Origin of the sequence: Rummeliibacillus stabekisii (genome assembly GCF_007988965.1) — a bacterium.
In the GTDB taxonomy this organism is placed as follows: Bacteria; Bacillota; Bacilli; order Bacillales_A; family Planococcaceae; genus Rummeliibacillus; species Rummeliibacillus stabekisii.
The window spans coordinates 1-57671 of record NZ_BJVD01000005.1 but is presented as its reverse complement, the minus strand read 5'-3'; the positions used below and the strand labels follow the sequence as shown (position 1 = coordinate 57671).

48 protein-coding genes (1 of these 48 running past the window's edge) are annotated in these 57671 nt (G+C 31.2%); 8 read left to right on the top strand and 40 right to left on the bottom strand.

Annotated elements, in window-relative coordinates; translation table 11 throughout:
* From RST01_RS10420 to RST01_RS10370, 11 genes are all read right to left on the bottom strand, one after another.
* Positions 1 to 3753, bottom strand: the 5' end (the start) of a protein-coding gene (locus RST01_RS10420; protein WP_147196587.1) for a non-ribosomal peptide synthetase. 4434 nt of this gene lie to the left of the window's left edge; the window shows 3753 of its 8187 coding nt (coding positions 1–3753); it begins with the start codon at positions 3751 to 3753; the stop codon falls past the left edge of the window.
* Between the two features lie 36 nt (positions 3754 to 3789).
* On the bottom strand, positions 3790 to 4509 hold the full coding sequence (locus tag RST01_RS10415; protein ID WP_184117613.1) for a thioesterase II family protein: 720 nt from the start codon (positions 4507 to 4509) through the stop codon (positions 3790 to 3792).
* Between the two features lie 63 nt (positions 4510 to 4572).
* Positions 4573 to 5823 carry a cytochrome P450 gene (locus RST01_RS10410; RefSeq protein ID WP_147196583.1) on the bottom strand — a complete coding sequence of 417 codons (1251 nt, stop codon included), beginning with the start codon at positions 5821 to 5823 and terminating at the stop codon, positions 4573 to 4575.
* Positions 5824 to 5998: 175 nt separating this feature from the next.
* Positions 5999 to 6535 carry a GNAT family N-acetyltransferase gene (locus tag RST01_RS10405; RefSeq protein ID WP_147196581.1) on the bottom strand — a complete coding sequence of 179 codons (537 nt, stop codon included), beginning with the start codon at positions 6533 to 6535 and terminating at the stop codon, positions 5999 to 6001.
* An 888-nt stretch (positions 6536 to 7423) separates the two neighbouring features.
* Positions 7424 to 9181, bottom strand: a complete 1758-nt coding sequence (locus tag RST01_RS10400; RefSeq protein ID WP_147196579.1) for a DUF2075 domain-containing protein — start codon at positions 9179 to 9181, stop codon at positions 7424 to 7426.
* 308 nt (positions 9182 to 9489) lie between these two features.
* Positions 9490 to 9990 (bottom strand): hypothetical protein, encoded by a 501-nt coding sequence (locus tag RST01_RS10395; RefSeq protein ID WP_147196577.1) that lies wholly within the window; start codon positions 9988 to 9990, stop codon positions 9490 to 9492.
* 217 nt (positions 9991 to 10207) lie between these two features.
* On the bottom strand, positions 10208 to 11485 hold the full coding sequence (locus RST01_RS10390; RefSeq protein WP_147196575.1) for a PEGA domain-containing protein: 1278 nt from the start codon (positions 11483 to 11485) through the stop codon (positions 10208 to 10210).
* Positions 11486 to 12201: 716 nt separating this feature from the next.
* Positions 12202 to 12669, bottom strand: a complete 468-nt coding sequence (locus RST01_RS10385) for a hypothetical protein (RefSeq protein WP_147196573.1) — start codon at positions 12667 to 12669, stop codon at positions 12202 to 12204.
* A 435-nt stretch (positions 12670 to 13104) separates the two neighbouring features.
* Positions 13105 to 14085: a helix-turn-helix domain-containing protein gene (locus RST01_RS10380; protein ID WP_147196571.1), complete on the bottom strand. Its 981-nt coding sequence runs from the start codon at positions 14083 to 14085 to the stop codon at positions 13105 to 13107.
* A 177-nt stretch (positions 14086 to 14262) separates the two neighbouring features.
* Positions 14263 to 14760, bottom strand: a complete 498-nt coding sequence (locus RST01_RS10375) for a hypothetical protein (protein ID WP_147196569.1) — start codon at positions 14758 to 14760, stop codon at positions 14263 to 14265.
* Between the two features lie 35 nt (positions 14761 to 14795).
* Positions 14796 to 15101: a hypothetical protein gene (locus RST01_RS10370; protein WP_147196567.1), complete on the bottom strand. Its 306-nt coding sequence runs from the start codon at positions 15099 to 15101 to the stop codon at positions 14796 to 14798.
* Positions 15102 to 15464: 363 nt separating this feature from the next.
* Here RST01_RS10370 and RST01_RS10365 point away from each other — a divergent pair, with 363 nt between their 5' ends.
* On the top strand, positions 15465 to 16613 hold the full coding sequence (locus tag RST01_RS10365) for a tyrosine-type recombinase/integrase (RefSeq protein WP_244946698.1): 1149 nt from the start codon (positions 15465 to 15467) through the stop codon (positions 16611 to 16613).
* Between the two features lie 136 nt (positions 16614 to 16749).
* Here the strand turns inward: RST01_RS10365 and RST01_RS10360 are convergent, their stop codons facing one another.
* The 7 genes from RST01_RS10360 to RST01_RS10330 all read right to left on the bottom strand — a co-directional run bounded on the left by RST01_RS10360 (position 16750) and on the right by RST01_RS10330 (position 23432).
* Entirely contained in the window at positions 16750 to 18111 is a 1362-nt protein-coding gene (locus RST01_RS10360; protein WP_147196565.1) for an MrcB family domain-containing protein, read from the bottom strand.
* A 239-nt stretch (positions 18112 to 18350) separates the two neighbouring features.
* The gene (locus RST01_RS10355; protein ID WP_147196563.1) at positions 18351 to 18734 is read right to left on the bottom strand and encodes a hypothetical protein; all 384 of its coding nucleotides are present in this window, start codon (positions 18732 to 18734) and stop codon (positions 18351 to 18353) included.
* 580 nt (positions 18735 to 19314) lie between these two features.
* On the bottom strand, positions 19315 to 19734 hold the full coding sequence (locus RST01_RS10350; protein ID WP_147196561.1) for a hypothetical protein: 420 nt from the start codon (positions 19732 to 19734) through the stop codon (positions 19315 to 19317).
* A 134-nt stretch (positions 19735 to 19868) separates the two neighbouring features.
* The gene (locus RST01_RS10345; protein ID WP_147196559.1) at positions 19869 to 20429 is read right to left on the bottom strand and encodes a hypothetical protein; all 561 of its coding nucleotides are present in this window, start codon (positions 20427 to 20429) and stop codon (positions 19869 to 19871) included.
* A gap of 12 nt (positions 20430 to 20441) precedes the next feature.
* Positions 20442 to 21110 carry a hypothetical protein gene (locus RST01_RS10340; RefSeq protein ID WP_147196557.1) on the bottom strand — a complete coding sequence of 223 codons (669 nt, stop codon included), beginning with the start codon at positions 21108 to 21110 and terminating at the stop codon, positions 20442 to 20444.
* Between the two features lie 623 nt (positions 21111 to 21733).
* The gene (locus RST01_RS10335; protein ID WP_147196555.1) at positions 21734 to 22357 is read right to left on the bottom strand and encodes a hypothetical protein; all 624 of its coding nucleotides are present in this window, start codon (positions 22355 to 22357) and stop codon (positions 21734 to 21736) included.
* Positions 22347 to 23432 (bottom strand): YHYH domain-containing protein, encoded by a 1086-nt coding sequence (locus RST01_RS10330; protein ID WP_244946697.1) that lies wholly within the window; start codon positions 23430 to 23432, stop codon positions 22347 to 22349. The genes RST01_RS10335 and RST01_RS10330 overlap by 11 nt, the downstream gene beginning before the upstream one ends.
* 170 nt (positions 23433 to 23602) lie before the next feature.
* Here RST01_RS10330 and RST01_RS10325 point away from each other — a divergent pair, with 170 nt between their 5' ends.
* Entirely contained in the window at positions 23603 to 24706 is a 1104-nt protein-coding gene (locus RST01_RS10325; protein ID WP_147196553.1) for a DUF4236 domain-containing protein, read from the top strand.
* A gap of 227 nt (positions 24707 to 24933) precedes the next feature.
* Here the strand turns inward: RST01_RS10325 and RST01_RS10320 are convergent, their stop codons facing one another.
* The gene (locus RST01_RS10320; protein ID WP_147196551.1) at positions 24934 to 25215 is read right to left on the bottom strand and encodes a hypothetical protein; all 282 of its coding nucleotides are present in this window, start codon (positions 25213 to 25215) and stop codon (positions 24934 to 24936) included.
* A 615-nt stretch (positions 25216 to 25830) separates the two neighbouring features.
* On the opposite strand from RST01_RS10320, the gene RST01_RS10315 reads away from it, so the two are divergent.
* Both RST01_RS10315 and RST01_RS10310 read left to right on the top strand, forming a co-directional pair.
* The gene (locus RST01_RS10315; RefSeq protein ID WP_147196549.1) at positions 25831 to 26361 is read left to right on the top strand and encodes a Panacea domain-containing protein; all 531 of its coding nucleotides are present in this window, start codon (positions 25831 to 25833) and stop codon (positions 26359 to 26361) included.
* Entirely contained in the window at positions 26321 to 27289 is a 969-nt protein-coding gene (locus RST01_RS10310) for a hypothetical protein (protein ID WP_147196546.1), read from the top strand. The genes RST01_RS10315 and RST01_RS10310 overlap by 41 nt, the downstream gene beginning before the upstream one ends.
* Before the next feature lie 71 nt (positions 27290 to 27360).
* Here RST01_RS10310 and RST01_RS10305 read toward each other — a convergent pair whose 3' ends face one another.
* The 12 genes from RST01_RS10305 to RST01_RS10250 form a co-directional block, all read right to left on the bottom strand.
* Entirely contained in the window at positions 27361 to 27591 is a 231-nt protein-coding gene (locus RST01_RS10305) for a hypothetical protein (RefSeq protein ID WP_147196544.1), read from the bottom strand.
* Positions 27592 to 28149: 558 nt separating this feature from the next.
* The gene (locus tag RST01_RS10300; protein ID WP_147196542.1) at positions 28150 to 28335 is read right to left on the bottom strand and encodes a hypothetical protein; all 186 of its coding nucleotides are present in this window, start codon (positions 28333 to 28335) and stop codon (positions 28150 to 28152) included.
* A gap of 44 nt (positions 28336 to 28379) precedes the next feature.
* Positions 28380 to 28826 carry a hypothetical protein gene (locus tag RST01_RS10295; RefSeq protein WP_147196538.1) on the bottom strand — a complete coding sequence of 149 codons (447 nt, stop codon included), beginning with the start codon at positions 28824 to 28826 and terminating at the stop codon, positions 28380 to 28382.
* Positions 28827 to 29082: 256 nt separating this feature from the next.
* On the bottom strand, positions 29083 to 30648 hold the full coding sequence (locus RST01_RS10290; RefSeq protein ID WP_147196536.1) for a PIN domain-containing protein: 1566 nt from the start codon (positions 30646 to 30648) through the stop codon (positions 29083 to 29085).
* A gap of 368 nt (positions 30649 to 31016) precedes the next feature.
* Entirely contained in the window at positions 31017 to 31865 is an 849-nt protein-coding gene (locus RST01_RS10285; RefSeq protein ID WP_147196534.1) for an MFS transporter, read from the bottom strand.
* On the bottom strand, positions 31866 to 32177 hold the full coding sequence (locus RST01_RS10280; RefSeq protein ID WP_147196532.1) for a hypothetical protein: 312 nt from the start codon (positions 32175 to 32177) through the stop codon (positions 31866 to 31868). It abuts the gene before it with no gap.
* Positions 32178 to 32310: 133 nt separating this feature from the next.
* The gene (locus RST01_RS10275) at positions 32311 to 32997 is read right to left on the bottom strand and encodes a GGDEF domain-containing protein (RefSeq protein ID WP_184117612.1); all 687 of its coding nucleotides are present in this window, start codon (positions 32995 to 32997) and stop codon (positions 32311 to 32313) included.
* Positions 32998 to 33501: 504 nt separating this feature from the next.
* The gene (locus RST01_RS10270) at positions 33502 to 34245 is read right to left on the bottom strand and encodes a hypothetical protein (protein ID WP_147196527.1); all 744 of its coding nucleotides are present in this window, start codon (positions 34243 to 34245) and stop codon (positions 33502 to 33504) included.
* Positions 34246 to 34324: 79 nt separating this feature from the next.
* Positions 34325 to 39418: a hypothetical protein gene (locus RST01_RS10265; RefSeq protein ID WP_147196525.1), complete on the bottom strand. Its 5094-nt coding sequence runs from the start codon at positions 39416 to 39418 to the stop codon at positions 34325 to 34327.
* Between the two features lie 221 nt (positions 39419 to 39639).
* The gene (locus RST01_RS10260; protein WP_147196523.1) at positions 39640 to 40602 is read right to left on the bottom strand and encodes a hypothetical protein; all 963 of its coding nucleotides are present in this window, start codon (positions 40600 to 40602) and stop codon (positions 39640 to 39642) included.
* 298 nt (positions 40603 to 40900) lie between these two features.
* A complete protein-coding gene (locus RST01_RS10255) occupies positions 40901 to 41551 on the bottom strand; it encodes a hypothetical protein (RefSeq protein WP_147196521.1) in 651 nt (216 codons plus the stop codon).
* Between the two features lie 507 nt (positions 41552 to 42058).
* A complete protein-coding gene (locus tag RST01_RS10250) occupies positions 42059 to 43165 on the bottom strand; it encodes a DUF3800 domain-containing protein (protein ID WP_147196519.1) in 1107 nt (368 codons plus the stop codon).
* Positions 43166 to 43710: 545 nt separating this feature from the next.
* Here RST01_RS10250 and RST01_RS10245 point away from each other — a divergent pair.
* From RST01_RS10245 to RST01_RS10235, 3 genes are all read left to right on the top strand, one after another.
* Positions 43711 to 44331, top strand: a complete 621-nt coding sequence (locus RST01_RS10245; RefSeq protein ID WP_147196517.1) for a hypothetical protein — start codon at positions 43711 to 43713, stop codon at positions 44329 to 44331.
* Positions 44332 to 44639: 308 nt separating this feature from the next.
* On the top strand, positions 44640 to 44957 hold the full coding sequence (locus RST01_RS10240) for a hypothetical protein (protein WP_147196515.1): 318 nt from the start codon (positions 44640 to 44642) through the stop codon (positions 44955 to 44957).
* Between the two features lie 317 nt (positions 44958 to 45274).
* The gene (locus RST01_RS10235) at positions 45275 to 45772 is read left to right on the top strand and encodes a hypothetical protein (protein WP_147196513.1); all 498 of its coding nucleotides are present in this window, start codon (positions 45275 to 45277) and stop codon (positions 45770 to 45772) included.
* A 300-nt stretch (positions 45773 to 46072) separates the two neighbouring features.
* Here the strand turns inward: RST01_RS10235 and RST01_RS10230 are convergent, their stop codons facing one another.
* The 4 genes from RST01_RS10230 to RST01_RS10215 all read right to left on the bottom strand — a co-directional run bounded on the left by RST01_RS10230 (position 46073) and on the right by RST01_RS10215 (position 48411).
* The gene (locus RST01_RS10230; protein WP_147196511.1) at positions 46073 to 46495 is read right to left on the bottom strand and encodes a hypothetical protein; all 423 of its coding nucleotides are present in this window, start codon (positions 46493 to 46495) and stop codon (positions 46073 to 46075) included.
* Between the two features lie 73 nt (positions 46496 to 46568).
* Positions 46569 to 46907 carry a hypothetical protein gene (locus RST01_RS10225; protein ID WP_147196509.1) on the bottom strand — a complete coding sequence of 113 codons (339 nt, stop codon included), beginning with the start codon at positions 46905 to 46907 and terminating at the stop codon, positions 46569 to 46571.
* Positions 46908 to 47084: 177 nt separating this feature from the next.
* Positions 47085 to 47441, bottom strand: coding sequence for a hypothetical protein (locus tag RST01_RS10220; RefSeq protein ID WP_147196508.1), 357 nt, complete (start codon positions 47439 to 47441; stop codon positions 47085 to 47087).
* Between the two features lie 130 nt (positions 47442 to 47571).
* Positions 47572 to 48411, bottom strand: coding sequence for an HNH endonuclease (locus RST01_RS10215; RefSeq protein WP_147196506.1), 840 nt, complete (start codon positions 48409 to 48411; stop codon positions 47572 to 47574).
* A gap of 963 nt (positions 48412 to 49374) precedes the next feature.
* Here RST01_RS10215 and RST01_RS10210 point away from each other — a divergent pair.
* Positions 49375 to 49932: a hypothetical protein gene (locus RST01_RS10210; RefSeq protein WP_147196504.1), complete on the top strand. Its 558-nt coding sequence runs from the start codon at positions 49375 to 49377 to the stop codon at positions 49930 to 49932.
* 336 nt (positions 49933 to 50268) lie between these two features.
* Here RST01_RS10210 and RST01_RS10205 read toward each other — a convergent pair whose 3' ends face one another.
* The 5 genes from RST01_RS10205 to RST01_RS10185 form a co-directional block, all read right to left on the bottom strand.
* Positions 50269 to 54207, bottom strand: coding sequence for a DUF5704 domain-containing protein (locus tag RST01_RS10205; protein ID WP_147196502.1), 3939 nt, complete (start codon positions 54205 to 54207; stop codon positions 50269 to 50271).
* Positions 54208 to 54209: 2 nt separating this feature from the next.
* Positions 54210 to 54908, bottom strand: a complete 699-nt coding sequence (locus RST01_RS10200; protein WP_147196500.1) for a hypothetical protein — start codon at positions 54906 to 54908, stop codon at positions 54210 to 54212.
* Between the two features lie 18 nt (positions 54909 to 54926).
* Complete coding sequence (locus RST01_RS10195; protein ID WP_147196498.1) at positions 54927 to 55736, bottom strand: SH3 domain-containing protein; 810 nt, start codon at positions 55734 to 55736, stop codon at positions 54927 to 54929.
* Positions 55737 to 56071: 335 nt separating this feature from the next.
* Positions 56072 to 56875: a G5 domain-containing protein gene (locus RST01_RS10190; protein ID WP_147196496.1), complete on the bottom strand. Its 804-nt coding sequence runs from the start codon at positions 56873 to 56875 to the stop codon at positions 56072 to 56074.
* Between the two features lie 198 nt (positions 56876 to 57073).
* Positions 57074 to 57671 (bottom strand): SH3 domain-containing protein (locus RST01_RS10185; RefSeq protein ID WP_147196494.1); only part of this gene is annotated, 598 nt, incomplete at its 5' end.

Below are 57671 nucleotides of genomic sequence, written 5' to 3'. Positions count from 1 at the left end.
ATCAAATGAGAAACTACCTGTCATTAAAAGGTTTTGATGAGCAGAAAAATCAATATACTTTGTATCCCTTACTAACCTAATAATATTTTGATCCTCTATAAGTACTCCTTTAGGGTTACCTGTAGATCCAGACGTATAAATAATATAGGCTAAAGAATTAGGATTCCGAGATGGCAGTGGAAATTCTTCAATCTCTTTTTGCAGCACCTCATTGCAATTAATGATGTTTGTTTCAATCTGGATATTGCTATTCAATTCGTCACTAATAATAAGTGGTAATTGGCAATCTTGGACAATAAAATTGATACGCTGTAAAGGAGCATCTTGGTCAATCGGTACGTATGCTGCTCCCGCTTTTAAGATTCCCAATGTAGCCACTATCATTTCAAATGATTTACTCATCATAATTCCAACAGGTTGTTCCGTTTTAATACCTTTTGAGAGTAAATAATGTGCAACCTTATTGGAGTGTTTATCAAGTTCAGCAACAGTTATAGCATTCCCATTCTTCATGAGTATCTTTTTCGTAGGTTGTTCTGTCCTTAGGTCATTAAATAAGTCAACAATACTAGAATTTATTGGGCAACTTGTTAATGTATCATTGAAATCATTTATAATTATTTTTTTCTCTATAGAAGTAAGCAAACTTAAGGAACAAATCTTTTCATTTACTTTTCCACTAATGTTCTCAAGTAGTTGAGTAAATTGAGTAATATATCTTTGAATGGTGGTCTCTTTGAATAAATCAGTTGAATACTCCCACTCGAAATGGATATCCTCCCCTTCTTCATATGAGTATAGAAGCATATCGAAGTGAGAATAGTCCGTGTAGAGTTTCTTTTTGGTCGCCTCTAAGGTATCGTTCTTAAAGGTTCTTGTCTCGAAGTTCTGCATGGCAAACATTACGTTAAAAATGGGATTATATCCTGTATTACGATCTACTTCTAAGTCTTGTACCAATTGTTCAAACTGATAGTCTGAGTGCTCAATACTAGAGAATACAAGGGATTTAATTTCTAACATATAATCTTTAAAAAGCTTTTCAGCATGTGGTTGAGATCGTATAGGTAACGTATTAACAAACATACCAGCTATCGTATCAGTATCAGGATTTTCTCTCCCTGTAAATGGAGTCCCTACCACTAAGTCTTCTTCATTCGTATGTTTCGATAAAAAAACATTAAATGCTGCTATCAATAGCATGAAAATAGTAGTTCCTGTTTCATTAGAAATTACTTTTAATTTCTTAGCTAATTCTGTAGGAATTGTGAATGGAATTGTATGTCCTTTAAATGTTGGATACATTGGACGAGCAAAATCTGTTTTAATATTCAGCTTCGGTATTCCATCCTCAAAAAGTTCAGAATAATGCTTTTTACTTAGTGTTAATTGGTTAGCATTTAATCTATCAGTTTGCCACTCCGAATAATCAGTATATTGAAGAGGCAGATTCTCTAAGTGATGACCTTCTAATAATATAAATAAATCTTCCATGAATATATTTAGGGTGATTCCGTCACAGATAATATGATGGAAATCCAAAAATAGATATTTCTTTTGATGTATTTCGTCATATATCAATATCCATTTGAAGAGTGGACCTTTTTCTAATGAAAAGACAGTAATTTTTTCCTTTACAACATCCAACACAGGCATACTTGTATGTAATACCTCATAATTAAGGGACATATCGCTATGAACCACTTGTCTAACATGCTCATCATGTAGTTCAAATGTTGTTCTGAGCGCCTCATGCCTTACCACTAATTTTTTGAATGCATTGCAAAGATCCTTTTGATTTACAGCACCCTTTAACTCGTAAAGTAACGGAATGTTATAATGAGTTCCTTCAACTATGTTACATAGGGTATACATGTTTCTTTGAGCAGGAGATGCTTCATAAAAGTCTTTTGATACAGCTTTTTTAATAGAACTCTCACCAACTGTCTCTTGACTAGTTAATAAAAGTGCCAATGATTTGATTGTTGGATAAGTAAGAATATCTTTGATAGAAACAGCTATATTTAGATTTTTCTTTAACATTGATGAAAGTCTTGCAGCTCTTAAAGAATCCCCTCCAAAACTATAAAAGCTATCATTAATTCCTATTGGCTGATAGTGAAATAAATTTTCAAAAGCTTCAACTAGTTTAATCTCTAAATTAGTTGTAGGTTTTTCGTAAACTGCTTGGTTCGTATTTTCTAAAGGATTCGGTAAATTCTTCGAATCAACTTTCCCATTAGAAGTTAAAGGGATGTTATCAACTTTAATAATAAAATGGGGAATCATATAGCTAGGAAATGCTTGTGAAATATCCAATCTTAACTTTTCTACCTCAGCTTGCCCTTCTACATATGCACATAGATAAGTTACTTCTAGCTCATCATTTCTTGGAACAACCGTAACGTTTTTAACTCCCTCTTGCTGAGTAAACCAATGCTCAATTTCCTTAAGCTCTATTCGGTGTCCACGAATTTTAATTTGGAAATCACTACGACCTATATATTCAAGCTCTCCATTTTCTAAATAGCGTACCAAATCTCCTGATTTATATAAACGTTGATTCCCGTATTTCTCACTTTCAATAAATCGTTCATTTGTAAGTTCACTTCTATGTAAATATCCTCTGGCTACACCCACTCCAGCAACATAAAGTTCTCCAATTTCCCCTTGTTCTACCTCATCTAATGTTTCATTCAGTACATACATAGATAGCGTTGGTATAGGTACACCTATATTACTCGTTCCGCTTTCAATTTCTTTATCCGTAATCTCTTTGAATGTTCCATGGACAGTAATTTCGGTAATCCCATACATATTAATAAGCCTAGAGTCTGGGAATCTCTCTTTCCATTGAGATAACATACTTGGTTTTAGAGCTTCTCCTCCAAACACAATATATCGAAGTCCCAACTTTACTGATTCTTTTTCTATTGTTTCATTAACTAAATTATAGAATGCGCCTGGGGTCTGGTTTAAAACAGTTACTTTTTCATTCTCCAATAGATTCAAGAATAAAGAAGGATCTTGTGCAATTAACTTAGGAACAATTATGACTGTACCCCCATATAAAAGAGCTCCATACATTTCCCATACTGAAAAGTCAAAGCAATAGGAATGAAACATTGTCCAAATATCTCGTTGAGAAAATTGAAAAAGATTTTTATTATTAATTAAAAGTCTTACTACACTTTCATGCTCAATCATTACACCCTTAGGCTTTCCTGTAGAACCAGATGTGTAAATAACGTATGCTAAATCTGTTGGATCATTAATAGGGGTAGGATTCGCTTTACTTTCGTTACCAAAATCTTCTTGAGCAAGGTCAAAAATATCAACAGGCGATTCCGACTTAAAATTCAAACGACTTCCGTATGAATTATGTGTAAGTACATATGTAGACTGACTATCAATGACAGTATTTTGTATTCGTTCTATTGGATACTCTGGATCGATAGGCAAATATGCTCCTCCTGATTTCAGTACCCCCAATATAGATACAATCATATCGATAGAACGATCAAACAATAAACAGACAATGGATTCACGGCTTACACCCTTAGATCTTAAAAAATGGGCAACTTCATTTGCCTTTTGATTTAATGTCCGGTAATCCATCGTTTCTTCCCCTAATTTAATAGCTACTGAATCTGAAAACTCCTCTGCTATTTCTTCAAAAATATTGACCAATGTTTTTTTAGGGTAAATTATATCTTCTTTCGCTTTTTGAACAGAAAATGGTACTGTCGACATTAAATTTCCCTCCTTAATATTATAAAAATTTGATTGTTAACAATAGACTGAATATTTAGAGCATAAGCTGTTTATATATTTAATAACATCCTTTGAATTAGTATCGATAAAAAAATGGTCTCCCTCTATTTCTTTATAAAAACAATTAGAGGTTGTGTAGTTATCCCATTCCTTTAGCCTAGATCCGTTAGTAATAGGATCTTCTGAACCATGCATTATATAAATATCTCTATCAAAAGGGTTGGAAGGTGCATGTTTGTAGGTTTCTACCAATTTAAAATCAGACCTAATAATAGGAAGGAATAAAGACAAAAGTTCAGGATATTTAGAAAACTCCGGCTTAATCCCTCCTAATTCCTGAAGCTTCTGTAACATTAAATCATTAGGTAGCTCATGATAATTAGTACCTAATCCCACATGGGGAGGGTTTTTGCCTGAAAACACAAGAAACTCAGGTTTCTTCTTTGTTTCTTTTATTATTTTTTTTGCGAGCTCATATACCATAATGCTTCCCATGCTATGGCCAAAAAGGGCAAATGGAGAATTAATGATGTGATCATAACTCTTTCTATAGATATCCTCTATTGCTTCCTCAATATTTTTATATAAGGGTTGTTGAATTAGTCTTCCTCTTCCTGACAGTTCAATGGGGATAACGTTTACGCCATTTATAATATTTTTCTTCCAATTAAAATATATATTCTCTGACCCCCCTGCATATGGAAGGCATAAAAGATTTAAGGTTTTGGACTCCATTTGTTTTCTCTCCATTTCTTCTTTTTTAGCATGTATCGAACAACTACTACTCCTTAATTTCTATCAAATTCCAACTGTGTTCTTTATCTTTCCTCTGATAGGAAAATGTTTTATACCACCTATAAAATTTGAACTAAGGTGTTCAATGTCTCCGCATAATTCGAAATCCTCAAATTTTTCGAATAATTCAGTAAAAAGAATACCTAATGTTTGTCTGGCAGCTAAATGTCCCATACAATAGTGAATCCCACTCCCAAAAGAAATGTGAGGATTTTTCTTTCTTCTAAAATTAAATGTATACGGATCTTCAAATACTTCTTCATCTCGATTAGCAGAGGAAATCCATGATACTACAGCATCACCTTTTTTAATTTTTTGTCCTCTGATTTCTGTATCTTTTAATGCATATCGCATAATGTGACTAGCAGGTGAAGACCATCTTAAGCCTTCTTCTATACCAGATTTCAAGAATTCTGGCTGTTTAGCCCATTCTTTATATCCACCACGCTCCATTAATGTGTAAAGAGTTGCGCTTGGAACATGAGGGGTAGTGACCGTCGCTCCTAATAAAAGGGAGTAACAGTTTGCTAGAATTCCTCCAAAATCAAGTGGCTCGTCATCTATAGTCTGGTGCAATAATATGCCTAATACCTCATCATCTTCCCAATTTTCTTTTTCCATAATGAGATCTTCAAAGTAACTGAAGATTTCTCGGTGGGCATGTTGTAACGTTGCTTGAGGACCTTCTGGTAATTGATATTTCAAATCATCAGGTGCGATTGACATAGCGGTTAACTGTGTAATTAATGGCCAGTCGCTAGTTGGTAGTCCAAGAATAGCCCCCGCTACGGCAGTAGATAGAGAAAACATAGCTTGAGCAAAGTCTATTATCTCTCCTTCTAATGCTGGTTTTAATAATTGACGCACTTCGTTTTTGATAACATTTATATGTTTTTCTAAAGAGTGGTGTGTAAATCCTTTTTGCATAGGGCGTCTTAACTGAGCATGGCGTGGTGGGTCTGTAACAGTAACTTGTTTTCCACCTGCAGGATCATCAGTTCCTAATAATGTAAGAAGAGTTCCTCTTTCTGAGGAAAATTCCTTATGGTTACTTAAAACATTTTTAACATCACTATATTTGGTAACAGACCAAAACCCTAATCCATTTTCTGTTTCTGTCCAATGAATTGGTGCTCTTTCCCTCATTGCATGCAATATAAGATGTACATCTCCATCACTATGAAGTTTGGGGTCTGCCAAATTATAGTCGTCGATTTTAATATGAGATGAATCTTTTGGATAAGTCAATTTCATGTCATTACTCCATTTTTTAATTTTTTTATACTTAGTACTTTTGTCGATTAAGAGGGAAATTTTTACAATCTCTACCTTTTTGTTTTTAAAGGGAGGCAGAACTATTGATACCTGAATTGAAGTACTTCCATCCCTCAATGTTTTGAACTGCCCTTTCCTCTTTAATCATAAATTTTCAAATACTATTTTTTGGAAAAAAACCATAAACAAATGTATCATAAGGTTTACCATTTTGATACATGTAATTTTTTAGAGTTCCTTCTAGTTCAAATCCCATCTTCGATAATAAATTGTTTGAAGCAGTGTTCTCAATAAACACAACTGCCCCAATCCTTGTCAAACCTAAGTCTTGAGAACCGAAAGAAAGAATTTTTTCTACCGCTTCAGACATATAGCCTTTTCTCCAATAATCAGGATGAACTTCATATCCTAATTCCGCACGTTTGTGTTTAGGAGACCAAGCATTAAATCCAACACTTCCGATTAATCTTTTCTCTCCCTTAACTTCAATTCCCCATCGAATTCCTTTTTTCTCTTCAAAACTTTTAGCAAAAAAATCTACTAATCCCTTGGCTTGTTCAATTGACTCTAGTGGTTCTTGGCCATAATAACGTAACAAATCATGGTTGGAGAAACAGGAAAAAATCTCTTGTGCATCATCATACGTGATTTCTCTTAAAATTAACCTATCTGTTTCTAAGGTAGGAAACATCTAATATCCCTCCGATCAAATTTTTGGTTAACAAATAACTGAACTTTTAATGAATTACATAATTATGAAAAATATTAGTTAATTATGTTCTTTTGTATTTTTATTCAAAAAATAAAAAGAATCATATATTACCTTATTAATGTTTTGATGGTTATTTTTTACTTATTATTTTATTAACTATATTATCAATAGCAAAAATAGAAATAAAGACTATTTTTTCAAAAAAATAACTGTTATAATGCCCGACGACTGTAAATTGAATCTTCATAAGGCGCATATATTTGTTTCTTAAAATAAAAAATTATAGATTTCGCCTTATTTATTGATAATTAGGTAAATTCCTCTTGTTGTTTTTATTTCATGGTATATACGTATTTTTGAATATTCTTTCTTCCTGATATTTATACAATCTCCTTAGGTAAATCCATTAGTTTTATTCTTTGCATCTGAAAAAAACAATAAATTTTTGATTATTCTGCAATCTAAACATCTAGAATTGTCAGCCAACTACTTTACCTTTTAATTTATGTTTATTTTTATACTATTTTCAAATTTTTATCTAATTAATAATACCAATGGATTAATAGAGATGGGGTATTTTACACTATAGGAGAATTCAATCATCCTCATTAATCTGAGGCCTACTAGAACTTAGTGAGATCACCAAACTCTTGACCAGTGTAATCCAAGGAAGCCATTCATCTATATAGCATAGATGAATGGTTTGTTGATTTATCTTGCAAAGATATATGGAAAATATAGATAGTTGATTAGCTATGGAAGACAACAAATTAAAAAACCTACTATCTAGTAGGTTTTTAAGGTTAGCCTATTTATAACCCTGTGTGGCTTTAAGGTTGAGAGGTTAGAACTTCAAACAAACAGGACTTATAAAATCTTAGATGCTTGTTTGATTTCCAATGTTTCTAACATATATTTTTTGAATTCTTCGTTTTTCCAAAATCCGAGCCGTATACCATCAATTCCTCTTGTCATCAAGATGTAGTAAATATTCAAAACAAATAAGGTAAACTCGCGTGCATTTTCTGGATTTTCATCATCCTTAGAAAATTTCCCATTTACATTATGAAAATTAGCTGGATTTCCAAATAAACATCCATTATCATCAACTTGTAAATCATTTCCGATTAAAACACCAACTTTATTTAAATCGATACCTTGAACAGCAAATACAGAACCTACCTGCTCTTCAGCACCATCTGAATTAATCCAATTCTCTTGTGTAGAATTCCAACTTTTTTCAATATCACCTTCATACCAGTGCATGATAGTTGGATTTTTGCCATCTGCTTGCTTCCAAGGTTCAACTAATCCTCCCAATACACGATTTATATTTTCAGAGTGAAAATTCCTGTCTTCTTCAATCCAATCAAATAGACTTTTTAAAGGTTCTTCCTCGAAAAAACCAAAATATGCATCAATATCAGGGTCTTGGAAAATAGATCTATCAAAATCAGGATTAAAACTTGTTTCTTCTAATAAACCTGTATCCTTATACAAAAGATATTTTATACCATTTACAAAGTCTTCTGATGTATAGCTTTTTCCTAGGGGGGTCTTAATCCTAAACTGTGTTTTTAAATATCTTTTTTCAAAGTCTTTAGTTGCCCTATTAAATTGCAAACGGGTTATATTAGCAGGTCGAATAGCTTGTAGTACATCATACATTAATACAACTTGTTTACCTAATTGTTTTAATGCATCCAAATGATTCTCATCATTAGCAAATTTTCCTTTATACACTTTATTAAAAGATGCCATTTGCTTGGAGAACTTTCTAGAAAGCTTATGAGATTCATCTACAATAATAGTATCAAAATTTTCCCCAGCGTTAATCAATTGTGTAGAGCTAGCAATTGTTAAATTACTGTTGTACATTCCATACACGCTAAATATTTCTTTTGCCGTCTTAATCCAGTTAGGTTGTAATACGACTGCTATTCTATGTTTAGGTTTGTCTATCATAAACTTCGCAACTAAATGTGTTAGTAACACAGTTTTACCTGTTCCTGCATCACCGTTAATTACAAAGCTTTTATTATCGTTTGTTTTAATCTCTTCTAGAATGTCCATTTGTTGTGGTGTCAATACTTTGATTGGGCTATATTTAACTAAAGCTTTATTTCTCAACTCTTTTAGTGTGGGTGTTCTAACCCAACCCTTTGGATATAATTCATTCTCCCAAAAAGGCAAAAGAACTTCAAAAGAGACCTTTTCTCGTTCTGTATAGACATTGATACTATCACCATTAGTCCCATTAATAATCTCATCATTATCGAATTGAATTTGCTGTTTTTTTGACTTTGGATTGTCTGCTTTAAAATAGGATATCAACTGGTTTTCAACATCCTTTATAGCACTTCCGTGGAAATAGGTTGAGAAGAGAATCATTACTTGGTCAAAGTCAGCAACATTAAACTTTTCTTCGTTTCCACTATAATGTTGTCTATGTCTATCAAAGAACTGTGTTGATTGACCTATATAAAGTTTTTTTGATTTTGTTCCTCTGTAAATATAAACAACATCACCATTTCGTAGCTTTTTTTGCTCAATGTCACGTAACTTATCAAAATCTTCCAATCTTCCATTGTTTACTCTCAATTCAATGCATTTATACTTAACCACTACTTAATCCCCCTCATATTACACACTTTTAATAGGTTTGAAAAAATGTTATGTAATGTATCATTATATTTATTGTAACATTTTAAGTATAATATAACTATTATATCTATTATGCCTATAGGTAATTTTTACTCCAATTATTCAATATGTATACCTTAATTAATCCATGTATTGTTCATTTGTCAGAAGGTATATTTTTAGGAATTAAAAAACCCCTCTCATCATTGACGACAGGGTAGAAGTTTTTCAGAGTCAGGTTTTTTTACTTATATATGAATTTTATTAGTAAAGAAACTTAAAAATAAAATTTATAATTTATTATCAATATCGTTGTATTCCCTTTGGAAGTATTCCTTTTGCGCTTGCATAAAGATTACCATTATATCGGTTAATTCCTGTGTATTAGTTAAATGAAGCAGTTTTATTAGACAAGTACTTATAGCTATTGAAAAATCCCCTTGATACAAGTCTTTCCTATATAACTTACCTTCTATCTTATTAAAGTGTAAAGACAATTCTTTTTTTATCGGATCCTCGGGTGAGATTGACTTAACGCCAATAACATTTCTAAAGTTTCTATCGTTTATATAATTATTTATGATGGATACTAAATCATTAGATTCCATTTTTAACTCTTTAAATTCTTCAATTCGTAAATTTATTAACGTATTGGATTTTCTATTTTTTTTACCCTGTACGTTTGTCAGGTATATAGAAATTGAAGTAGAACAAAGTGCTAAAAAAGAGATTATTGCAGCTATACTTGCCCATTGAAAATTATTGTTTTGATCAAAGAAATACTGTACCATAGTTTTTCACTCTTTCTTATTTTTAAATAACTATATACTAACAATATTTATATTTGAAGTGTGATTTTTCACTATGGATATATTTATTTTGTATTATAGATTTCTAAATTTTCATCTATAAAACATTTGATTAGGAAAGCATATCAAAGGTCTAGGGCCTTTTGATATGCTTATATTTAAGAAAATGCACCAATAATGTTCTTTGCTATTCTTTCATTTAGTCATTCATCATTGTGAAAAGAATAGTTTCTTCCCCACCGCTCACTGTGAATTTTCCAGAAACAGTTTTATAACCTGGAGCAGTAATTGTATAAGAGTAAGTGCCAGGAGATAATTGATACTTACCTGAAGATTTTGGCGTTACTATGCTACCATTTTTAGACTTTATGACAATTTTCTCTCGATAAGCATCATCTGCTTCAAACTCAACATAAGTAATTGAATCAGCATCATCAGAGATGGAGTCATCGTCAGAAGCACTATCATCTTCATCTATAGACTCATCGTCTTCATCATCATAGCTATCGTCATCCTCATCATCATAGCTATCATCGTCTTCTTCGTAAGAACTGTCATCATCTTCTTCATAAGAGCTATCATCATCTACAGATTCATCATCTTCATCAAGAGATTCGTTACTTTCATCCATACTATATGAGATAGATTCTTCTTGATTTGCAGCGTTGATTTTAATGGTCTTAGTATAGGTTGCGTAACCATTTGCTTTTACAGTAAGTTTGTAAGTACCTGAAATTAAAAGATAATAACCATCTTCAAATGGATTAACAACTTTTCCTTTACTATCTTTTAAGGTTACTTTACCGTTATACGCATCATCAGCATCAAAAGATACAAGTTCAGCTAATACGCCATTAATATAATAGAGATCCTCATATTGTACAGTCCCTTTAGCTAGGCTAGCTCCTTTATACAACTTACCGCTACTCACATGGTAGCCGGTATAGGCTTCCCCATTTTTATAGTACTTCCCTTTATAAGTACCAGTAGCTAGTACCCCATTTTTGTAATACTTGCTCTTATATATACCTGTAGTTAGAACGCCCTTACTGTAGTATTTATCTTGATATACACCAGTAAATAGCACGCCTTCTTTATAAAATTTATTTTTATAAGTAGCAGTAGCTAATACACCGCTTTTATAATACTTACTACTTTTAATGCCGGTGAATAGCGTTCCTTTTGAATAATATTTGCTTTTATAAGTCCCTGTGGCTAAAGCACCGCTCTTATAGTATTTATCCTTATATAAGCCTGTAAACTTTGCTCCATTGTTATAAAGTACACTTTTATAAGTGACATAACCACTTGCTGCCTTTCCAGTACTCTTAACTATTAACTTTCCGCTCTTCACTATATATGTTGTGGCTGCATCAGCTGTAGCTGAATTAACCGTCATTGTAGCTGCTACTGATGTAGTCCCAATAATAATAGCTGTAGAAAGTGCTGCTGCTTTTACGATACTTTTTTTGTTCATTTCCTCTGCTCCCTGCTTTTTTATTTAGTTTCCTTTTTTGAACCTTTCACCTCCTATTGAGATAGTGGTTTATAATGAGGAGAAAAATCTCCAAAAAGAAAAACCCTACTGAGTACATAGCAAAAAAGCTATCGTAATCAGTAGGGTTTTCCTACATTAGTATATAGTTAGTTTTTAGTATCTAAATAAATAGGGATATCTTGGGGTCAATAGGCGGGCATTCTAAGAAACCCTGGACCACATCATAATTAATACTAAGATCTTTCTGAAGTGGCGTTTCTATACCATTTACTATAACAAATAAATTAAGTGATTTAAATACTTTTATAGCAGACGAAATAAAATCTAGGCGATGGTTTCTAGAAGATATAATAATTAGTTATTAAATGCTTTAAAGTTAATACCACCGCGTTTAATGCAAGGTTTTTCCACTTAATTTTCCACTATACATTAGCAAGCTACTTATCTCTAACCTAAAACTTAATGTTAATAAAAAGCCCGTAGATTTAAAACTGAAACTGTCTAATTTTGTTGTAGATTAATCCTTTTTTTGAAATAAATAATATTAAGGTTATATAAAGTGTTTATTTAGCTTGTAGGAGATTTTGAATCATATAGGATAAATACCATTAAGTAAATTTTTAAACGCCTGTAAAGACCATTTATTTAAACCGTTTTTTTCTATCCAACAAAAAAAGGCAGTCATATAAGCTACTTTATATATTTCCTAACCTTTTTGCAATTTCTGCAGTGGGGAAAAATGAGCCATTTTCGTTTTTTTCTGCTTCATCCCTATTAAAAGATACTTCGCCCACATCTTCAAAGTTAATTGTCAATACTCGCCAATCTTCTACTCCCAACAAGATTTCTCCAATAGCGGAATATGCAGATTCAGCCAAATCTTTTTTGCTTAAAAATTGACTTTCAGCTAAGTTAATCGTGGCTTTAATTTCATTCCCTTTATTACTAAATTTAGTTAATTTATCGCTTTCACGCATATTGTCGCTAATCATTTCTTTGAAATCAACATCATTTGATTCATTTACTACTTCTTCAGCTGGTGCTGATTCTTCAGACTCTGTTTGAGCTGGTAATGGCACTGGTTCAGCTTTTTCTTCATTATTGCCACATGCAGTTAGTAATAGTAAGGATAATAAACCCGAAAATAATATATATTTTTTCATAGTAGTACTCCTATTTTTTACATTTAATAAATATTATAGCATATCAATTAAAGAAAAAACTTTTTATTTTCGCTCCTAATAACTTTTGATTCTTCTTTTAAATACTTTTGTCAAAAAAATTCCCCCTAGCCATAACGGTTAGAGGGTTTTTCAACTGTTTTCATTGTAGGTCATCCAGTATGTCAACGAGTTCAAATTGATTAATGAAAGATTGCTTTGTATGCTAGTAATCAGTCTGTGGCGCTGTGCTGGTGATAGCATTAAACTAGATAGCTGTTTACTAATGTATTTAAGAGGGCATTATGCTGCCGTGAGGTAATACGGTTAGTTTGCTTGAGTCTTCATGTATTTGAGTTCATGTGGGATGCCATACCTATGATTTCATTATCCATTTGTTGATTCAGTGCATCTGGGATAAGCAGGATCGTTCTCTTTCTACTCTTGTTGTTTTTTTATATATTCGAGAATTGCGTTTTCTGTTACCTCGCTCGCAGTTAAATCGTGGCTCTCTACAAATGATTGGAGCAGCTTAATTGTTGGAAGACTTAGCGACAACGTAATGGATTTATGACCTTTTAAAATATGAAGATTATTCTCATCTATATAGATATCTCCCTCAATACTAGTAATAATATCTAAAGATACATCATTAGGTAATGGACATTTATCAATTGGGATATTAATTTCTTTTAGAAATAATTCAATCGTTTCGTTTTTTTCGTTTACAAACATATTATTAATACCTATATGCTGGTAGAAATAATCAATGAACGAAAAACCGGACTCATTTTTAGGTATCTCAAAATGGCCGTAACCATTACTTTTGAGGCTGCTTCTATTATTAAGGGTATATGATGGCTCAATCTTTAACGCTTCCAATGATGTTTTAAAATCTACAAAGTTATTAGAGCCATTCAAATATAAGCCCCATTCATTACTTTCATTTTTAAAGATACGATAGAATTTTCCGTAATCATTTTTAAAGAGTTGGAATAACGCAATGTTGTATTGAGAATTGTAAAAATCTTTCTTTGCACCTTTGCTCTTTTTCTTTCTCAATTGCTTACTTATCGCTTTTTGAGTTGATTCAGGGATTAAATATTTATAATTATTAACCCCATAAGGGATTTTTATAACGTCTAAATCATCGTTTTGTTGAAGCAACTGATAAATTCTCGCTTTTGATATTTTTAACTTTTTTGCTAAGTCATCTACGGTTATTCCGTCAGCTTTTTTTGATTGCAGGAATTGTTCCACAGATTCTTTTGTATATCTCGTCGATTTCTTCATTCTGTAAGGATTTGGTTCAGCTTGAATTTTTCCTTGTTCAGCATATCTATAGACTGTAGATTCTGCGATATTCAGTAACTTCGCAACCTCTTCTTTTGTATAGTAATCACTATCTTGATAAACCATATTATCCCTCGCTATTCTAAGTCCTTATATATACTTTTTACAATACCATAACCAAATCATCTTTCAATAAATGAAATGATAGTCATGATATAAGTTTCTAATGTTAGATTAATCTGTTGTTCATTGTAGATACCTTAGTAAAGTGCTTATAACCAGAGTCCCTTCAAAAGGGTTTCATTAATTCTCCCCACTCCTCAGAGGTTTATTAGGGATGGCTAGTATTTTCATATAGAGACCATGTATAGATTTCAATGGGACATTGTGTTCTTGCATTAATGTCTCCAATGAGTCAACCAGGAATTGTTTCATTTTTGGCTCCATATATAAATTATTGATGAGCGTGCCATCTATAATGTTTCTGGAATTAACAACTGTTCCTAAACAAGCCAAGGCTAAGTCTACCCCTTTCTCATTATCTTCTAGAAAAAAGAGGTATTGAGGATATGTAGAAATTAATTTATACATCCAGCTACGAAAATTGGTATCCTTCCACAAAGGTCCTAGGTCTTCTAATCCGTTATAAGGGACGACTTTTATTGCATGTTGGAAAACCGTAACGTCCCATTTCAAATGTTCTTTATATAGATTAGACATATTCCTAATTGAAATATTATCTACCTGTGTAGGAGTAACTCGGATAGCGCAATTTATATCATTATTATTTGGTGTTATCATTTTTTACATTCTCCTCTTTCCTGTCGTTCAATTTGTTATTTAACAAAAAAAACCCCTAATTCTTGAAGCATATCTTTGATCATGTAGGAAAGAGAGAAAAATGCTAATAGCAACGAAATTATCAAAAATAGGCAAAAGAAAAACAGCGTTATATATGGCGATTCAATGTTTGAACCAATATAACCTGTAATAAGTAATAAAAAAGGTATGAAAATCATGTGTAAAGTGTTTTGTTTAATTTCAGGGATGTGATCAATGATTAAATCCAGGTATTCCTTAGTATCTACCTTGAAATTTCCTAAAAAGGGTTGCTGTGCATCTTGTTCAAATTCTGCTATCATTTCTTTTCCTCATTCCCGCTAAAAAATTTTGAGTTTCTTCTATTATATAGTGTTATTAAAACCATCAAAAAAACCCCCAACCCCCTTCGCTTCATATCTATTTTCCTTTCCAAAGAAAGAAATAAGAATTTTCCTTCCAATGAATTAAAAAATTACAAATGAAATAATTCCCTTTCATTATATAACTGCCAAATTTACTATTCAATATTTATTATATAAATAATAAATATCATAATTTATATAATGTATAATCAACATTAACAAATAGACCATTTTTTTATGTTAGCTATATTTTATATAAATAGAAAGGTAGTTTATAATATAGATAAATAATAAAAATAAATTATAGAAAGGTGTGTAATTTTGGCGATTTTAAGTGAGCAATCCACTAGTAGCTTAAAAATTCGAAACAATTTAGAATTGTCTGACTCTGTAGACATGAATGATTTGCAATTAAGGATTGATCAAGCTGAAAAAGAACATCAATCTAAATATGTCTATTTTAACGACAAGGATATGGTCAATTGGTTTTTACACGAAAATAAGCATTTAAGGAAATCGGATGGCCGTACTAAAAGAAGTACAAAAGAATATCAACGTGAATTGCAACAATTTATTGAAGCTCTCCTGGCTCATGGTTCTGAATTTAATTTAGATATAGAAGAAATTGTGGAAGGTTCGATATTTAAATCGCTACAACCTCGACATATACGCAAATACCAGGAATGGTTACAAACATCTAGCCCATATGTTAGGAGAAATGGCTCCTACGCTACTGCCACATTAGAAAGAAAAACAACAATCTTACGCTCGTTCTTTCGTTTTTTACATGAAGCAGATTATATTACGGAACAACTTGAACAGGGTCTAAAAATTATATATACGAAAAAAGATGATAGGCCTAATAGAGACCTGGGGCCTGAAGATGTTGTAAAGTTACTTCGGAAATTTCAAGATATGCAGCATCATGTGATGTTTGCGATAGTACATATACTTACGACAACCGGAATGCGTAATGAAGAGTTTTGTACACTTAAAGTCAAAGATTTGAAGCGGGATACAATTAATGGTGGATGGTACCTAGCAGTTACTGGGAAAGGGAACAAACGGAGAGACATACCAGTAAAGTCAAAAGTACTTGATAGTATTTTGTTATTACGGAATGCCAGGGGACTTACCTCACTCGACGTAGCAAACGGAGATAGCCCTTTGTTTACAACTAATACAGGAAACGCCTATACCCCTCCTTATTTATCACAATACGTAAAAAAGGAAATTCAAAAGATAAAAGCTCAGACATTAGGTGATACAGAGGTTACCATAACCCCTCACGTTTTTCGCCATGCATTTGCTATCATTTCTCAACAAAATGGCATTGATGTATATCAGATTATGAGATCTTTAGGACACGAGAAAATTGATACTACTATGATTTATCTTCAAAAAGTATTTGAGCGTAATAAACATGCAATCCATAAGTGGAAATCAGAAAAATTTGGTGAATTTATATAAATTAAAAGCTTTTATTTTTAACGGAGAAAGAGTCAAATTGTACTTTAGCTTCTTAGCAAAATAGAGGTATACATCATAATGGAATGAACTAAATTAGAATGTGATTAAATATAAAAAGGGACCTTTTAAGGTCCCTTTACTTTTTAAATTTACACTTATACATAATCGGTTTCATTTCAATTCGCTTCTCTTCTTCTTTGCCAAAAGGAATTATTTCATCAAAAATCCTTTGCTTTTCATAACCAACATATTCTACAAATACTAAACGATAATTACCTTTTAATTCTTTTGCAACGGCTAATTCTCTTTTAGATAAGTAGAATGTAAATTCATTATTCCCTCCCAAGGAACTACCCTTTACTTCCAAGTATTTGTTTTTAATATTCCCCGAAGAATCTATCTCAATACTTTCTATGTCATAACCTAAGCCATCTTTTTCTTTAGAAACATGTTTTACTAAATGAATGTGATTACCATATCCTGCTTTTTTTAAGTTAGAAATCTCAAGATTATAAATAAACGCTTCAGCTTCTCTTCCTATTCTATTATTATGTTCTTCCCTTGCTGCTAGCAACTTTTTATGCGTTTCAGGGTCAATCGTTGAATTTGTTTTACTTTTTTTATTCGATTTATTTTTAGAAGCTTTTTCTTCATTACCCTCTTTATCCTCTAATAAGGTAAGTTCTAATACTTCAAAGTAATCTTCGAAAATGAAGTCATAAAATAACTCTAGCATTAGACTTAAATCTTCTTCTAGTACTGCTTTATGTATATCTTTTACGGCATACTTCTTCGAGACTATCACTGACTTCTCATATTTTTCTGCTGTTGTACCAGCTGTATCACCTAAATCGATAGAGCCTGGCTGTATACCTTTGTATCTTACATCTCCCTCAATCACTTCCATAATCTTTGTAGCAGATACGGCAGCCATTGCTTCTAACATATCCTCTTCTTTATCAGATACCGCAAAAGCAATTGATAGATATGCAAATTCACCTTTTGAATCAAATAGAAGTACGATGTACACACCTTCACTAAATCCATTCTTAGATATTCGATTATCACGCATCCCTATCCATACACTTCTCGCCGCATTCCCTTGACCTAATGATCCATCTACAACAAGATTTTCTTTGAACTCATGTTGCTTTATGACTTCTGTAAAAATGTGTTTAAGGCCAACCTTTATGGTCCTACCAACCAATCCATTTACTACACTCTTTCCAACTTCTAAAAATGCAGGAATACCAATCGGGAATAGTTTTAGACTATTTAGCAAATCATCATTTGGTGTAAGTTCATTTACTGAATTGATAAACTGCATTATTACTTCGTCTGACCAAACCTCGTTTTGAAGTAACTGAGTTAAACTATTTCTAGAAATCCCCATACTAACCGCTAGATTACCTTTTTTAATCTTACTGCTTTCTAAAAATCTTTCTACAAGATTACCTACATGAATATTTGACTCTTCAACGCTTTTTAGGCCAACCATTTAGATCTTCTCCTTAAGTTTCCTTATAATTAATTTAGCTTTTAAAAAGCCTATTAACTATTCATATCTTGAGTTTTTCGGAAGCCCTATATTAAGAACAACTACTCTATAGTTGTAGTAATCGAAATTTTAGCAACCTCTTCATTACAAATGAATTTTATTATATGTCTTACTCATTATTTAATTGTATCAGAATTTTATAATTTACTATAGAAAGTAAATTATAATCTCAGCATATATTAAGCTCCACTGCTCGGCCCTTTATTCGCCTTCTGTTTATTATGTAAAATTAAAGATATATCTTCTAAAAAGGATTGATGATTTTCTCTTTTAGAAAGACACTCTATAGTATGAATATCTCTAATAAACTTAAACAAAAGATATGGGGATCTACTTTCATTTTCTTCAATAAGAGAGATATCCTTAGTTAGACGACGTACATATGAGGCAAATTCAGTTTCTCTAATACTGTACTGTAATTTTCTTAATAGCATTCCCGAATAATAATATAAGTAAAGTATTAATTCCTTACTAGCTTGTGGATTATTATGTAACTGAGTATGAATTAAGTTAAGAGAGCAGCTATAGTTATTTTCTTTGATTGGAATAGATTGCTCATTCATGACCATTACCCCCTCATAATAATCTTTTTTATAATCTATTTCTTTTCGTATGTAAATTTATGTTCTTTAAAATATAATAAAATGGGTAAAGCGCAAATAAAAAAACATAAAATTTAAAGATAAGTTCTTGAGCAATGTAAAGTATAGGTGGGCTAGTCGGTATTAATAAAACTACAAAGCTAAAAATCATTATAATTAAATAGAACGGTAATAAAACAAATGCAAATGCTTCGTGCAGAATTTTATCTTCTCTTTTTGCTGTTTCTCTGTGGCCTAATAAAATTAGTATTGTAGCGGCCAATATGTAAATTCCATAGATAATAAAATGTATCATTCCGATTCCTGCTCTTTTTCTAAATAGTTATCTGGTACTGCTTTATATTCTTCTACACTGATTTCTTCTACCATTGATTCCTCAACTACATATTTTTCAGCCAGTATAGAGATACCCCTAATATGAGAGTCCTTGTACACTTGGTCATTTATTATGGTTAAACCTTCTAAAACAAATTGAAAGTATGCCTAGTTATAATCAGGTAATAAACTTGCGTCTTCAGAAACCTTATAGCAAAAATTAGAGCTATTTAACAAAAAGTGGTCTATCCTCTTTTTCCGTTTCGATATAAATTCCGCCATTAGCGACAATTCTTATAATCTCGCTAATCTTATCAATAGAGATATGCTTATTAGCTAGTGCTTTGACTCCCTTATTAATAAGTTCACCTGAATCAACTTTTTGCAAGTCAGAGTCTATACAAACTACGGAAATGTTATATTCTTTTATAAACTGTAATACAGCTTCGTCATTTAACAATGAGTGTAAATTAACAATAAAGAGAAGCGACGTAGGTACAGCTTTATGTTTACTTTCACGTATCTCTTTAAGCCAATTATCCGTTGTTAAACAAGTAGTGGACGCAGATACTGGAGCCGCAATTTGTAAAGTGTTTTTCCACATGCGATTCCCTTCCCTAGTTGGTGTCAGTAAAAAGATATCCAAATATATTGCCTCTCCTTTTTCAATGAAACAAAAAAGGTACATCCCTCCAACAAAAGTAATTATCACTTTTAATAGAGGGGTGTACCCTTTTACGTTCTAATTAAGTTAAATAAATTATAGCATATACTTTTAGATTATAAAAGAGCAAATATAATAGGACCAAAGAAGGCGAATAAAATCATTATAATGGATATGTTTCGGGAATTTTTGTACCACTTATAGTATTCTGGATGTTTAATTAAGGTGTGGCCGAATTTAAAGAGCAAACTTATTGATATCCCTATTAGACTAGTAAATATAGCGACTTCAGATATCGTACTTAAGGCTGCGGTAAATGCTGCATCTACATCTGCTTTTGTTTTGAATGAAAGAATAATGATCGGAATGCCTCTTAATAACATTAGTGAAATGAAAGACCAAAGCATTGTTGTTTGCGCATACTTTTGCCATTGTACATTTTTGAATATCATAGACATAATCATTACAATAACCCCAACAATAAAAAGGATGTTTATGGATTTAAGAAACCAATCGAAACCGCTAGAACCTAAAAAAGTTAGTTTATCAGCAATATCATCAGTAAATGAAAATGTGCTGCTTTTAATCTGGCCATCATCAGTTATTGTATCTTCGCCTTGCGGTAAGAATGTATCCGTGTTCATTTTTGATAATAGAATTGGATAAAAATTAAGCAATGACTTCTCCCCCTATGCTTTTTTTGAAAAATTAGTTCTAAGGTCAAAGCTTACTTCATTTGTATACATCTTTCCTTCAAACATATCTATTGTAGATTCAAAACTGAATACATTTCGGGATTGTCTATAGACATCCTGAAAGTGAATTAGCCACTGTGCAGCCAATTTTTCATAGCGAATTGGATCTTCTACAACCATAAGTAGATCCTCTGCAGAGATTGTAAACTCTCCTACAACATTGTTAACACGGAAATTATGTACCCCTACGGTTACCTTTTCTAAGTATTCAGCGAACGGCAATAGCATACGAAGCGGTTCTCTAAACGTTTTAATTTCACTGACTTTACTACTTGGACAACTAATCCGGAATTCAACTTTAACATTTTCATAGTCTAAGCTGCCCGAAACGCTGGCATCAATATTGACCAAAAAAGTATGAGGACAAAATTCGGATAAAGGTTTGATTACCTTACTTTCAAACGTATTTGCTTCATTAATCAAATCGGACAAATATTGGTTTGATAACGATAAGGAGGTATCACGATGACCACTGGCACGACGACTAATGATATTGTTTGCTGGCTTACATTTGTATGTGAATTTTTTTACAATCATTTGTGTATCACGAATATCATCTACTAATGTATCAACTATTGGCTTTTTTATATTTAATGAATTCATTATGTCAACCCCAATTTTCTAAATATTATGTCGAAAGCAACAATTTACACTGAAAAATAATAATATCATGGTATATAAGAACCACCTAAAATACAACGATTTCAGGACAAGTATCACCAATACCTGTAAAAAACAGTAAATATGTACCCTAAAATTGTATGATTTTCTATGTTTATATAGCTTTCTCTAGTTAATTATTACTAATACAAATGTGACAACTGAATTAGCATAATAAACTAGAGAAAACTCCGAAAGTATATTAAGATTCGGCAATTTTCGTATACATTTATACTTCCTAAAAACAGACTTTTATTATTTTTAAGCACAAAAAAAGCCTTTGAAATGATTGGTTTTAATAGCAACAAGTAAAAGTTTGCTATATAAAATTCAATCAGTCCAAAGACTGTAATTGTTAGTTGCACGCACGACTCAATAGAGCGTCAATAGATGAAAAATAAAAATAACTGTATCTATTATAACGTATTAGTTAGATAAATACTATATTTTTTGTACTACTTAAATATAAAAAAATGCGGAGTATGTACTAACAACACAATTGATCTAGCTATTTATGAGTAACTTGGAATTATTACCCAATTAAATAATACCCTTAAAGCTTTTACTTAGTTTACATGTGAAACACTAAAAATTAAACCTTTAGATTGGTCATATTTCAGATTATATCTTATATTATTTTTCTCTGTTGTCGTTTCATTCATTTGAAATTTATAGTTTTTATCAAACATTCGCAAATCTTTTAAAACCTGACCGATCTCTTCTTGACTTAGATTTGTGTTTGTTGTACCTATTAATAATCCCATCGTTAATAGGATATCTTTTCCTTCACCTTGCCCTACCATAATAAGCTCTTGTACTGCACCCTTATCATCAATATTTTCAACTAAAGTTATATCTTCACTCAACTTAGAAGTAATGGATTCTTTTTCTTTTTTAGTATTCTCTAAAGAATACGCTAAATCTAACACCTTTACTTCGTTATTAAACGCACTTAAAAATTCCTTTTGATTTTGGAAAAGTGGTACTGTTGTTGCCATGACAGCAACAATCGGGAAAATAAAGTATAGAGTAAATACCAAAGTAATAAAAATGCCTTTAAATTTAGTAAATCTCCCTTGCCTCCATAATAAAAGAATACCTAAAGGTGGCAAGATTATTAACCACAACCACATAAACCAAGGTTTTTGAAAGAATCGAGTTTTACGCTTTAAATTATTTTCAAGCGGCATCTTGCTTACCTCCTTTGAACAATTCTTTTATATTGATGTTATAAATAAAATGCATTGTATCTTTTACTCCTTCTACTAAAGAAGATTTGATATCATTTACGACTCCTTCATTAAAAGGTGTTTCATTTTTTTTATCTATTAAATGCGTATATAGAGATTCACCCTCTAAGTCTCCGGAATCTAGAACGAAACTTTTTCGAAGTAATTGCTCTTCTTCCATATTTTCTAATACCATTTTATATTTTGTCTTTAATTTTTCCGAAGTTGTAACACTGATTAAAAGATTATAATAGGTATTTACTTGTTTATATTGCTTTTTATGATAAGCCATTTCTGCATCTTTAGTTAACGCTTTAACAGTTTCATTATAAAAAGTTTTTGTTTTTTTAACGTTACTAATTTTTTGTGCTTCTTTTACTAGTTTAAACGCTTCTTTATACTCCTTATTATCTCTTGCTATTGTTGCATCAGATAATTTCCCCTCTATTTTTTCGTTAGTTTTAATCTGGTTTAACAATACATCTGCCTTTTGGTTAATTAATTTACTAGAGCGTTTGTATTCTTTTATATATGTTACATAACTCTTTGCTTTTGAATAATCATTTTGATCAAATGCATTTTCTGCTAATTGATAAATAGCTGATAGTGAACTTTGAATAAGTAAATCAGTCTGATTACTATTTTTTCCTAATTCATATATCTGATCTAATTCTTTAATAGTTCCTTTATAATCTTTACTGTTATAAAGTATTCTCGCAGATTTAAGATGTTTATCTGCTTTTACTTGTTTTGCATCAATTTTTGGTTTTGGCTCAGAAACTGGCTGATTAATTTTAGAAGATGGTGTCGTATTGCTACTAGTTGAATTAGAATGGGATCCGCTCGATCCACTGTTACTACCACCCCCATTGTGGTAGTGATATTCTCCATATTCTAAACCCCATTTTTCACAATTGGTTCGACAAGTATGACCACCATTACTATCAGTTCTGCCCGGATGCGCACTTACACTTAATGGTAATACAAATACCAAAGAGCATAAAAAAGCAGTAAGCATTATTTTACTTTTAAACACTATTTTTACCTCCCATATACTTTTTATATTCACATTAATACTTATATCATATTTACCATGTCGATTTATGTCGAAATACCTAAAAAAATTATACTTATTATATAAATGCCTTATAATATAGAATATATCTAACTATGTAGTGTACTAGAAAATGTTCGGAGGAAATGATTATGGGATTAAGGTTTCGCAAAAGCTTAAAAGTTGCACCTGGAGTTCGTTTAAATATCAGTAACAAAAGTACTGGACTAAGTTTTGGAGGCAAGGGGTTACGTTATAGCATTAATAGTAATGGACGAAGAACTACGAGTGTAGGGATACCAGGGACTGGTATTTCATATGTCACTTCAAGTTCAAATGGAAAACCCTATCAAACAAAGTCGTATCAAGATCTTCAAAAGTTAAAGGCTCAAGAAAAAATCATGTTAAAAGAACATGAACAAGAACGAGCAAAATATGAAGTTGAATTATTTAATAATTGCTGTGAAATTGTAAAGTCAATTCATAAGGAATGCGATGAGAAAGTAGATTGGAAGAATATCTTAAATAGCAAACCACCCTATCCTTTTGGAGAAATTGGTCCAAAGGAAAAAAATGCAATAGACAAGTATGAAGAATACAAACCTCGATTTTTCGAATGGCTATTCAAAAAGGATGAAAAAGCTTATATTGAATTATCAAACCAAATTGAACAAGCTAAAATGGAAGATGAAAACTTATTAAAAGAGTGGAGTGAACTTACTGGATTAGCTAAAAAAGTGCTGGATGGTGACATCCATACATATTTCAGAGTAATAGAAGAAATGAATCCATTAGATGATTTAAGTGAATTTGGCAGTGGTTTTGAATTTTCAACAGATGATTCATCAATTATGGAAGTCGAGTTTGATGTTCACTCTGATAAGATCATACCTAAAGAGGAAAAGAAGTTAACGAAGACTGGTAAGCTATCAATAAAACAAATGACTAAAACAAGATACTTTGAACTTCAACAAGATTATATTTGCAGCTGTATTCTACGGATAGCAAGAGATCTTTTTGCTTTATTACCATTAGAAACTGTCTTTATACACGCCTATGACAATCAACTTAATTCTTTTGGTAACGAAGAGCGTGTATTAATTCTTTCAGTTGGTATTGATAAAAGAATTCTAAATGAATTAAATTTTGAAGATATTGATTGTTCAGATTCAATGAGCAATTTTCCTCATAATATGAATTTCAAAAAAACTAAAGGTTTTGGTGCTGTATCTAAGGTTTCATTAGAACCAATTTAGCAATTTTACGTACCTGAAAGATAGTGCATTAAAACACCAAGAATTTCAAGGGTTTATAGTAACGCATAGCAATATTTCCATATTTTTAACTGTCTAAGACAAAAAAATATCTATTATATCTAACAAATGATATGAGAGTAAACACAAGAAGCAGACTGCATAAGAAATTTAGTAATAATATATAAAAAAGCTAGAAGACTTATAATAAGTTTTCTAGCTTTTCATCTTTATTTAGACCAAAATTCTAACAATTGCTCTAATTTTATGTAAGAAGAATTAATTACAGGTAATAGTGCGACCTTATCTCTTTTCTCTTGCTCATCAGAAGTGTTTTCAACAGATTTATGGGAGTTCACTATAGTTTCTAAAGCATTTTTGACATATTTTAATGTCTCATTTGGAAATTTAATTTTTATTTCTTCTAAGGAAGGATCATCTAACTGAATCATTCCTAATACATAATTATCAATAATATTTCCTATTTCTTCTTTTGATATATTTTGGCTCATCCTTTTCCCCTCTTTTCTCCGTGAATTTTATATAGTTTTTCAGGAATAAATGTTAGAAATTATATGAAAGGGTGATCGTTGATATAATTAGCATGAACGCATATATTCTTCGTATGGGTTCATAATTTCGTCCCCTTTCATATTCCTATATAATCCCTCGAATTATAAGGTTTGTGTTCTTCTATTTTATCTCCAATTACATATTTTTTCATGGATTTTCATTTTTTAAGTGACTTTTTGGTGATTTTTATTTTTTGGTATATTTAATGATATTCAATAATGCTTTTAAAACAATCTATTTCTTATTATAAAAACGCGACTGTTCACATGTTTAGTAACATGGAAGGCCGCGTTGTTTCATTTCAGAATAAGCGCAATAAATCAACCAATTGATTAAACCCTATAGCTTTTATTAACTGCTCTTTCATTGTGTTTCTCCTTCTAATCTGAACGTTTGTTTGTTATAATAACAAAGAACAAATGTTCTTTTCTCGATTGTTTTCCTTGTGTTTTATATTTTATTGTTGTTAAATAAACTTAATAGCAGATATAATAATTAGTTCGCCTAACCCAGTATTTAACTCAATATGCTGTTATTAAAAGGAGGAAGGGTGTATGACTTATCCAGTCAATCAAATTGCTAATTATATTATCGAATTAGCCCATAGTAAAAAACATCCAGTAAACAATTTGAAATTACAAAAAATCCTTTACTTTTTAGAGGCTCGATTCTTATTAGAAAAAGGAGAAAGTTTATTTAACGAATCAATCGAGAAATGGAAGTATGGCCCTGTTGTTCCGGAGGTTTACTTTAGATTTAATCATTTAGGTGCAGAGAGCATCAAACAAGTTCCCCAAGTATTCGATTTCAATTTACTTTTACAGGATGATTTTGAAATTAAAAATCTAAATTCCGATACAAATTATAATTTCGATTCAGAAGACAAAGATATCATTGATACGACAATATTAAAATTACTACCTATAGGTCCATTTGATTTGGTAGAAGAAACTCATAAACATAATTCATGGCTGAAGGATGAAAGAAGAATACTATCTGGTGAAAGGCATATAGAATACACTACTCAAGAGATAGCTAACGATTTTGAAAACAAAAGATTTAGGATTTGGGAAAATAATGAATAACCCACTCAGATCAAATTCCAATCAATCCAATTTCTTTCACTTTATACTAAAAATTTGCTATAACGAAGATGACCGTAAAAAGGCAATGCCAAATCTTAGTAAAAAGTTTTCCGAATTATTTAAGTATGAAACTGAAATTGATTATCCCGCTATTTTCGACATAGTAAGCCAATCCTCGATTACTTTATCTGATTTGGATATCATTTTAGAAATAATAAGCGAAATTGAAAAACAGATAGAAGACGAATCTTTGAAAAGATTGCTTAGGAAAATGGGTCGCCATTTTAGACTTTCTTTTGCACAAAAAAATTATTTTGAAGTACTCCAGTCTAATTATCTTTATGAATTGTCACGATCTCAAGAGGCGTTAGATGCAACACAGGCTGAATTAGCGATAACTCAGGAAGATTTAAAAGATATTCAAGGAAAAAATAAAGAAATAAAAAATGAAATTACTAATATATACGCTCAATTTATAACTATACTAGGAATATTCACAGCTATTGTTCTAAGTGTTTTTGGAGGATTGCAAATTCTTTCATCAGCTTTTCAAAATCTACAATCAACTCCTACTTGGAAAGTCGTTATGATCGGCAGTATTTTTTCAATAGCGGTTTTATCAATGTTATTCTTATTAACACGTTGGGTTAGTACAATTGTTTTTATTTCTTTTGGAATTAAACGAGAGAAATCATTGGTAGGAATATTGGCTAATAATGGAGCATTTGCCACCGGTGTTTTTATATTTTCCTATTTAATCTTCGCAGCTGTTATTTTCAGTTCAAGTGATTTCTACAAACACTTTAAACAATTATTAAGCCTTGCTGATTTTTGGCCAATTTTAATACTTCTTGCCGTTCCATTAGTAATCTGGCTCGCTCTGTTTATAAAAATTATAGGTGGTAAAATTCATAAAAAGAATTATTGAGAAATAAAAGCCCCATTAAAGGGGCTTTTATATTATTAACTTTTTTTGTATATGCCTTTATATACTCACGATTAGCCGTGCAATAGCTCCCATACAATAAAATGTGGAGTACCATTCTCAGCATGTACAATGTTGATGATATCAAGTTTAGTGCCCTTTTTATGGGTTTTCTGTTTCTTTAACGTTTCGTCTACCTCGATTTCACCAATTTCATGCCACTTCCGTATGGATTGTAACGATGCATATTGAGTTATTTCGTCAATTAAATTGAAGTCTAAGTCAATTATTCTTAGTGGGAGCATATTTCACCTTCCTCAATTTTTAATTTTTATCGCAATTGATCCATCTTATGTACCGACTGCTAGGGTAAAGAAAGGCGGTGCATTAAGATGAAGAAAAAGAATAAAGAATTACTAAATTTAATTTTGACTGTTGTGGTACAAATACTTCGTATAATCATAGATTTGATAAAAAATTCACAATGGTAATCCACTGTGTTTTCTTTTTCGACAATAAAAATAACGCTAGTCTATTGACTGCCCCTAATTAACGGCCTTATTTTCTTCATTACTCTCACATGCATAGAACACTTCAAGTATAACCTGCTTTTCTTCTTGTGAAGTGTATATTCCTCGTATGGGTTCATAATTTCGGCCTCTTTTATATTCTTTCACAATTCCAGAATTGTAGATTCGTGTTTTTATATTTTATCTCATATTTAATTTTTTCCTATATTTTTTTTAGTATCAATTCGGTCGATTTCGTCGTTTTAGATATAAAGTATTGGATTGTATAGTAATCAAACATATAGTAATTCCTTCAAAAGAAAAACGACTCACCAATTCTTTGGTAAGTCGTTCTTAGTTATTAAATTGTCCTCTTTGGCTTTTTTGATAGCGTCTTTTAGCCTTAAATAATATTAAACGTGCCTTTACTATAAAAAACAAAACACCGAATAGTGTTTTTTCTTTATCTAAGGAATTAATTGTATTGTTATATTGTATTCTTTCCTGATGGTTTAAGGTATCAATAACTTTGAGAGTCATGAATGGCCTCCTCGGATATTATTTCTACCTTATTATAACAATTCTTAATCGTTTTGTGTACTATTTGTAGGATACAGTATACTTTCTTTTTCTTTATGTGCAACTGAATTCTCTTCGTCCTTTATTCTTTCTTTACCAAATGCTTTTACAAAGTTGATTAAACAGTGTAAATTATTTTTCCAGTAACCTTGGGTAATTAAGAAGGGTACCGTGAAATTCAGAACTTTAGGACTGATAAATGCAAAATGACTTATTTTTATTATATTAATTGCTAAATAAGTGCATCCCGCACCGAAACCACCTAACATTAGAATAGTTAATACATATTTTACACTCAACAAAAAACAACCAAATATTGTTGCTCCAGTAAAGTATGTACGTAACTCTTCGATAGGTTTAATCCTTTTTAAACGATCATCGCTAACATTTAGTATTTTGCTTGCTGCTGCTCCTATCACTGTTAAAATAGCTGCCAGTATATAAGTATTCATCTTTATTCACCTCTCTAGATTAGTAATAGCTCTCCATGCACTCATAGAAAATTTTTCAATAAAAAAACCTTCGGAGTGATTATAAACAGATAAATAAAAATAAGTATCTGTTAGATTAATCAACCCAAAGGTTTAAGTAGTAGTTGAAATCGCGAGAATAAAAATTCCGCATAAAAATAGAAAATAAAATAAGTTCAACCTAATTTTAACATACTAGTATACAAAAAGAAATAATATTTTAAAAATGCAAACTCAGTTATTTTATAAATCCTAATTTAATATTGATATCTCTAATAATTTCTTCATCATATTGTATCTGATCTATTATATGTTGTTTAACATCTTGAACCGTTTCTATAACCTCTCCTAAATAGACATCTACTTTTTCTTGCATACCATCTGTAGGGTGATTATCTTCATCGAAATACAAATAACCATATGAAACTTCTATAGATCCTTTTAAATTCTTATTTAGAATAGTGTCATTTACTTCAATCTCAATATCATCTTTTCCTTCATTTTCTGGGTTTAATTGGCCAGTTGATGTTATAGTTAATTCTCCAATACCGAAGTCTTCCCACTGTAGTAGTGTATCATTTAAAGTGAAGTAGTCATCACATTTCCACATTTTTGTTGCTTCATAATTTTCTATATCAATATTTGTTCTTTCATCTATAATTTCGATAATCGCATCTTGCATATCCGTTATTTCACCAGTTATTGTTATTTTCTCATTGTCTTTACTATTAAAGTTTTTTATACGTTGTTGGATTTTAAATAAATCTAATTTTTGTATGTTATCTAATAAATCGGCATGTTCCTGTGATAAATTATCAAATTGACTAATTAATTCTTCAGTGCAGTTAAGTAATTCATCAATAAAGTTCTCGGTGTCCTCATTTTCGTTAATAATTACTTCCCAATCAGCTGAAAGTGAGGTCAATCCCCCTAATTCTCTATGGTACTCTATATCCCTTACATGTACTTCTTTTAGCATTTCTTTTAAATTTTCCTCTTCCATTTCAGCCTGTATTTCCTCTAAAAATCCTGCATTTTCAGTCTCTAATTTGAAATCATCTATTAAAGTTTTATTAAAATGAATTCTGTAGAAAAATTGATTTTCAATATTTAATGATAAGATGCTTTCCTGTATCTCTGGATGTAACTTATCTTTCTCAACATCTGCTGAAAAATCTACTGTGTTTCTGGTTATAAAATACATACAATCGTCAATATCTAACTCTTTTTTTGTATATTCTATTAAAGATTCTATGATCACTGCATCAGCTAATGAATCTTTATCTTGTTTACTTGCATCTTTATCTTGTTTACTTAAATCTTTAACTTGTTTGCTATAGTGAAAGGGTCTTTTTTTGTATAATTGGCGAAGATGAGCCTTAAAGAGGATTTCTTGATTTTCTTCTAAACAAATAACATGCCTATGTGAAAATAAATCATTGAATAAATTTACAGCATCACTAATATATCTTTCTTTATTACTTTCGAAGAGATCTTTCACTTCCTTTATTACGCTAGTTACGTTAGGAATTTTTTCTTTAAATATTTTCATCTCATCTATATTATTTATCCAATATAAAGATTCTACATTCTTTTTCACTAACTTTAAGTGAGAATTTATTTTTTCAATTTCGTTATTAATATGTCTATTTACTTCTCTAATTACGATTGCTGGAACAACTAATGTAATTTCACCATAATCTAAAAGTTTTTTCATTTGTGCATATGCCTCAGGCTTATGACTTTTATTTCTAGATACAACCATATCTAAATAAATGTTTGTATCTAACGCTAAATATTTCATTAATTCTTGTCTCCCATCTATAGAATGTTTTAGGTGTTTTTGCTCACCTGCATTCCTTTATCGTATACCATAAGAATTATACACTCTTCACGCCTTATATAGTTCATATTTCTAGAGATTCCATTTCTACTTCTCTCTTACTGTAATTAATCAGATACTTTTCCAATCTTCAAAACTTGATTTAGAAGAGAAATACTCAGTAATTTTATGAATATATTATCGTGAAATTTGATTACAAATTAATACGAGAAACTGTTATAACTTTAATGAAAAAAATGAGATAAATTCAGTAAAAGAATGCAAAGAAATGAAAAAAAGAAAATCAAAAAACACACCACTAAGGATGTGTTTAAAATCAACTTATCAGATTAAATTTTTCCATTTTTTATTGACAAATATTTTATTCTCTTAAACAGTTTTATTGTTTTAGGAAATAAGATATATAAAATACAATTTATTATAGCTAAAAAATTGTATTCAGAAAAAAGTCCCAAGCATATTAAAGATGCTGTTAAAAGTATAGCAATAGATATCCATTCTTTTTTACGCCAATTTAATTTCCCCATTATTAATGAATCAATAATAAAAATAATTAATGATACAAAAATAATTATATTAAATATTTGTTGAAGGAGGTAATATTTATCAACAATTGACTTTGATTGGAACAATCCTAAAAAAATATATAGTAAAAACAAACCCATAATAATAGCTAAAAGGGTAAGTAAAATAGGTAACACTACAGGTTTAAACATTGTTTTATAATAATAACCTATTATCCCTCCTATAGTTATTTTATTTAACTGTAGTATTTCATTATTTTGCTCACTTTTATATGTATCGATTTCAACGCTAAGCTTACTTATAAATTCGGTAATTTCATTTTCGTTTATCTGCTCACTAAATTTATAGATATCTTGGCATAATTCGTATGATAAGTATGGAGAAGCTTTTACTAACTTCTCTTTTACTATTTTTAAATTGTCTTTGTTCTGATAAAAATCTTTAAGTTCAAATTTTAAATCAATTAATATAGTTAAGATAGTTTCTATCTTTTCTTTCTTGTTCTTTTCTTCATTGTCTACTTTATTTTTAAATTCTCTGAACAACCAAATAGTTACAAACAAGAGTGACAAGTAAATTAAGAAATATATATAATTATTTCCAAATAATTCAGTTATTGTTTTTAGAATTAATTGTCCGATTCCATCTATCATCTAGTCTCCATATAAGATAAATGATTTTTTATCTTCCTTTGCAGTGTGTAATAGTTCGTCATATTTATCTTTTGATAATTCATAAAAAACGTCAGCATTTGGTAACTCCAAATAATCCGGATCAGAAGATCTTACATCTGTTTCAATGAGAAAAGAAGGTCCATCAATTATAGTTCTTCTGTTTAATTTCCCCTTCTTCTGTGCTCTATTTATATTTATACAAGCAAAGATACAAAGTTTATTTGTACCTGCTTCGTATATTATATCTTTGCTTCGGTGGTAATGAAATGTATCCATTTGTATCACTAGCAAAGTAATTACCTCCAATACTTTATGGTATAAAGAAATTAAAATGTCTAAATATTTAAATTCTAAGTCTATTGCAAATGGATTTATTGGCATGAAACTATATGAAACTTATTATATTTTAAAACTACTAAGTATATCAACCTATTACATTAGACTCTTTATCTTTTTTAAATATACACATTCGTTCATTCGCTATCTTTATTAATGACGTTACAACTTCTCCTGTATCTGAAACTTCAATAGAGGATGCTATTCCATAACTTATAGCCGCATTTGCTTCTACATGAACCCGTTTAAGAAAATTCTCAGCGATTTGCTCAGTATTATCTCCTATCATTATTCCGACCATGTTGGCCCCTTCATATCGACAAGCAAAGCCGTTTTCTCCTACTTCTTCTTTAAAGATTAATCCAATTTTATATAAGAGTTGATCTCTGCTGTCTGGATCTTGTGCATCATACAGTTGCTTCATATTATCAACATCAATATATAAAATATCTATTTCTCGTTTACTTAATAAATTCTCTGTTTTTTTCAGTAAGAATGATTTATTATACAATTTTGTTACTGGATCGACAATGCTGTTAATTCCTGCAGAACGTATCATATTAACGAGACGTAAAAAGTAGTAGTATGCTTCTATTAATATAGCCATAATTACTAGTACACCATATAAGAAAATTCCACTTTCAAAGGGGAACCATTGACCGATAAAGTCGAATAACCCCAATGCAATTAATACAATACCTCTTAATACATTATCTTCATAATATCGAATTCCTCGATATGTCATCCAAATACCTGCAGCAAGGAAGGTTGTCATAACAATTATTCCTGCGAAAAGCATATCAATACTAAGAGATAATAGAAGAAATATAGTGATAATTGTACATAACGATAATTCTAATTTTGTGTATTTCTTTGTGAAATAAGTTGTTATTGCTATATGGAACATTAAACAGACGCTTGCGATATGGTAGGGTACTCCCCAAAACGATAACTTAGATTCATGAATGGAACCGAAAATGATGAATGAAAATACGGTTAATACTGTATATGTTATAGAAAGATACATATCCTTTTTAATATTTGTTCTTTTGTATACCATAAATGCTAAAATGGCCAGCATGATGTAGATTATGGGTATCATTAAAAGAGGTAATAAGCCAATATTAATTAATAAATTCAATGCGTAACCCTCACTTTTATGCGATATGTAATAAGTAAAAAACCCCACTTTGCTTATATGATTGAAGTGTCATCACAAACAAAATGAGGTTTTAAAGTTTGATTAAGTAGTGAACTGTTCCAGGATAAAATTAAAATGTTATTTTTTAATTTTATATGTAATAGTTTTAGAAGCAGTTTTACCTGATACTATGTTCTTAACCAGTACTTCAACTTTATAAGTACCAACTTTTTTTGGTTTCCAGTTTGCTGTGTTTTTAGAACTGAAATTACGTATTACAGTTCTTTTCTTATGTTTATCAATAACGGTAAAACTGTATTTCAAGTATTCACCTTTAGCCTTAGCATTCAATACGAGAGTCTTTTTAAGAGATTGTGGTGATTTTAATTTAGTTTTTAAAGAGACTGAAGAAACTTTACCCCCGCGCACTTCATAGTCTGTATATAGATTATAAAGTTGAGTGTTGACCAAAGAAACGCCCTTTTTGAAAGATATTTTTAAAGTGTAGTGACCAGGATCTAATTGAGTATCTATCGTTTGATAGTAGAAATAGTTTTTAGATTTTTCTTCGTAAAAACTACTCATAGAGCTTGTCTCTTTCCTCTCATTTTTCCCGTTCAATAATGTCACAGTGTATTTAGTGGCATTTTCTTTATTTTCTGCAAGAGTGTTCCCCATAAAAACAGCAAAATAAAAATCAGTAGGATATATGACATCAAACTTTACATTTACCGGCTTATTCAATATCTTACCGCTAATTGGTTTAGAAAGAACAGCCCTTGGTACAGCAGCTGAAGCTGACTGACTAGTAGCAGCACTAAATAATAAAAATACACTACATACTATCGTTAGTATAATTTTCACTCTACTTTGTTTCTTCATTATTTACTCCTTCTAATTTAAATTATTTTGTTAAAAAGCCGTAGCCTTATATACAAGGCTACGAGCCTCCAAGTAATTATTATTTGCTCACTGTATTACTTACTGATTCTAAGAACAGATAGTGTTTAAGTTGTTTAGCATTAATTGAATTTTTAGCTTCAATCTTATGATTACCATCAGTTAAGTAAGCAGTGATTTTATAATCATTACCAGGTTGTAAGTTGGTTGTGTAATTAATTACTTTTGTTTTGCCTTTAACTAACTTTCCAATATTTATTTTTTTTAAAAGCGTCTGTTTCTTACCTTTTTCAGTGTAAATTGAAAGTAGTGGCTTCTTCATTGTTTTGGAAGCAGTTGTTTTTATGTTTAATTTCACTTTATTGCTATCAAGCGAAACACGATTTAATCTAACATTCATATCAACTGCATTTCCTTTTTCAATTTGAATCACATTTATTGGAGTCGTCAATTCTCCGGATGGTTTTCCTAGATTATCTGGCTTATTTGGTTTATTGGCTTCAAATTGTCGAGTGAACATCTCTTTTAATTCGCCTTCTGCCAAAAGTTCTATCAAGTTCTTTAATTTACTCATTTCTTTATCACTTAAATTAAGCTTTTCAGTAGGTGAACCTAACAAATTGATAATATCTATAATCCTTTGAATCTCTTCTTTTGAAAGGATACATCCTCTATCTTTCATATAGCGTTCTAAGGAAGAACGATAATCATCAATATAGTTGCTATTAATCCCAGTAAGCCCAGCTTTTTTAAGGTCATCATCTGTCACGATAGTTGGATTTTTTTGTACATAGGTTAACCAATCTTTTTCGGGATTCTGTACAATTGGCGTTCCAGCAGGAGGTGTGAGTTTCTTAATTAAATCGTTCATATCTTTTGTAAATTCATCTCTTAAAACGCCTTTCACCAAAGTTTCAGCTAAAGTTAGTGCCTCTTTAGCGACTGATCTATCATTTAAAAGTTCTGCCTTATTGACCATGTTTACAGTATCTACTACTAGTTGGACATCCTCTTTAGATAACTCTGTTCCTTTATCTTCTTTGTACTGAATAAGTGAATCTATATATTTTTGCATATATTCTTCGCTTACACCTTTAATCCCTAAGTCATTCAAGCTGGATAGATTAAGTTCTTCTAAATGGGTGTTTATATATTTCAAATGTAATTCTGTCCATTTGGATAACAATTCACCCTTCACTTTACTAGCATTCATCATGTCAATTGCATCTTTTGCTTCTCCTTTTGCTTCTAACGTTAACTCGTTAATAGCAGCAGAAAGCTTCTCTAACGCATTTTGACTATTGGATAGTAATTCCTTATAAGAATCCTTCTTCAACGCTGTGAATGATGATTTAATATCTTCTAGGGTGTGGTTGGTATCAAAAGAAATAAGCGATTGTCGATATACAGAAAGCAACTCAACATAATCTTTACCTTGGTTCTTTAATTCACTATCTTGCAGCTGCTCCACTTTCTCGCTTAGAGCTTTCACATTGTCTTCAGTCCAATCATTTAGTGCATTAACAAGCGTATTAACATAATCAATTACTTCACGCATATCATTCGAATTATGAATAGTGTAATCGGTGAATGCGGATTTATAGTCATGAGACAGCGCATTTGTAATTCCAAGCTCTTTTAATGCGGCCAATTCTGTTTCCTTAGGTCCATCAATGGCTATGGTAATTAAAACGGATTCTAAACGATTAAGAAAATCGTGTTTTAGTTGACCCTCATTTAATTGATTAGTGAGCGTATCCGCTTCTATTTCATTTTCTAAGGTTGGATGCTTTTCGGCATTAATAACTGCATTTGTAACTTTTACAATCATCAAGACATTATCTTTACTAAGCGATCCTTTTTCTTCTAAATACTTTGTTAAATTTGTTTTGTACTCTTCATAATTTTGAACATCAAAGGATGAATCTAAAATTGATTGGAATTGCATTTGAGATAATTTATCTGGAGCTGTTAAAGCTATTTCCCAGATACCTTTTTCAATTTGAGTTAAGTAATCAGCAAATATAGAATTTCCATTCTGTAATTTATCAATTGCTTTACTCATGCTATCAACGTTTTCATCATTCAGTTCATTTACAGCTGCTACAGAAGTGTCTACAGCATTAATGATCAATTGAGCATCATTTAGCGTAAAGTTATTGGCTCCAATTTCTTCAACGTAGGCTTTTAATTTTGGATAATAAGCTTCAAGGTTATCTGGATTAACAACTAAACCTAGATATTTGAAATCATCCGCATTATTTTGTTCTGGGAAGTTAATAAGGTGGGCTAATTTCAGCTTAATTTCACTTTGTTTAGCTCTATCTTTATAGTAACCATCAACCAAAACAGAAACAGCTTGAGTATATGCTGATACAGATTTTTTAGTTGGATTCTTGATTCCTGATTTAAGTAAATCATTTACGTTATCTACCTCTACAGTCACTCTCATCAAATCATTAATGGTAAGTTGCTTGTTTAAGGATTTATTAATATCGCTAAGATAAACTTTATAATCAGCTTCATTTTCATCCTCTGTTGAAATGTCGAAGAATTTCTCTAACCACTCATTTTTCAACTTTTCAGGAGACCGCTCTAATAAACCTAATACGCTACTTGTCACCGTTTCTAACAGTTCTTTTTGGTATTTACCCATCGTTAAGGCAAGAGCTTGCTCTTTTACTTCATACCATTTTTCCATCGTTGATTCTGTTTGAGCTGCTACTAGCAAATTAATACTATCAACGACTTGTTGCATGTGTTTACGGTCAAATTCTCCCAACAATACGTTAGAAGTGATATCTTGATCGTATAGCACAGCTTTGGCATTATATAAACTCTCATTGCTTGCTACAACGTTATTAATGCCAGCTAAAGTTAATACAAATGAATCGACATCTGCTAAGTGATTTAGCGTGTAGTTCCAAGCCTTTTCTTTTAAAGCCAGGAGATAATTCTCTTTCACTACTCCATTCGATAAAAGATCTACTTTAGCTTTTGCATTCTTCAAGTTATCTGCTGTATTCTCATTTTCTAATTTTCCCATTGAGTAATAGGCATCTAATAAAGAGTTATGCTTGTCCGCAGTCAATTCATTTATATCCTCTGAAAGATCAGCTGCATAGACCTCTGCTAATTCTTGATAATCTTTAGCAGCCCCCGCAACCTTTACTACTAAATAAGGATAATCCACTTTATTCGTACCGCCAAACTTGTCTTCAGCCTTGAAAGTTAAATCAGAATAAACTGCTTGCCCTAATTCAGACCAGTTTAAGATCCATTCTGTTTTTTCATTCGTTGCTGCTACATTGATTGCTTGCGGTTTACCGTTAATGGTTCCTGTTACTGTTACATCCTCAATATCTTCGTCCAACACGGTCCCATCGACTGCTAAATCATCTTTGTCACCAATGATGATTAAATCTTTTGTCGAAATTTCTAGCTTTGGTTGGCGAGTTTTTACCATACTCTTAAAAGTAGCTATCTTGGAATTACTATGACCATCGTTAGCTACAATACTAATATCTAATTCACCTTGTCTTAGTGCAGTCAGTTTCAATGTAGAGCCCTCTACAATTGCTTTAATTACAGATTCATCACTAGAAGCTGCTGTATAAGTCATGCCTTCATCTTCGGCATCGTAAAAGTGCTCATCTAAATCGATAGAAATCTCGTTAAACTTTTGGGTTTCTTGCTCTTTTATTGCTTCTTTAAGAACAGGAGTTTTATTCACGGTGAATTTGATTAGTTTTTTAATGGTATTTTCAACACCATCTGTGGCTGTAATTATTAAAGTATGTTGGCCACTTTCTTCAATGGCAGTACTCAACTTATATTCCTTGTCGTCTAAAGTAGCTGTTGTAGTGATGGGCTCTGTATCATCGGTCACTTCAACGTGAGGAGTGATTCCATCAATCACAAAGTCATCGTCTTTTAGATTATCTACTTTAATTTCGGGCGGAGTTTTATCTAAAACGGTCACTTTTGCGCTCTCAAGTTCAGATTGTCCATCTAAGTTATCCTTAGCCCATAAATTCACTGTATGTTTACCGATATATAGACCAGGAATATCCCCTTCAAAGTTTGTTCCTGATGTTGAGGTGATGTTGAGTTTTTTTGTCTCTCCACCATCCACTGAATAAAACACATTAACATTATCCATTGTCTCTGACGCAGAATCAGGATCATTTACATTGCCGCGCACAATAAAACTATTACCATAAGCAATTTCATTCCCCGTTTCAGCAGTATTGACTATTAATATTGGGAAGTAATTATACGCTGTAATAGAGGCTGTGCCGGTTCCGGGTTGTACACCAACAAGTGAATTCATTTGTGTAACTAACTTTGAATAATAGTTGCTGCCACCACTACCGCCTTTACCAGATACCGTTGAATAGCCTGTATGTACCCATCTATTACCGTCTTTCACCCATTCTTGGTAAGTAACTGTGTAAGGAACCTGGATAGTTACTGTATACTCATTATTGTGATCATAAATACACTCACCCGCATGGTCACTGCCGTTTCCGTTTGAACAACGGACTTGAGTTTCAGTTCGATATTCTGTTCTTGTTCTCGTTTCATAATGGCCGTAATCTTCATAGTAACCAGTTTCGTAGGTGTAGCTGTAAGAAGAACCACCGCCCCCACCGTTGGCACCATCTTTACCAGTTCCTGAACCAACACTAGGCCCTTTTGTGCCTGAACCTTGGCCTCCAGGAGTACCGCCTGTTCCTCCACCGCCTCCACCGCCGATAAGCAGTGTATCACCATTCAAAACGATAATCGAAGTCGGATCGCCCCCATTGTTAGCCCCCGCTCCACCGCCAAATTTGGTATCTTGACCTCCAACTGTGATTCCCAGTACGTCATCTTTCTCAAGCTGTACTTTTGCTACGGCTGAACCACCAAGACCACCATTCACACCTTGTGCTCCATTAGCAGTCAAAATATAAATACCTTTATACGGAGCAACAAAAGTATCCGAACCACCAGTATAGGTATACTTTTTAGTCGTATTATTTTCAGCAGCATTAGCCTGGGTCGACAGATACGAAAGTGAAGCGCTACTAAACAACGCAAAACATAAGGCTACTTTAATAACCCTTTTGGTAAATCTCCTCCTACCTTTCTTTATTGATTTATCGTTCATATGTTTACCGACCTTTCATCAATATTAGAGGCAAAATAAAAAACCCCACTTTACACACGAACAAATAAACAGTTCGTAGTTAAAGTGGGGTTTTCCCATTGAAATATGAATTTATATTTACAAGTTTACCCGAAAATAAGTATTGATGCAATTAAATACTTAAGAAGTAATGTTGTGCATTTGAGCTTTACACACTGGTTGATACTGAACACCTAATTTTATTAATTCTTTCGTTTTCTTTTTTTGAATTTTATAACTTTTGATTCTTCAACCCATCCTTCTACATACTCATCTTCAATTTTGAACTGAATAAGTATCCAATTTTTTCTATTTTCTATGATGCTTACAACAGTATTTTCAGGGATTGCATGTAGATACGAAAAATGAGAATTCCTATTATTACTATTTCGAATAAAGGTATCTTTTCTAAGAATACCTATTTCATTCAAATATTCATAATTCGATAAGTTGTTATCCGTTTTTATAATTTGCTTTACTTCTCGGTAATTATTCACTTCATGTTCATAAATATTAATCTGAAGTTTATTAACAAGAGAAAAGTGATTTTCAACAGTAATATAACCACCTACTAGTAAAAATGTAGATATAATAATATTCAAAAAATATTTTGCTATTTCTGTACTTACATTTAAGGCTAAGTCATACAAAAATCGTTTAAGTGTAAAAGTCTCTGTAGAAGCATTAGCTTGTTGTTCTGCAATTCTGGAATCAATTAGTTCTAAAAGTTCATCAGAATCATATGTTTTTTGATTAGTATTCACTTCACTCGATTTATCAGAAGCAATACTAATAATTTCATCAAATCCACTTATTGCTTCTTCTAATTCTTCATAGTTGATATTATTCAAAAGTTGTCTTACATTTCCTAACGCCCCTATATTTAAAGAATCTTGTAATGTAATCATTTGTTTTGCTAAATTATATGTAGGCACACGTAGCGATTTTTGTATTGATCCCATTTGTCTTGCTATATTATATACAGGCATACGTAGTGATCCTGCTATTGTACTCATTTGTTTTGCTCCATTAAATGCAGGCATACGTAGTGATCCTGCTATTGTACTCATTTGTTTTGCTCCATTATATGCAGGCATACGAAGTGATCCTTGTATTAAACCCATTTGTTGCAAAATTCCATCATTGTCATTTGATTTATTGTTCACTATTACATCCTCCCGTAAAGTATTATTAACTTGTATATCATTATAGAAAACTAGAATTAGTAATAACAATGAAAAATACGCCATCTCAATAAACCTAATTTTACTTATTTGGGTACATTTATAAATCGACTAACCGCTGTGACCATGAAGAGAATTTAAAGGCGTAAGTGTTTAGGGAAAGCTTTTTTGTTAAATTATACATTAATAAAAAAGCTACTCCGTAAAGAGTAACTTTAAAAACGTTATTAAAAATATTGACAAAAGGGAATAAGTCCCTAAATTTAAGGGATTTAATTTGTTATTCAGCTTTATAACTAATAGTACAAGCTATACTTTCCTTCAGATAAGGCCTTTTTAACGTGATATATAAATAGCCGCCTTTTTTGTTTAACTTTTTATTCTTAAACTCAATAGATGAGGATTTAGCTTTTGTAGTATATAATAATTGTTTCATTTTAGAATCCTTATAAACATTTACAACATCATTTTTTTGTACTTTAGAAATAACTATATTATCTTTACTACCTTTACTGTTTAACACTTTTACAGATTTTTTGTTTACGGAAGGACTTTTAGTAGTTGTGTACACTGTCAAAGTAGCTTCACCATATGTGAATGGAGTAGACATTTTAAATTTTTGGCCATTTTTCACTTGTTGAGTTATTGTTCCCAAAATTGCATATTGGCCACCTTGCTTTGAATAAACTCCTTGTTCAAAACCCTTACATACCCCTGTAGCTTCCGCAAAATTTCCATTTTCACCAGTATGTTTATTTTTATCAATTACCAATGTACAAGAGCCAGGATTTTTAATATATTTCCCATGAGCAAAAGAACTTTTCGGAATAACACTAACTACCAACATAATAAGTAACACCATCAAAACTATTCTAACTTTTTTCATCTTTTTTCCCTCTTCTTCATTATCAAAAGCAATAAGTCTAGCCAAAATAGAGCACTCTGAGCAGCAAGAAATCATCACATCATCAATTGTCTTTCAATCTATTTATGTATAAATTGGATTGTACCTAACACTAGCATGACAGATAAAACAATTATAGATCTAGTAATAGCAAAATTATTTATTTTTAATCTGCTCAAGAAGTGAAATAATTTTATCATTTTGTTCAATCATTGTTTGATTTTGCTTCCTAAACTTTGTGAAGTCAAACAGAAATACTATTAATATTATCATTATTAAAATTACAAACACACTCTCTCCTCCGTTCTATATTAATTATTTACATTATAACGTGAAATTACAGGTTTTCTCGAGCAGAGCGTTGTTTAACCTTTTGGGGTTTGGTTCTTAATTGAAAGAATAAATATATTCAAGCTTTACTAAATAGTGTACTTGTAATTCTAAAAGGCTTTTCAAGCATTAAGAAATCTGGATAAATTTCATTTATTTTCTCATAATATTCTTCAACCCTTAAAGCTCAATCGACTGGAAAGCTTATCTAAAATCATATTCTAGAAATAAGTTAATCTTTAATTCAAACTCATTGCTACCAACACCGTGTTTAAAGCCGGTACTTATATTAAGAGAATGGAGCAATATTGCCTGGAATTTTTTCAGTTGGACTTTTTGTAAGTCTGTAACTCTATTTAACTCTGCGTTCAAGCCATATATACTTACTGATTCCAAGAAAGCCATCCAATAACGCAAAACACCTACAATTAAATCAGAGACTTGTACTAAACGTTCATCTTTTGAATCAACAAATTTATAGTTTATATCCTTATGTCCGAATAACTCTATTGGATTTGCACTCAAAATTTCTTCGATAAACAATTCGTGATCCAAAATATGGTCTGCATTGGGATAGGTAACTATTAAATTAGTATAAAAAGTTGAATAGTCACTTATCGCAACCCTATCTTCATTATTGTCTAAAAATACTAGCTGTTTATCTCTGTAACTTTTTAATGATTGTCGTAAATATTCTAGATAGAAATCATCCTCAATGTTTAAAGACCATATCCAATCAACAATTTTCTCAACAAACTTTTTATGATTCTTAATGTTGGGATAATCTATTTCAATCAGCAAACTTACAAACCAATCTTGATTTTCCTTAATCAATGAATAAAGACGGTTTTTCAGTTCTCTATTTAACTCTAGCCCACCAAACCATGTCTCATCCATTGAATCAACTATATCAACGATTGTGTAATAGAAATTATCGACATAAGAATAATGAATTGAGTATTGTTTTTCATGAATCCACTCAATTAGAGCAATCACTCTCGGTTTTGATATCAACTCTAAAAAGTCTTTTGCATTTTGGCGAATATGCTTAAATTTCACTTCTATTGTATTATTCTGTAATAGAAATTCAGAAAATAGTTCATCAATATCTTCCTTTGAAGCTAACTTATCAGATTCAAAACCAATTCCACCTAGTATAAAAAATTCGTGTTCATTAACGTTAAAACCAGCATCTGTCAATCTAAAAGTCCTAGGATTATTGGTTTCGTCATAATACAATACGTAATTTTTTTCTATATTAGTTACGCCTCCCACAGAAGCAATAAAATCGTATACTTGAGAATAGTCCACTTTAGGTCTCCTTAACAATATATTTTCTGTATTTATTATATCGATTTTCCAGTATAAAGAATTAAAAATAACAATTAATAAAGATTGAATATAGATAACACGTTTTTTTATCAATCATTTTTAATACGCTTTTTCCTATTTATTCTTTTATCAAGATTTATTGAGCTAACTCAACCTTAGATAAAAACCTATATCCAAATAACAAATTTATATATAAGAAAAGAGGATATATGTTCATTCATTGAACATAATATCCTCTTATTAATTTAGTCTATTTAAATAAAAAATAGCTTGGTTATTTTTTCACTTTCGTTTTTTGCTGTTTTTTTGGATATGTTGGAAACCCCATTTGTTTACCATGATCGCGGATTTCTTTTGCTAATTGAGCTTGTGTTTTTTTAGCCATAGTACTCCCCCACCCCTTTTAACTCATTTGAAAGTAGTATGGGCATATCTTCCAAAAGTTAAACATAATCTAAATTAAGCTTGGGACGTGGTCCTTAGTCCCAAAGGTAATTTTCCTTTTAGGAGAAGGGGGAGTATAAATGGGCGAGATGAGAGCAACTAGATGTGATAAAAAGCGAGATGTAAAACCAACTGTACACACAGAATTCAAATGTGCAGTGTACAGGTTAGCTGAAATATCAGATGTCTCTGTAATGAAAATAATAGAGGAAATGACTATACATGCTTTACGCAGCAAACGAATATTAGACAATATTTCGTCTCACTTTGTTCGTAGTGTTAGATTTAAAAACGTACTTTATCCTGGACACAGAGAAGCAGAATGGATAGGTGATTCTTCTTCAGGTATTAACTATGTACGGATGAAAACACGTCTTACTGAAGAGGTATATGACGAATTAAATGATATTGCTATAGGATTAGATGTAAGGCCCGCTCGCGCCTGTGCAGTATTAATTGAAGAGGCTTTTCATTCTCAATTCTTTATAGATAATTATATAAAGGGGCATTTACAATCAAATGTCACTGATTATCAGTTATTAGAATTGAAGAAAATTATGGAGTATATAAATCGTGATGATAACTATAATGTTAGTTGGGCTACCCTTTTATCTTATATAATGCAAGAAGTTAAGGAGCCTGCTAAGACATTAAAAGAAAAAGTGAATACTTTTGTAATTAAATACTGGAAAGATCAATAATATTATCCGGAAATTTTGTATGCTGAATCTATAATTATCACTCTTATACAAAAACAAACCCACCTCTATTTATATAGAAGTGGATTTGTTTTGTACTTTATTTATAATCTTCTTTTCCTTTAAATAATCTTTATACACTAAGAAAGTAGCAATAGTAAAACTTAGACTAAAAAAGTTTTGTCACTAATGGCAAAATTACTTTCGATATTCTATGACTTCATAATAATAGGAAATTACATGGAACAATAGTATACTTTTAAATACATACTATTAGTATAATAAATTTACATATCAAGGAGGGTTTTTATATGCTTAAATCCGTTTGTGGAACAGGTGAACAAATATTGAATAATTTTGCAAAATTCCACTATTGTTTTTTGAACAAAGAACACATAAATGAAGTTATTTTTTACACATTTAAAGTTGAATATATTGATAAGCTACTTAATTCTTATCAAAATGGACATCTAGTTATAGGGTTAGATTTAAACAATAAAATTAAAAACGTCAATTTAAATATTGATAATGACGAAAAAAATTTTGTTAGAACTCTAGGTTCTAATAACGATAATACATTACTTGATTTATCAGAAAAAATTATTGATTCATATTATGGACTAATATAATTACTTTAGCAGCTTATCTTTAGGCTGTTTTTTATTTGCCCCAAATTTTCCCAAATCCTTTATACACTTTTCTCCATATAACATCTTTTGTAAATTGGGTGCAACCTAATTACATTTTAGGTGCTTCATAGCGTTCGACTACAACATATTCAATATGATAAATATTTTCATCAATCAATTTTTTGAAGAATTTAATACTACCGTCATGCTACATTTCTCCTTTCATTAAAAATATAGCTTTGACAATATATGGTGTTTTATTTAAATTCTAGTTTATGGTAAAATATAATTATCTTTAACTATAAGGAAGTGTTTGTATGGCAGATATTATAAAATTAGATCTTCAATATAAAACTATTGATACTAAGGAACTTGAAGAATATGCAGAAGTTTTTAGTCATGAAAATATTTCTCTTTTTGCTAAAGAGCAACCCCCTCATTTTTATAATTCGATAACTGATCTCATAGAACCTAATTTAATAATACTTTCATTACCTCTAATTAGTGACATTATTTCAAATCTTGTTTCAGACGCTATATATAATTCTCTTAAAAAACTTATAACAGTTCTAAATGAAAGGTCGAAAAATTTAAAAAAAATGACTGCTGGCGGGAAAATAGAAGAAGGTTTTAACAGGAAGGTTATTCTTAAAGTCGATAATCCAAATGGAAAATCACTATATTTTGAAATGAACAATATTCCCAATGATAAACTGGATGATGCTTTTAAACTAATGGAAGATGCTATGCAAAACTTCCCTAATGAAAATAAAAAAATTATTTTATATAATAAGGAAAAAAATAAATGGGAATAAAGATGTTACTAAGTTGTTTTAAATTAAGAAAATGATTTGACCTATACACTTAGAGGTATAGTGTTAAAGCCGCCTTATTTTATGGTTTTATGGCTGTTTTTTATATTTACTTTTATATTATTAGATCAATGCCATATAACTATATAATCTATTGAAATGACAGTTTATAATGGCGAATAAATAGTATATGGAATATTATATAATATGCAAACACATCTATTACTTTTGAGCATTTGAAATTTAGTCATAGATACAAGGTTAAACCCCATCATTTTTAAATGGTAGACGTTGACCCATTGATTAACGATGATCTAAGATTCTATGAAGTAATTCTTGTTGTGCCTCCAGATTTCTTCTTTTTACTGACAGTATATATAAAGAGCAAAAATCTTCATGTTTAGTTTGACTAATAAATTGACCGTCCTCATCTAAATTATGCTCTCTTAATATAGATAAATAATCTTTTTCTCCATATCCTATCACTATGTATTTTTCAATAAGTTTATAAAAACAATCTATATATGTTTGATATATCGAAGCGTTTTTTCCTATAATTTTCAAAACCTCAAGTTCTGAAATTTTTTTCCCGCTTACTAAAGAAAGATTTTTGATATTGATAAATTCTTGATCTAATGAAACTTGAAATACAATTAAAATACTTCTTAATTCTTTGGGTAAATATATACTCACTTTCCGAATTTCACTTCTTAACTCCATTAACAATAATTTACTTCTGTTATTTATATCTAATAGTTTTTGCTTTAGAATATCTTTTTCAATATTATTTTGAGTTTCTTTAAGTAAGTAAAACAGTGTTATAATCTTGTATTATTTGGATGTTCTGTTCAAGCATATTAGCTATTGATTGTAATATAGGTAAAACAATATCCTTTTTATATTTATCAAATTCTAAAGAATTACTTTTAAGATTGTTTTCCATTTCTAATTGTGATTGTAAAATACTTTTTTCTTTCTCTAATTGAGATTGTAGGATCCTTTTTTTTCGCTCTTTATACACATCTAAGAAAATATCAAATATTGGTTTAATACCCAACTTCACTACTATTACTATTATTAAAGTCAATACACTACCATTTCCGAATTTATTTACTAATTCTAAAAAAGCATTTTCCATTAGTACCTCCAACAATATTATATTTATTGCAAACCCCCTAGCCGATTTAAATGGTCGCTCCTTTGAAAAGCTTCATAGTTTAGCTATTTGCTACGGCTTAAATTTTTTTATTAAGAATTCTATTAGCCCCGTTATCTATATCCCTCATTCACAGTTCCTGTCATGGTAGTAATCACATCACCCTATTAAAACTTGTTCATATTCTAATTCTTTTGTTTCTAAGTTTAGAAGATCAATAGTGATTTTTAATACTTCTCCACTATTAAATTTTTTAGCCCCCCATATACGAACAATTTTATTAAGGGTATTATCTTGAAAAGTAACTTGTACAGTTCTTATTGGTTTCTCATATTCCTTATATTCATGATGTATCCAGCATTCTTTAAATTCTAAAGATTTTTCTGGTTGGTTTAGACCATATTCATACATTATGTGTTCTAATTCATGAAAATCTAAACCTTTATTTTCTAAACATATAAATTCAAATTCACCGAAATTAGTAAAATGATATATTAATTTAGTTTCTATGTTCACTAGTCAAGTACCCCTTTTTAAATTTTATTATAGTAATGCCAATAAACTTACACTATTCCACAAAACACCTGGCTTAATATTAGCTAAATAATCTTGTATTTATTATTTTCTCCAGCTTCTATCGTTTGCTTTATTTCAAACTAGAATCATAAAGCTTAGAGTTTCCAGGAACATCTTGAAATATAAAACCAAATTTTTGTTGGGCCCATACTAAAAAATTCCCATTATTTTGTCCGCATTCAGGACAATTAATTGTGGAACTATTATGTGCATCTTTATTCCATGTACAAATTATAAAGTGTAATCCACATTCTAAGCATTTTACTTTCTTTTGAGTATAGGTAGCTGTAGTTTGAACTAATGTACTAATTAATTGTTCACCTACTTCAGTGATCTCAATTAAATTTCCATTAGTATAAATTAGTCCTTTAGCAAGAAGCTCTATAATAAAATCAGGGTACTGGGCATTTCCATTAAATTTTTTAGTTATATATTGTCCACCAATTTCAATAAGTATAAGATACTCGCTTGCTTTTTTAAAAGTTGCTGGTACTCCTTCACATAGAATGGTAGACAGTAATTCTAATGCTTCACTACTCAAAGACTCCTCTTCATCTTCTTTATTGAGTTTGAATGTTTCAGCGAATATAGATGAAATTAATTCAATTTCTTTTCTCTCTATTGACCTACTTTTTGGAAGGTGACCTGTGCTTACCAATTCATAAACATCATCTCTAATTTTTTTAAGCTCTTTTTCAGAAAAATTCTGAGTCATTTTTGTTTTTGTATGAATACTGGCATGACATTCAATACAAACCGGTATTAAATTATCAAAGTCATCTGATCCTCCATCAGCTTTTTCACGAATATGATGCACCTGAACATGGAGTGGTTTAAATAATCTACAAATGCAACAAATTCTAGCACACTTAGCTAGAACTTCCGAGCATACTTCCAAAGTTAATGCCATTCTTAACTACTCCTCTAACTAATTTTTTCCTTCTTGTTAACTCCTTTAATGTATTTATTCGACAGAAAGTTCTATTTTCCTGTTCTATTTACTGCTATCACTCCTTTTTATTTATCCTTAATACAAGAGCTCCTAATAAATACAGTTCTGCTTGAGGATTCTCTTCTAAATTAACATTTAATTTATAAGCTAGACGACAGTGTAGAGAGGTCCCCTCCTTCCTATATTTCCTTCAAAGTATTTATAAATAATAAATTGCAAAGAGACTTAACTAGACGTAATCTTACTTATTAACTTATATTATTAATTTTTCCTTTCATTTCATTCCCTACCTTTCCCAACACTATCTATCGTGACTGTGGAGCCTTGCTGTACTGTCCTAATAATCTATGTTGGAGACTATAATAAGTCCTTGATATATTTATTGATGTTAAGGTCTTGCTGTTTACCCAGTTATCAATAATATTTGTTAACAATTGATTGGAAAGTTCTATATATAATCTAGGAAAAAGATTAATTTACGGATAAAATAAAAGTACTATACAGGGCGATGGCTTACGTCGAAGCCATCTGAAGTGTTAACATGGCCTCACCCTTATAAAATGAAGGAGGATGTTGCCATGCCAAACAAAAGGAGGTATTGGGGGGAATAGTTTATTTTATATACAACGCAAAAGGGATGGATCAGAAGAGGAAATATTGTGTTCATAAATGTTTCAAATAATGCAAATTAATTAATACATGGACCATATCCCCGGCTCTAAAATTCTTGAAGTCTTGTTTTACACTTCTTTACAGTCCCGATGGTTTCAGGCTTCGTAAATCATTTTTAGTTAGAGGAAGTAACAGAATAAAATTTACCATTTTGAATTATTATCATCTTTTATATACTATATCTTAGTGAAAAAATAAAGGAATAATCAGATAAATATATATTGTTTACACGCAAAGGTGGAATTAAAAATGCAAGAAAGTAAAAAAGAAAGAAAAGAATCATCTATTGAAGAAAATCTGGAAGAAAGAGATATGAAAATGATTGAACAACAAAAGGGTAGTAATAATCAAATAGATAATGATGCTATGGGATGGTTTATTATTGGATGTACTCTAGGTGCTTCATTACTTTTATACTTTACCTACTCATATTTTGATTTTCCTAAATGGTGTAGATTTATTGGGATTTGTTTTTTAGTAATAGGGTGTTTTTTTGGAGGAATTCAGTTATCTACTCAAAAGAGTCCGTTAGGATCTATGTTTGCAGGAGTTGGATTTGTTTTTTCTGGTTTGATGTTAAAAGAAATAACATCTAATTTAATATTAAGCATATTTTGTTTTTGTTTTCTTGTTATAGGGGTTGGATGTGCCTTTTATTCTATTTATAAAATTTCACAAAGTAAAAGGTCTAAAAATAACTTTTTGTTTACTATTGTTAATATAGTAAGTGTTTTAACTCCAACTTTAGGGTTGATCTTGCCTAAGGTAATAGATTTTTTAAAAGAGTATATTCGATTGAATCATTAAATTAATTGTAAGATTAGGTACAGAGCCTAATTTTCCAATTGGTAGATGTTTTTTAAAAAGCCAAGCCATACAATTGCCATACATTTATTTCGTAATGTTTCATTAACTGGTCACTTATTTCTTCAAAATGATTAAAATGGAGCAAAGATCCCGATGAAAACTCTCTATAGATATCGCGTCTAAAAATTGTCTTTCCCAGCTATAGCACTAGACCATGCCCTTGGAGAACCTTGTATCTTGTCCACAATTCATCTAAGAATATTGATAGATTCAATATATTACCTAAAAAAGCACCTCATGTTAAGTATATACCTAACATAAGGTGCTTTTAGCTAATTAATGAGTAACACTAGAATTCCAGTCATCATTTGCTGATTTATCTGCATGGTAGAATACAACGTCCCCATCTTTCAAAGTGAAGTTGGAGTTATAAGGATCTACATAATTATATTTGAACCCTTCCCGCTTCCATTGATTTGATACATTGCCATTTACATAACTTAGATAAGGTTTATTTAAATTTCCATTGCGAATAGTTTGGATATCAAAATTCACAATTATATAACCATTTTTCAAGAACACTGACGAATCTTCAGATAGTCTTGTCATTAATCCCATATTCGCGACGTTCACGTTTTTATCCACCGCATATACTTTTGCAGGCAGGCTATATTCACTGTACCACTTTTGCTCACTGCGGATTGTATCCTCTTTAGGAATCATAGTACCTGTCGATGGAACATTTTCTTTCTTAGGGCCAATATAATTTCTTAAATTTTTATTTAAAATTTGCCAACCATATGGTCCAGTTATAGTTTCTTCTTTTGTATCTTTACGAATGTAATTACGTATGAAAGAAGAATAATACATACCGTTCACTTTATCAGTTAAATCAAAATCAGCAGCATGGCGATAATAGTAATCAGCCGTTAAGGTTAAATCATCTGTACTGATATTTCTATATGGATCATTCAATTTAACTGTTCTATAAGTCTTGTCCTCGTTTGAGCCAACTTTTACAAAGAAGTCATTCTTACCATGATAATAAAGGTCAACTTCACGACGATTTTGGCCCTTTTTATCGACAAAATAGAATTTCGGTGTAATTCGGATTGCATCTGATTTGCCAAACATATTACCCATCGTCTTAAAATCAAATTTGAAGCTATAACCTGTTTTAACTGCTACGTTTTTAATTCCTGCAGTATGTTTACCTTGTGCAATCGGTAAAGTTACAGCTGGATTATTACCTCTATTTTCGCCATCTCGGTTTTTATCTCCAACCCAGAAGTAGTTATTGCTATGCTCAACTGATCCCGATTTTGTACGGAAAACATTTTCCCAGTTATAATCCGTCACATCTGTTACCCGGAAATCATAGACACGACCAATAACGTCAATGGTTTTACTATCAGTTACCATATGAGCAGCTGAATTGCTACCTGCTGGGGATACGCTATATCCACTTAAAGGAATAGTTGTATTAGCGGTTGATTGCTTTCCTTCATTCCCTGAAGGTGCATTAATTGCATATTCTCTAAAATCAATTGTGTACTTACCTTCAGGTATCCAAATCGGTAAGTGATAATTCATAGATGTTGTATCTGCTGATATTTTAATCCAAGTGTTCGCTGGATAAAATACAGTTTTAGATGAATTGTAGACATCGAAAGGAAACTTGACTTCTTTGTAGCTTACGTACTTTGAGTAATCTCTAGTGCCATAACCAGGGATACTTCTGTGGCTGCCATTAGCAGAGAGATTTACAGTAAATTGACGATCTAAAATTAATGCGTTTTTATCATGTAAAGAGCGGTCAATACGTTGATCAAAATTCACTTCATCACTTGTGTTACCATGTAAAACAATTGGTGTATGGATTGTGACAGGGTTTACAGAGAACTCAAATTCTAAGCCATCATCATTAGCGTCGTCATCTTCTTCGAGATTATTATTCGAGTCATCTACTGTTTCATCGCCATCATTCTCTCCTGCATCTCCGTCTCCTTCATCATCTTCCTCGTACCATTGGTCATCGTCATTTACAGGTTCTCCATCCCCCACGTTGCTTTCTGTTTCGTTATCTTCAACAGTACTGCCACTTTCTGTGTCACCACTATCAGCAGATGAATCTCCGCGAGTTGTAGCATCCCCAGGTTCTCCGCCAATATCTATCATGCGAGAATACCACGTTTTACCTTGTGTTGGAGATTTCAACCAGTTTACTCGATCATCTGGTATTACGATATTTCTCTCTGTTAAATCTACTTTATTGGCTTTTGGAATATCTTTAGGAGTAGGAGCTTTTTCTTCCGTCTCTGTTTCATCCATGATGATGTTACCCTCAATACTTACAAAGTCATTTTTAACTTTTGCTTTCCCTATTTTTTTATCTGCTTCTTTCATGAAATCTTCATCAGGAACAGCAGGTTTTGATTTTCCACCATCAATCTCCTTCTTACCTAAATCAATTAAATCGCATTCAGGTGCAGTGACGTGTAGTTTATAATCAGGTTCATTAGCTGCTTCTGCGTCAATATCTTCCTCAAATGCTAACGTACTTACTTGATCAACTAACGCGTAATTGAATAGATTTATATCATTTAGTTTATAGAATTGTAGTTTGCCAATATCCCAATAACTATACGATCTTTTTAAGGTTACTGTCTTTTTCACTTGTTTCTCTTCTGTTTTATTCTCCGATGTTATTACACCAGAAGAATCTTTCTTTTCCTCTGTCCATTTCAAATTATAGGTTTTAGCTACATCTACTTTAAGAATGACATTTCCCGTTTTGTTTTGGAAACGTTGTTTAAAGATATATCTCTCACTACTTGCTTGAGTTTTAAGCTGTTCAGTAACTGGTATACCTTGTGAAACGTCATAGCCATCTTCCGCACTGATTGAACCTGCTGTTGTAGGTTTGGCTGCATCTAACTCTTTCTTAGAGGCGATAGTGGGTGTTTCTATAGTAACTTTACAAGAGCCTGTAGGTGGTGGAGGTGGTGGCGTGTCACAATTTTTAACAGTTACAGAAGCAGATTTACTATAATCCTTTTTTAGATAAGAATCATGATAAGTTACTTTTATTTTACTAATCCCTTTACCTTTAGCATATAAAACTCCCTCTTTAATTTGAATAACTTTTGTATTTGAGGATGTCCATTTCAATGATGAATCAGTTGTTTTTAGCTTTTTTTTATCCCCTTTCCCAGTTACCACATTAACAGCTGGTGTTTGATTTTTGCCTATGCACATTTCCCCATTTACTGCTAACTTCACTGAAGGTTTAAACGTTGGTTTATACTTAAATGTAGCTTGTTCTCCGCCAAAGGTCCAATAGGCTGAAGCTGCCCAACGTACTTTAGGGGCTGGCGAATTTGTATTAACCCCATACCAGATAGGAATTTTTTTTTCGTTTGCGTCTACCATTCTATACCTAACTAATTCACTAAAATAGCCTTTCTGAGCACCAGACTCGTTCTTACGAGCAGCTGTACGTTTGATAACTGGATAGGAGTTCATGGTTAGAATATCAGCATTCACACCACTAGTCATTTCGATTTGTCCTAACCCATAATTTTTTGCCTTGAATTTAAATGGGATAAATAATCTTGTATAAACCACATGGTTATTTACGCGTTTAATTAAATATAATTGCCATGTTGCCGATTTGGTTGTATCAGGAAAGAGCTTTTCTATTGGAACATAAGCAGTAAAGATTGCATTTTTATACCGCATATTACAAGTAAGGTTATCTTTGTTCTTTGTACCAGCGGGACATTCATTCCAAAGTTGACCTGCTGGTACGTGAGCTCGGTTGTATGCTAAATCCCATGTTGCATCATAGTACTCTCCCTTACTATCTTTTTTAGAAACAGTAGCAAATATTTTTCTCTCATTGGTTCCATTTTTGACCGCTCCAATATAGGTTTCATGATTTGTATTAGAGTGTGCTGTATATCCAAAGTTTACTGCCCATCCATAGAAACGTATATACTGCACTGCTTTACCGCCAGTCCATTTCTTATTCTCAACTATGTCATATCCGCCTTTAGTAAATTTATTGTTATATATATCATACGAAAGGTTTTTTCCGGTTTCCATTTTATAAGATTTATCACCGACTTCAATATCCTTATTTAACCAATCTTTCTTTACCGCTGCCGGCACTTCATAAGGATCTGACGCTAATGCTGAAGCATTTATATTATGAATAAACCAATATGAAAAAAACACAGCAAAAAACATTAAGAAAAATTTTAGTTTTTTCATATTTATTCTCCCTTATAATTCTTTAAGTTTTTAAAAATAAAATAACTAGCACATAATACTACGATAATAGCTAATATGATTAATAAATCCACAACCATTGAAATGGCTGAAAATTTATTTTTAGGTTGTCTTTCTTTTTTCTCCTCAACACTTACTTTTTTTTCGTATTTGTTCTCTTTCGTTACTTGATCACTAGATTTTATAGCATCTTCTTCCTCGCTTGCACTTGCTTTTTGGTTTTCCTCTAAATACTCATTAATATCAAAAACTGTTTGATGTTTTTCTTTATAATTTACTAAATTCCCTTTCCTTTTCTTAGTATGTATTGTTGGTTTTATGGGCTCAATGAGCTTAACTGTTACAATTGCTAAAGATCCTGAAGGCTCAATTAGGAAATTAAATTTTTCACCATTGAAATTCACAAATTCGTTAATTGCACCCCTTATATTGAAAGAATCGTTTGCCTTTAAATAATAGCCTTGCACCTGTCCGTTACAACTACCCTCTGCTTCGGCAAATTTTTTTATCTCCCCAATATGCTTATTTGCATCAATGATTAATGTACAAGCTTTTGCTAACTTTATCTCTTGATCTGTAATATCTTCTGAGATTACTGCTTGGACATTAAAAGGTCTTTGTGTGAACAAAAAAAAGCACCCCATCATAATAATGGGCGCTTTTAATTTAAAGAAGTTTTTCATTCATTCCCCTTCTTCCAATTAATTATTTTCTACTCCTGTAACATTAATTTCATTTTGTGTACGATTTATAACATCTGTCCATATTTTTTTCTTTGGTGACGTTAACTTACCATTTTTATAAGTAGTTTTATAGTAGATGTACTTTAATCCATCTTCCCCTTTTGCTTCTTGTACTGTTTTACCTACTGGTATTTGTTCAGAAGTCCAATTTTCTACTTTATATTTAGTAACAACCTTTTTAACTTCACTAATTGTTACTTCATTAACAAGATATTTTCTCGTTACCCAACCTGTCTTTCCATTTACTTGAACTTTAGCCCAAGTACCATTTGTACTAATAACTTTTAATGTCTTGTATCGGTCGACAGTCACAATTTTCTTCGCTTTAGTGCTAGCTGATTTATAAACACTCAATTTCTTTGCTGCATGCATAGTTTTACCTTTAATATTTTCTTTGGTATTTGTTAAAAAGACTCTCATCATTGCATCAGTTGTTCCAAAAGCTAAATAAAAGAGTTCTCCACTGTATTTAATTTCATCAGTTCTCCAATGATACAAAGAATAGAATTCGGTTTTTCCTTTTTTATAGTAATAACCATCTATATATTTTTTACATACACCTGTTGATTTTTGGAATTGCTTGCTATTCGCTGAATTTTTAGCTTTATCAATCACTAAAGTGCATTCTTCTGGGGCAGTATATCCCCATTTATTAATTTCTGCACTAGCATTAGTATTCATTAATCCTAAAGTTGATAAAAATACAGCGCCCGTCATAACGGATGGTACTAAAGTCTTTTTAAGTTTTATCTTTTTTGAGTTATCCATAGTAGATTCCACCTTTTAATTATATAACTATAGTGTATATTACATACCATAATTTTACAACATAAAATATTTTGTTCCGAAGTTCAACTTCTTTGGTGCTTAATACTAATCTCTATACATTTTTAAATGACTAGCCCGCTTATAAAGCTAAGTAATACATCCTAAATGGCTTATAATCATTTATGCTTACCTCACCAAACTTTGCATTAAATTATTAAAATTTTAGCTTTTATTAGTAACCGAGGAAGATTAATTAAAAAAGCACACCATCAAAAATTTGTTGGGTGCCTTTAAGTGAAATATATTAATTTTAAAATTTCTTTTCTCTACGTCAATTATTCTCCTAAACGATAATATTCATCTTGTTTACGTTCTGCTATATCAGTCCAAATTTTCTTTTTCTTTGAAACTTGCTTACCATTTCTATACTTTGTTTTATAATAAGTATACTTTATACCATCATGGCCTTTGTTAGCCAAAACCTTTTTTCCTGTTTCTAAAGTAGGGTCTAACCTCGTGTAAGTCTTATACTTAATAATAATCTTTTTCACTTCTGTAACTGTCACTTCATTCACAAGGGAATTTCTTAAAACCCATCCTGTCTTACCATTTGCTACAACTTTAGCCCAAGTACCTTTTACATCTTTAACAACTACAGTTTTATATCGCTTTACAGTAGTAAGTTTTTTAGCACTCTTTATTGGAGATTTATAAACACTCAATTTCGTTGGTGCTACATGCATAGTTTTTCCTTTGACATTTTGCTTAGAATCTGTAAGAAAGACTTTTGCTATTGCATCTCCCGAAGAAAAGCCAAAATAGAATGGTTCTCCACTGTAATTAACATAATCAATTCTCCAACCATTTAAGGAATAAAATTCTCTCTTTCCTTTTTTGAAATACATTCCGCTTACAAGCTTATTACAGACGCCAGTAGCTTTTTGTGGTTTATTTGTTTTGACGATGTTGTCAGCTTTATCAATCACAATAGTACATTCATTATCTGCTAGATAATTATCTTTATTAATCTCTGCACTTACATTTGTGTTCATTAAGCCTATAGTTGATAAAAATACAGCTCCTGCCATAACAGTTGGTGCAAAAATCTTCTTAAAATTAGTCTTCTTTGAGTTTTTCAATATAGAATCCACCTTTACCTTATATAACAAAAGTATATAGTATATTCTACAATTGAACAAAATCGCTCTATTAAATTATTCAACTACCGAATTATAGCTTACTTTGAAACTGAGGAATAAAAAATAAAAGCACGTCGCTTAAAGAATTAGGGGTGGTTTTATACACTTATATCCATCTTTTTCTCTTTCAAAAACTAGTTATTCACCAATAAAGTAATATTCATCTTGTGTATACTTTACTACGTCTGTCCATATTTTCTGCTTCTTAGAAACTTGCTTTCCATTTTTATATTTAGTTTTGTAATAGATATATTTCAATCCATCCTCACCTTTGTTTATTAGTTCTTTCCTTCCAGTTTCATAAGTAGGATCTACTCTTGTATATGTTTTATATTTTGTAACTACCTTTTTAACTTCGCTAATTGTTACTTCATTTACAAGATATTTTCTTGTTACCCAACCTGTCTTTCCATTCACTTTGACTTTAGCCCAATTACTATTTGCACTGATAACTTTTAATGTCTTATATCGGTTAATAGTCACAATTTTTTTTGCTTTAGTGCTAGCTGATTTATAAACACTCAATTTTTTTGCTGCATGCATTGTTTTCCCTTTAATGTTTTCTTTCGTATTTGTCAAAAAGGCTTTTCCTATTGCATCTCCCGAAGAAAAGCCAAAATAAAATGGTTCTCCACTGTAATTAACATAATCAATACTCCAACCGTTTAAGGAATAAAATTCTCTATTTCCTTTTTTGAAATACATTCCACTTACAAGCTTACTACAGACACCAGTC

Coding starts and splice junctions, on each gene's coding strand:
- RST01_RS10415 (WP_184117613.1), bottom strand. CDS start 4,509: ATGGAGTCCAAAACCTTAAATCTTTTATGCCTTCCATATGCAGGGGGG.
- RST01_RS10410 (WP_147196583.1), bottom strand. CDS start 5,823: ATGAAATTGACTTATCCAAAAGATTCATCTCATATTAAAATCGACGAC.
- RST01_RS10405 (WP_147196581.1), bottom strand. CDS start 6,535: ATGTTTCCTACCTTAGAAACAGATAGGTTAATTTTAAGAGAAATCACG.
- RST01_RS10395 (WP_147196577.1), bottom strand. CDS start 9,990: ATGGTACAGTATTTCTTTGATCAAAACAATAATTTTCAATGGGCAAGT.
- RST01_RS10390 (WP_147196575.1), bottom strand. CDS start 11,485: ATGAACAAAAAAAGTATCGTAAAAGCAGCAGCACTTTCTACAGCTATT.
- RST01_RS10385 (WP_147196573.1), bottom strand. CDS start 12,669: ATGAAAAAATATATATTATTTTCGGGTTTATTATCCTTACTATTACTA.
- RST01_RS10380 (WP_147196571.1), bottom strand. CDS start 14,085: ATGGTTTATCAAGATAGTGATTACTATACAAAAGAAGAGGTTGCGAAG.
- RST01_RS10375 (WP_147196569.1), bottom strand. CDS start 14,760: ATGATAACACCAAATAATAATGATATAAATTGCGCTATCCGAGTTACT.
- RST01_RS10370 (WP_147196567.1), bottom strand. CDS start 15,101: ATGATAGCAGAATTTGAACAAGATGCACAGCAACCCTTTTTAGGAAAT.
- RST01_RS10360 (WP_147196565.1), bottom strand. CDS start 18,111: ATGGTTGGCCTAAAAAGCGTTGAAGAGTCAAATATTCATGTAGGTAAT.
- RST01_RS10355 (WP_147196563.1), bottom strand. CDS start 18,734: ATGAATGAGCAATCTATTCCAATCAAAGAAAATAACTATAGCTGCTCT.
- RST01_RS10340 (WP_147196557.1), bottom strand. CDS start 21,110: ATGAATTCATTAAATATAAAAAAGCCAATAGTTGATACATTAGTAGAT.
- RST01_RS10335 (WP_147196555.1), bottom strand. CDS start 22,357: ATGCCGCTTGAAAATAATTTAAAGCGTAAAACTCGATTCTTTCAAAAA.
- RST01_RS10325 (WP_147196553.1), top strand. CDS start 23,603: ATGGGATTAAGGTTTCGCAAAAGCTTAAAAGTTGCACCTGGAGTTCGT.
- RST01_RS10320 (WP_147196551.1), bottom strand. CDS start 25,215: ATGAGCCAAAATATATCAAAAGAAGAAATAGGAAATATTATTGATAAT.
- RST01_RS10315 (WP_147196549.1), top strand. CDS start 25,831: ATGACTTATCCAGTCAATCAAATTGCTAATTATATTATCGAATTAGCC.
- RST01_RS10305 (WP_147196544.1), bottom strand. CDS start 27,591: ATGCTCCCACTAAGAATAATTGACTTAGACTTCAATTTAATTGACGAA.
- RST01_RS10300 (WP_147196542.1), bottom strand. CDS start 28,335: ATGACTCTCAAAGTTATTGATACCTTAAACCATCAGGAAAGAATACAA.
- RST01_RS10295 (WP_147196538.1), bottom strand. CDS start 28,826: ATGAATACTTATATACTGGCAGCTATTTTAACAGTGATAGGAGCAGCA.
- RST01_RS10290 (WP_147196536.1), bottom strand. CDS start 30,648: ATGAAATATTTAGCGTTAGATACAAACATTTATTTAGATATGGTTGTA.
- RST01_RS10285 (WP_147196534.1), bottom strand. CDS start 31,865: ATGATAGATGGAATCGGACAATTAATTCTAAAAACAATAACTGAATTA.
- RST01_RS10275 (WP_184117612.1), bottom strand. CDS start 32,997: ATGACAACCTTCCTTGCTGCAGGTATTTGGATGACATATCGAGGAATT.
- RST01_RS10270 (WP_147196527.1), bottom strand. CDS start 34,245: ATGAAGAAACAAAGTAGAGTGAAAATTATACTAACGATAGTATGTAGT.
- RST01_RS10265 (WP_147196525.1), bottom strand. CDS start 39,418: ATGAACGATAAATCAATAAAGAAAGGTAGGAGGAGATTTACCAAAAGG.
- RST01_RS10245 (WP_147196517.1), top strand. CDS start 43,711: ATGGGCGAGATGAGAGCAACTAGATGTGATAAAAAGCGAGATGTAAAA.
- RST01_RS10240 (WP_147196515.1), top strand. CDS start 44,640: ATGCTTAAATCCGTTTGTGGAACAGGTGAACAAATATTGAATAATTTT.
- RST01_RS10235 (WP_147196513.1), top strand. CDS start 45,275: ATGGCAGATATTATAAAATTAGATCTTCAATATAAAACTATTGATACT.
- RST01_RS10225 (WP_147196509.1), bottom strand. CDS start 46,907: ATGGAAAATGCTTTTTTAGAATTAGTAAATAAATTCGGAAATGGTAGT.
- RST01_RS10215 (WP_147196506.1), bottom strand. CDS start 48,411: ATGGCATTAACTTTGGAAGTATGCTCGGAAGTTCTAGCTAAGTGTGCT.
- RST01_RS10210 (WP_147196504.1), top strand. CDS start 49,375: ATGCAAGAAAGTAAAAAAGAAAGAAAAGAATCATCTATTGAAGAAAAT.
- RST01_RS10205 (WP_147196502.1), bottom strand. CDS start 54,207: ATGAAAAAACTAAAATTTTTCTTAATGTTTTTTGCTGTGTTTTTTTCA.
- RST01_RS10200 (WP_147196500.1), bottom strand. CDS start 54,908: ATGAAAAACTTCTTTAAATTAAAAGCGCCCATTATTATGATGGGGTGC.
- RST01_RS10195 (WP_147196498.1), bottom strand. CDS start 55,736: ATGGATAACTCAAAAAAGATAAAACTTAAAAAGACTTTAGTACCATCC.